General features: G+C 38.2%; 48 protein-coding genes, 1 pseudogene and 3 other annotated features. Of the genes and pseudogenes, 12 read left to right on the top strand and 37 right to left on the bottom strand.

Annotated features, from left to right (window positions below; genetic code table 11):
* Window positions 1-114: 114 nt before the first annotated feature.
* The 4 genes from ACEN4I_RS10920 to mnmA form a co-directional block, all read right to left on the bottom strand.
* Window positions 115-1167, bottom strand: a complete 1053-nt coding sequence (locus ACEN4I_RS10920; RefSeq protein ID WP_407102963.1) for a restriction endonuclease subunit S — start codon at window positions 1165-1167, stop codon at window positions 115-117.
* Window positions 1160-2755 carry a type I restriction-modification system subunit M gene (locus tag ACEN4I_RS10925; RefSeq protein ID WP_407102964.1) on the bottom strand — a complete coding sequence of 532 codons (1596 nt, stop codon included), beginning with the start codon at window positions 2753-2755 and terminating at the stop codon, window positions 1160-1162. The genes ACEN4I_RS10920 and ACEN4I_RS10925 overlap by 8 nt, the downstream gene beginning before the upstream one ends.
* Before the next feature lie 585 nt (window positions 2756-3340).
* Complete coding sequence (spxB, locus tag ACEN4I_RS10930; RefSeq protein ID WP_407102965.1) at window positions 3341-5122, bottom strand: pyruvate oxidase; 1782 nt, start codon at window positions 5120-5122, stop codon at window positions 3341-3343.
* Between the two features lie 556 nt (window positions 5123-5678).
* A complete protein-coding gene (gene mnmA, locus ACEN4I_RS10935; protein ID WP_407102966.1) occupies window positions 5679-6803 on the bottom strand; it encodes a tRNA 2-thiouridine(34) synthase MnmA in 1125 nt (374 codons plus the stop codon).
* A 791-nt stretch (window positions 6804-7594) separates the two neighbouring features.
* Between mnmA and ACEN4I_RS10940 the strand changes: the two genes are divergently transcribed.
* On the top strand, window positions 7595-8560 hold the full coding sequence (locus ACEN4I_RS10940; RefSeq protein ID WP_407102967.1) for a glycosyltransferase family 2 protein: 966 nt from the start codon (window positions 7595-7597) through the stop codon (window positions 8558-8560).
* A gap of 428 nt (window positions 8561-8988) precedes the next feature.
* Here the strand turns inward: ACEN4I_RS10940 and ACEN4I_RS10945 are convergent, their stop codons facing one another.
* The 4 genes from ACEN4I_RS10945 to gshAB all read right to left on the bottom strand — a co-directional run bounded on the left by ACEN4I_RS10945 (window position 8989) and on the right by gshAB (window position 14048).
* Window positions 8989-9324 carry a cysteine desulfurase gene (locus ACEN4I_RS10945; RefSeq protein ID WP_407095479.1) on the bottom strand — a complete coding sequence of 112 codons (336 nt, stop codon included), beginning with the start codon at window positions 9322-9324 and terminating at the stop codon, window positions 8989-8991.
* An 88-nt stretch (window positions 9325-9412) separates the two neighbouring features.
* Entirely contained in the window at window positions 9413-10561 is a 1149-nt protein-coding gene (locus ACEN4I_RS10950) for a cysteine desulfurase family protein (RefSeq protein ID WP_407102968.1), read from the bottom strand.
* A gap of 52 nt (window positions 10562-10613) precedes the next feature.
* Complete coding sequence (locus ACEN4I_RS10955; RefSeq protein ID WP_407102969.1) at window positions 10614-11756, bottom strand: hypothetical protein; 1143 nt, start codon at window positions 11754-11756, stop codon at window positions 10614-10616.
* 24 nt (window positions 11757-11780) lie between these two features.
* On the bottom strand, window positions 11781-14048 hold the full coding sequence (gshAB, locus tag ACEN4I_RS10960; RefSeq protein ID WP_407102970.1) for a bifunctional glutamate--cysteine ligase GshA/glutathione synthetase GshB: 2268 nt from the start codon (window positions 14046-14048) through the stop codon (window positions 11781-11783).
* 256 nt (window positions 14049-14304) lie between these two features.
* On the opposite strand from gshAB, the gene ACEN4I_RS10965 reads away from it, so the two are divergent.
* The 3 genes from ACEN4I_RS10965 (at window position 14305) to ACEN4I_RS10975 (ending at window position 16865) form a co-directional block, all read left to right on the top strand.
* The gene (locus tag ACEN4I_RS10965; RefSeq protein ID WP_407102985.1) at window positions 14305-15555 is read left to right on the top strand and encodes a replication-associated recombination protein A; all 1251 of its coding nucleotides are present in this window, start codon (window positions 14305-14307) and stop codon (window positions 15553-15555) included.
* A 389-nt stretch (window positions 15556-15944) separates the two neighbouring features.
* Entirely contained in the window at window positions 15945-16226 is a 282-nt protein-coding gene (locus ACEN4I_RS10970) for a hypothetical protein (protein WP_407095483.1), read from the top strand.
* 177 nt (window positions 16227-16403) lie between these two features.
* Complete coding sequence (locus tag ACEN4I_RS10975; protein ID WP_407102971.1) at window positions 16404-16865, top strand: universal stress protein; 462 nt, start codon at window positions 16404-16406, stop codon at window positions 16863-16865.
* Between the two features lie 822 nt (window positions 16866-17687).
* Here the strand turns inward: ACEN4I_RS10975 and ACEN4I_RS10980 are convergent.
* From ACEN4I_RS10980 to ACEN4I_RS11095, 24 genes are all read right to left on the bottom strand, one after another.
* Entirely contained in the window at window positions 17688-18878 is a 1191-nt protein-coding gene (locus ACEN4I_RS10980) for an acetate/propionate family kinase (RefSeq protein ID WP_407095485.1), read from the bottom strand.
* 21 nt (window positions 18879-18899) lie between these two features.
* Window positions 18900-19907: a class I SAM-dependent methyltransferase gene (locus ACEN4I_RS10985; protein ID WP_407102972.1), complete on the bottom strand. Its 1008-nt coding sequence runs from the start codon at window positions 19905-19907 to the stop codon at window positions 18900-18902.
* A gap of 323 nt (window positions 19908-20230) precedes the next feature.
* A complete protein-coding gene (gene rpmA, locus ACEN4I_RS10990; protein WP_407095487.1) occupies window positions 20231-20515 on the bottom strand; it encodes a 50S ribosomal protein L27 in 285 nt (94 codons plus the stop codon).
* A gap of 16 nt (window positions 20516-20531) precedes the next feature.
* Entirely contained in the window at window positions 20532-20873 is a 342-nt protein-coding gene (locus ACEN4I_RS10995; RefSeq protein ID WP_407095488.1) for a ribosomal-processing cysteine protease Prp, read from the bottom strand.
* A gap of 17 nt (window positions 20874-20890) precedes the next feature.
* Entirely contained in the window at window positions 20891-21199 is a 309-nt protein-coding gene (rplU, locus tag ACEN4I_RS11000; protein ID WP_204210639.1) for a 50S ribosomal protein L21, read from the bottom strand.
* Window positions 21200-21214: 15 nt separating this feature from the next.
* Window positions 21215-21288: a sequence feature (ribosomal protein L21 leader region), on the bottom strand.
* A 96-nt stretch (window positions 21289-21384) separates the two neighbouring features.
* Entirely contained in the window at window positions 21385-22056 is a 672-nt protein-coding gene (locus ACEN4I_RS11005; RefSeq protein ID WP_407102973.1) for an amino acid ABC transporter ATP-binding protein, read from the bottom strand.
* A 15-nt stretch (window positions 22057-22071) separates the two neighbouring features.
* Window positions 22072-22707 (bottom strand): amino acid ABC transporter permease, encoded by a 636-nt coding sequence (locus ACEN4I_RS11010; RefSeq protein WP_407095490.1) that lies wholly within the window; start codon window positions 22705-22707, stop codon window positions 22072-22074.
* A 28-nt stretch (window positions 22708-22735) separates the two neighbouring features.
* Window positions 22736-23545, bottom strand: coding sequence for an amino acid ABC transporter substrate-binding protein (locus ACEN4I_RS11015; RefSeq protein WP_407102974.1), 810 nt, complete (start codon window positions 23543-23545; stop codon window positions 22736-22738).
* Window positions 23546-23593: 48 nt separating this feature from the next.
* The gene (locus ACEN4I_RS11020; protein WP_407102975.1) at window positions 23594-24388 is read right to left on the bottom strand and encodes an amino acid ABC transporter substrate-binding protein; all 795 of its coding nucleotides are present in this window, start codon (window positions 24386-24388) and stop codon (window positions 23594-23596) included.
* Window positions 24389-24479: 91 nt separating this feature from the next.
* Window positions 24480-24726: a binding site (T-box leader), on the bottom strand.
* 34 nt (window positions 24727-24760) lie between these two features.
* Entirely contained in the window at window positions 24761-25555 is a 795-nt protein-coding gene (gene minD / locus ACEN4I_RS11025; RefSeq protein ID WP_407102976.1) for a septum site-determining protein MinD, read from the bottom strand.
* Window positions 25552-26244, bottom strand: a complete 693-nt coding sequence (locus ACEN4I_RS11030; protein WP_407102977.1) for a septum site-determining protein MinC — start codon at window positions 26242-26244, stop codon at window positions 25552-25554. Before ACEN4I_RS11030 ends, minD begins: the two co-directional genes overlap by 4 nt.
* 42 nt (window positions 26245-26286) lie before the next feature.
* On the bottom strand, window positions 26287-26808 hold the full coding sequence (gene mreD, locus ACEN4I_RS11035; protein WP_407095495.1) for a rod shape-determining protein MreD: 522 nt from the start codon (window positions 26806-26808) through the stop codon (window positions 26287-26289).
* Window positions 26809-26811: 3 nt separating this feature from the next.
* Window positions 26812-27663 carry a rod shape-determining protein MreC gene (gene mreC / locus ACEN4I_RS11040; protein ID WP_407102978.1) on the bottom strand — a complete coding sequence of 284 codons (852 nt, stop codon included), beginning with the start codon at window positions 27661-27663 and terminating at the stop codon, window positions 26812-26814.
* 169 nt (window positions 27664-27832) lie between these two features.
* Window positions 27833-28846, bottom strand: coding sequence for a rod shape-determining protein (locus ACEN4I_RS11045; protein ID WP_407102979.1), 1014 nt, complete (start codon window positions 28844-28846; stop codon window positions 27833-27835).
* Window positions 28847-29220: 374 nt separating this feature from the next.
* On the bottom strand, window positions 29221-30594 hold the full coding sequence (locus ACEN4I_RS11050; RefSeq protein ID WP_407095498.1) for a class II fumarate hydratase: 1374 nt from the start codon (window positions 30592-30594) through the stop codon (window positions 29221-29223).
* A gap of 245 nt (window positions 30595-30839) precedes the next feature.
* On the bottom strand, window positions 30840-31040 hold the full coding sequence (locus ACEN4I_RS11055; RefSeq protein ID WP_204210628.1) for a cold-shock protein: 201 nt from the start codon (window positions 31038-31040) through the stop codon (window positions 30840-30842).
* Window positions 31041-31250: 210 nt separating this feature from the next.
* The gene (radC, locus tag ACEN4I_RS11060; protein WP_407095499.1) at window positions 31251-31943 is read right to left on the bottom strand and encodes a DNA repair protein RadC; all 693 of its coding nucleotides are present in this window, start codon (window positions 31941-31943) and stop codon (window positions 31251-31253) included.
* Window positions 31944-31995: 52 nt separating this feature from the next.
* The gene (locus tag ACEN4I_RS11065) at window positions 31996-32667 is read right to left on the bottom strand and encodes an HAD family hydrolase (RefSeq protein ID WP_407095500.1); all 672 of its coding nucleotides are present in this window, start codon (window positions 32665-32667) and stop codon (window positions 31996-31998) included.
* A gap of 13 nt (window positions 32668-32680) precedes the next feature.
* Window positions 32681-33991 carry a bifunctional folylpolyglutamate synthase/dihydrofolate synthase gene (locus ACEN4I_RS11070; protein WP_407102980.1) on the bottom strand — a complete coding sequence of 437 codons (1311 nt, stop codon included), beginning with the start codon at window positions 33989-33991 and terminating at the stop codon, window positions 32681-32683.
* Window positions 33992-34118: 127 nt separating this feature from the next.
* Window positions 34119-36764: a valine--tRNA ligase gene (locus ACEN4I_RS11075; protein WP_407095503.1), complete on the bottom strand. Its 2646-nt coding sequence runs from the start codon at window positions 36762-36764 to the stop codon at window positions 34119-34121.
* 73 nt (window positions 36765-36837) lie between these two features.
* Window positions 36838-37070: a binding site (T-box leader), on the bottom strand.
* Between the two features lie 60 nt (window positions 37071-37130).
* Window positions 37131-37622: a thiol peroxidase gene (gene tpx, locus ACEN4I_RS11080; protein WP_407095504.1), complete on the bottom strand. Its 492-nt coding sequence runs from the start codon at window positions 37620-37622 to the stop codon at window positions 37131-37133.
* Window positions 37623-37789: 167 nt separating this feature from the next.
* Window positions 37790-39007: a tRNA uracil 4-sulfurtransferase ThiI gene (gene thiI / locus ACEN4I_RS11085; RefSeq protein ID WP_407095505.1), complete on the bottom strand. Its 1218-nt coding sequence runs from the start codon at window positions 39005-39007 to the stop codon at window positions 37790-37792.
* 23 nt (window positions 39008-39030) lie between these two features.
* The gene (locus ACEN4I_RS11090; RefSeq protein WP_407102981.1) at window positions 39031-40170 is read right to left on the bottom strand and encodes a cysteine desulfurase family protein; all 1140 of its coding nucleotides are present in this window, start codon (window positions 40168-40170) and stop codon (window positions 39031-39033) included.
* A 202-nt stretch (window positions 40171-40372) separates the two neighbouring features.
* Complete coding sequence (locus ACEN4I_RS11095) at window positions 40373-42088, bottom strand: septation ring formation regulator EzrA (RefSeq protein ID WP_407102982.1); 1716 nt, start codon at window positions 42086-42088, stop codon at window positions 40373-40375.
* Between the two features lie 205 nt (window positions 42089-42293).
* Here ACEN4I_RS11095 and ACEN4I_RS11100 point away from each other — a divergent pair, with 205 nt between their 5' ends.
* The 3 genes and pseudogenes from ACEN4I_RS11100 to ACEN4I_RS11110 all read left to right on the top strand — a co-directional run.
* Window positions 42294-42770, top strand: a complete 477-nt coding sequence (locus tag ACEN4I_RS11100; protein ID WP_407102983.1) for a GAF domain-containing protein — start codon at window positions 42294-42296, stop codon at window positions 42768-42770.
* 256 nt (window positions 42771-43026) lie between these two features.
* Window positions 43027-43632, top strand: coding sequence for a 30S ribosomal protein S4 (gene rpsD / locus ACEN4I_RS11105; protein WP_407095509.1), 606 nt, complete (start codon window positions 43027-43029; stop codon window positions 43630-43632).
* A 176-nt stretch (window positions 43633-43808) separates the two neighbouring features.
* Window positions 43809-44006: pseudogene (locus tag ACEN4I_RS11110) on the top strand (S-ribosylhomocysteine lyase); the annotation flags it as partial.
* A gap of 41 nt (window positions 44007-44047) precedes the next feature.
* Here the strand turns inward: ACEN4I_RS11110 and ACEN4I_RS11115 are convergent.
* Entirely contained in the window at window positions 44048-44695 is a 648-nt protein-coding gene (locus tag ACEN4I_RS11115) for a DUF1054 family protein (RefSeq protein WP_407095510.1), read from the bottom strand.
* Between the two features lie 200 nt (window positions 44696-44895).
* Window positions 44896-45441: an NADPH-dependent FMN reductase gene (locus tag ACEN4I_RS11120; RefSeq protein WP_407095511.1), complete on the bottom strand. Its 546-nt coding sequence runs from the start codon at window positions 45439-45441 to the stop codon at window positions 44896-44898.
* A 316-nt stretch (window positions 45442-45757) separates the two neighbouring features.
* Between ACEN4I_RS11120 and ACEN4I_RS11125 the strand changes: the two genes are divergently transcribed.
* Together ACEN4I_RS11125 and ACEN4I_RS11130 are read left to right on the top strand one after the other, a co-directional pair.
* Window positions 45758-46204, top strand: coding sequence for a YueI family protein (locus tag ACEN4I_RS11125; protein WP_407095512.1), 447 nt, complete (start codon window positions 45758-45760; stop codon window positions 46202-46204).
* 31 nt (window positions 46205-46235) lie between these two features.
* Window positions 46236-46709 carry a GNAT family N-acetyltransferase gene (locus ACEN4I_RS11130; RefSeq protein WP_407095513.1) on the top strand — a complete coding sequence of 158 codons (474 nt, stop codon included), beginning with the start codon at window positions 46236-46238 and terminating at the stop codon, window positions 46707-46709.
* A 104-nt stretch (window positions 46710-46813) separates the two neighbouring features.
* Here the strand turns inward: ACEN4I_RS11130 and ACEN4I_RS11135 are convergent, their stop codons facing one another.
* From ACEN4I_RS11135 to ACEN4I_RS11145, 3 genes are read right to left on the bottom strand one after another with little or no spacing between them, the layout of a single operon-like run.
* A complete protein-coding gene (locus tag ACEN4I_RS11135) occupies window positions 46814-47503 on the bottom strand; it encodes a 5'-methylthioadenosine/adenosylhomocysteine nucleosidase (protein WP_407102984.1) in 690 nt (229 codons plus the stop codon).
* A gap of 54 nt (window positions 47504-47557) precedes the next feature.
* A complete protein-coding gene (gene macP, locus ACEN4I_RS11140) occupies window positions 47558-47809 on the bottom strand; it encodes a cell wall synthase accessory phosphoprotein MacP (protein WP_407095515.1) in 252 nt (83 codons plus the stop codon).
* 13 nt (window positions 47810-47822) lie between these two features.
* A complete protein-coding gene (locus tag ACEN4I_RS11145; protein WP_407095516.1) occupies window positions 47823-48371 on the bottom strand; it encodes an NUDIX hydrolase in 549 nt (182 codons plus the stop codon).
* Between the two features lie 225 nt (window positions 48372-48596).
* Here ACEN4I_RS11145 and ACEN4I_RS11150 point away from each other — a divergent pair, with 225 nt between their 5' ends.
* The 3 genes from ACEN4I_RS11150 to ACEN4I_RS11160 all read left to right on the top strand — a co-directional run bounded on the left by ACEN4I_RS11150 (window position 48597) and on the right by ACEN4I_RS11160 (window position 50910).
* On the top strand, window positions 48597-49301 hold the full coding sequence (locus ACEN4I_RS11150) for a 5-bromo-4-chloroindolyl phosphate hydrolysis family protein (RefSeq protein WP_407095517.1): 705 nt from the start codon (window positions 48597-48599) through the stop codon (window positions 49299-49301).
* Window positions 49302-49318: 17 nt separating this feature from the next.
* Window positions 49319-50545 carry a toxic anion resistance protein gene (locus tag ACEN4I_RS11155; RefSeq protein ID WP_407095518.1) on the top strand — a complete coding sequence of 409 codons (1227 nt, stop codon included), beginning with the start codon at window positions 49319-49321 and terminating at the stop codon, window positions 50543-50545.
* A 116-nt stretch (window positions 50546-50661) separates the two neighbouring features.
* Window positions 50662-50910: a GlsB/YeaQ/YmgE family stress response membrane protein gene (locus ACEN4I_RS11160; protein ID WP_407095519.1), complete on the top strand. Its 249-nt coding sequence runs from the start codon at window positions 50662-50664 to the stop codon at window positions 50908-50910.
* Window positions 50911-51076 lie beyond the last annotated feature (166 nt).

A 51076-nucleotide genomic window follows, 5' to 3' on the forward strand; every position in this document is an offset into this window, starting at 1 on the left:
TGTAGATAACATTAATCGCAATCGCTTGCGCTCTTTTTTTGGACAACTGAAAAATCGGAAAAAAAGCTGTTTAGTTCTATTGAACTTTTCTCCATTTCAAATTAGCCCAATTGTTCAGTAGGCATTAGGTAACATGATTATTGCTTCTTGAATATCTTTTGAATTGATGGATTCAAAAGTAGAGCCTGTACTCAATTTGGTCCAATATTTATCATGTTTCATTTTTCCTAGTAATTGAAAAAGAAATTCATTTCCTCTTACTGCTGCAACACCGCGACCCAATACTACATCGTAATCAGTTTTTCCAATATCACCGACTGGTGCTCGAACGCTAAGAATTAAGTCTCCTTTTTCTGCTCGCTTAGTTATTTGTGTTGTCCAAACACGGGGCACAACCCTCCCATTTTTTATATCCGCATTGCCTTGAACTAAGATATGATCTTCTGGGTTATTAGTGTAATTTTCAGAGCTTGGGGATTGCCCCATTATAAGTTGTGCGACATCTTCAAACTTACGCTGCTCCCAGTCCGAAGAAAAGTGAGCAAACCGCAACCTCGGTATATTTTCTCCTTTTTTCGGAAACATCAGCTGTAGATAGCCTTTCTTCAGTTGTTTTAATTTCTCTAGCTTATCTTGATGAAGAGCGATAGTGTCGTCAAGCTGTTTAAAAAAGATTCCAATTTTGGTTTGTTCCTCTATGAATGGGACGTTTATTATTGTTTGTAAAATGTTTTTATTGTACAACCTCTTAATTGTAGTGCCTTCAATACCACTCCATTGTACAACTGAATAGAAATGTTTTAAAAATAGATTATCCAAGTTTTCGTCGTGCTTCAACCACACAATATTTGAGTCTTGGTAATATGCTTCTTCTCCTTTATATTCAATCGTTCTACCAATACTACCTGAGGCAGAGATTAAAATATCCCCTACTTGTGGGTATGGATATTTACTCCTGTAATCTTCAAATTTTTCACGAGTAATATATGCATCTGGTTTACCACCAAATGTTCCAATTTTAAAAAAAGGAATTTCTCCTTTTTCAGAAGTTTCTTCTTTAAAGATTCTTTTATTCATTGCTACATATCCTAAATCTCCCAACTTACGCTGTTCCCAATCCTGAGTAAACCCTTTAAAACGTATCTCAGGTGCCATTTTCTTACTCATTTAGAAACACCGCCTTTGTTGCCTCAATGATGTCTCTAGATTCGTCTGTGACAGCCAATTCATCTAGCATAGCTAAGAATTCATTTTCTGTTTTGCGAATTTCTTTATTCAGTTCGACAATTTCTTGTCCTAAAGTAACCATATCAATCGGTTCTTCTTCTTCAAAAGTGTCAACGTAGCGAGGGATATTCAAATTAAAATCATTCTCTACGATTTCATCAAATGATGCTACATAAGAAAATTTATCTTTATTTTCTCGTTTGATATAAACTTCTAATATTGCATCAATGTGCTCATCTGTCATATTGTTTTGATTCTTCCCTTTTTCAAATCCTTTAGAAGCATCAATAAACAATACATCTTTTGTAGACCGTTTTTTCTTCAAGATGATTACGGTTGTAGGTATTGAAGTGTTAAAGAATATATTTGCTGGTAAACCAATCACTGTATCAATTGAACCATTCTCTAACATTTTCTTCCGGATTTTACCTTCAGCATTTCCTCTAAACAGCACACCATGTGGAAGGACAATAGCCATTACACCAGTATCTTTCAAATGGTAAAAACCGTGTAGTAGAAATGAAAAGTCAGCCTTAGATTTTGGCGCTAAAACTCCATATTGCGAAAAACGAGGATCATCTAGAAAACCTTTATCTGCACCCCATTTGGCAGAATAAGGAGGATTCATCAGTACTCCATCAAAGTTTGTAGGTTCTTCAGTGGGCCAATCTTGATCTAACGTGTCAGCGTTATGTAGGTGCTGGTGCTCTATTGGGACGCCATGAAGAATCATATTCATACGTGCTAAGTTATAAGTAGATGTATTTAATTCTTGACCAAAATAAGAAATCGTACCTGGTTCATTCGAATATTTTTTTACGTTTAGCAATAGCGAACCTGAACCCATGGTAGCATCATATACCGAGAGACCTTTCTGATTTTCTTTACCATATAATACAATTTGAGTCATTAGTTTTGCTACTGGCTGAGGTGTGTAGAACTCTCCTGCTTTTTTACCAGAATCTGAGGCAAATTGCCCGATTAAGTACTCATAAGCATCCCCAAGAACATCTCCAGCATGCCCTGCCATATTCAAAGAAGATAATTCGTGCATAACTTGAGCAATCGTCTGGTTTTGTTTTTGCGGTGTAGCTCCTAATTTTTTTGAATATAGATCAACGTCTTCAAACATATTTTCAAATGTTTCACTAGATTGTTCAATATCACGAAAGCCTTGCGCTAAATCCTCTAATTGAAAACGTCCATCATTAATAGCGTTAACCAGTGCTGTAAAAGTAATATCTGGCTTGATAGTATAAGAAAATTCATCTTGTAAAGCAAATAGTAAATCTTCCTTAGTATCTTCATCTTCATAGGCTTCTTTATAGAGGTTTTGTGCAACTTGTAAATCATCTGTTTTTTCATCTAATAGGACAGATGAATAATAAAGCATTTTATCAGATAAGTATTTATAAAATACTAATCCTAATAAATAACTTTTGTATTCATTTGCATCCATTTTTGATCTTAGTATATCCGCTGAGTTCCATAAAACTTGATACAGCGTTTTTGTATTACTTTCACTCATTATTATGTATCTCCCCATTATAACATTTTCTATTGTTCTTTTTTAACTTTAATATGCTTCAGCACATTTCTACTTTAACCTATACTATAATTAACTATCGCTCTTCTACAACGTAAGCGCAATTACCTTTCATTATAGCAAAAAAACAAAAAAATGCGAACAAATGTTTATATTTTTTTAGATTCAATCAAATTAGTAATACGAACAAAATTAAATTAAAGCTCTCATCATCAAGTCTTTATTTAAAGACCAATTTAATATTTTTTACACACCTAAAATTTCTGTAGGAATCGTGGTTGCTTGTAGCCATGCTAAGGATGAAATGTGAATTACTAAGCATTGCGCTTTAGCGCTTATGCTTAGTTTGAAGCTTTCAAGCTTTGAGACTACAGGCTCAAAGCGGTCCCATGGCTCTCACCAAGCAACCACGAGGCCGGAAGAAATTTCTGTCCATATATAAAAAGGCTGAAGCAAACTGGCTCCAGCCTAAATCAATTATTATTTGTTAACCAATAAAAAAAGGCGAGTCACTATAACATAGCGACACGCCTTTTTTATTCAACTATAAGTTGTATATCAGAAAAATTATTTAGCTACTATAGATTCTAGACCTTCAGCTTTAAGGTACTCGCTAAATGGTACTAATTCTTCAGCTTCATATTTTTCTTTGTAAGCTTTGATGTCTTCTGCGCTATACAATGCAGGGTCTAATTTCAATGTTTCTACTGGAATTGGACGATCTTTAGTAATTTTAGCATCGATGACAACAGTTTTACCTGCTTTGTTAGCTTTAACAGCTTCAGCCATTACTTGATCCATATCTTCGATACGGCTTACTGTGAAACCAACAGCTCCTTGAGCTTCACCAATTTTAGCGTAGTCTACATCAGTAAATTCAGTACCGAAAGTATTTGTGTTCGTATCTTCGTATTTGTTCTTGATGAATCCATATTCAGTGTTAGTGAATACTACGTTGATAGCAGGCATGTCGTAACGTACGTTAGTAACAACGTCTTGGTAGTTCATAGAGAACGCACCGTCACCCATTAAGTTAAATACTTGACGTCCAGGGTAAACATTATTAGCTGCAATACCACCTGGAAGTGCGATACCCATTGAAGCAAATAATGGAGAAGTTCTCCACATGTTTTTAGGAGTCATGTGCAAGTGACGGATAGATGTTTGAGTTGAGTTACCAACATCAATTGAGTAGATTGCATCTTCGTCAGCATATTTGTTGATAGCGTTATATACTTGATAAAGTTGTAAAGCACCAGATTCTTTTGTTTCCAACTTAGTCATGTAGTCACGCCAGTTTTGAACGTTTTTCAAGTTAGCATTCCACCAAGCTGATTCTTCAACAGGTGCTACTTTTTCTAGTAATGAATGAACTGCTTCACCAGCATCACCAAGAATAGCAACATCTGCGTTATGACGTTTACCAAGCATTGTTGGATTGTTGTCGATTTGGATGAATTTTTCAACGCTTCCGAAAGTATTTTCTACTTCAGCAAACGGGAAGTTTGAACCAACGAAAAGAACTGTATCTGCTTCTCTAACAGTTTCGTTAGCTGGTTTCCAACCAACACGGTATGTTGAACCAGTTAATCCTTCAAAGTCATAGTCGAAAGTTTCAAAGTTTTTACCAGTTGTGATAACTGGAGCTTTAAGTTTACGAGATAATTCTTGAACTGCTGGACCATGTCCCATAGTTCCGATACCTGCATAGATTACAGGACGTTTAGCGTTGTTTAATACTTCAACAGCTGCATCGATATCTGCTTCGTTGATTGCAGAAGAAACGTAATCACGGTAGCTGTGACCTGAAGAGTAGAATGCGTCATTAGCAATTTCATGGTAACCGAAGTCGCCAGGTACTTCTAATACAGCTACTCCACGTTTAGAGATAGCAGTACGGATTGCATCGTCGATCAATTTTGGTAATTGTTCAGCGTAAGCAACACGACGGTTGTATACTGCGATGTGATCGAACATTGGGTTTTGGTTTAATTCTTGGAATGCGTCCATGTTTAATTCACGTTGTGGACGAGATCCTAAGATAGCTAAAACTGGTGTGTTATCCATTGCTGCATCGTAAAGACCATTGATTAAGTGAGAAGCACCAGGACCACCTGATCCAACACAAACACCCAATTTGCCTCCGAATTTCCATTGCATTACAGCTGCCATGGCTCCAACTTCTTCATGTTTTACTTGTAGGAATTTAATGTCTGTCTCGTCTTGTTCTCCTAAAGCTTCCATTAAAGGAGCTAGAGTTCCTGAAGGAATACCATAAATTGTGTCTATTCCCCATCCTGCTAATACTTTTAGTGAAGCTGTACTAACTTTAGTTTTTCCATCTGTCATTATAAAAATCCTCCTAGATAATTTCACAAAATAAATGCAAAATCAATTTTACCACGTTTAAATTAAGAATCAAGCTTTATTTCCTTTTAAAACACATTTCTGTGAAAAAAGTACAGCTTTCTCAATCTACTCTAACTAGCCATTCCGATTTTTAAACGCTGTTTCATTCCTTACGAAAAACTGTTTAACCGTTCTACTTCCTGTTCTGTAATGATTTCGCTGCCTTTTGCTAACTCTGATCCAATGTTCTCCTCCACAAAACTAAGTGATTTTCTTACTCCCTTTAATAATAAATGGATTTTCTACTGAATTTAAAAAAACAGTAACTCGTGGCTTCATTTGCTCCCGTTTCGAGAATTGATTCACTAAAGGAACTAATTTTAACAGGGTTCCCCCGAGAAGTTTGACTTCATGTTAGCATGAATCAACACTCGACTAAGGAAATGTTTCAAATAAAAACACTGCATGAGGTATTTATGGAAAACGTATTACACTTAATTTGACAAACTAACGCACAAAAAAGGATTGAAACAAGTCTGTTCCAATCTTTTTTTGTTTACACGTAATGCAATTCTTTCACATTGCTATATGCCTTGTCGATTGTTCCGCCGCCTAAACATTCGTCGCCATCGTAGAAGACAACCGATTGTCCTGGTGTGATCGCTCGCACGGGTTCGTCAAATTCAACTGTAGCGCTCGTTCCATCGCTGTTCATATGAACAGTTACGCCTGTATCTGCTTGGCGGTAACGAAATTTAGCGGTACATTTAAACGTAGCCGGTTTTGCTTCCTTAGAAGTAAAGTGGATATCTGACGCTTCTAAATGAGTTGCGTACAACCATTCGTGGTGGTAGCCTTGACCAACATAAAGAGTGTTGGTTTCAAGATCTTTTCCGATTACGAACCATGGATCATTTGTTTTACCGCCGCCGCCAATCCCTAAACCTTGACGTTGTCCGATCGTGTAATACATCAATCCATCGTGTTGGCCTTTGATTTCGCCTTCAGGAGTCACCATGTTACCTGGTTGAGCTGGCAGGTATTCCATCAAGAATTTCTTGAAGTCGCGCTCTCCGATAAAGCAAACTCCAGTAGAGTCTTTTTTCTTAGCGGTTGCTAAGCCTGCTTCTTCAGCAATGCGGCGTACTTCTGGTTTTTCCATGCCGCCTAATGGGAACATAACTTTAGACAATTGTTCTTGTGACAATTGATTTAAAAAGTACGTTTGGTCTTTATTGTTGTCTACCCCACGCAACATATGTGTTACACCATTTTCATCACGTTCTACTCGTGCGTAATGTCCAGTAGCTACATAATCTGCCCCTAAATCCATCGCGTAGTCTAAGAAAGCTTTGAATTTGATTTCTTTGTTACACATTACATCAGGGTTAGGTGTACGGCCTTTTTTGTATTCTTCTAAGAAATACGTAAAGACTTTATCCCAATATTGTTTTTCGAAGTTGATCGAATAGTACGGAATCCCGATTTGATTTGCTACAAGAGCGACATCATTGTAATCATCCGTTGCGGTACACATACCGAATTCATCCGTATCGTCCCAGTTTTTCATAAAAATACCTACAACGTCGTATCCTTGCTCTTTTAAGACATGAGCTGTTACTGACGAATCAACGCCGCCACTCATTCCTACAACAACACGGATTTTACTGTTGTCTGTCATTTTATCACCATCATTTCAAATAGATTCTGAAAATCTTAACGATTTGAAGGTCGTATTTTTCCAGTCTTACCTATTATACTAACTATTAATAAGAATGCAAGGTTTGCCGATCAAAAAATGGCTTTTTGTTAAAAAGTATGGGTGTCCGTCTCAATCACGTCACACGCATGAAAAAAATTAAATAAAAAATAAGATTACGAATCTTCTCGTCTCTGGTCTGCTAAAAGAAAAATGCGGAGCCGAGCGACATGAACGAGATTTTCCATCTGTTGAGTGAAGTGGAAGACTTCGGTCTTCATTATGAGAAAGACCTGCTTTCTTTGAACTTCCCGAAATATTTAGACACGCTTTTTAAGCTGTGACTCGTTTGATACCCGTGATATTTCTAGAGGAATAGGGGTTTCTTGTAGCCATGTAAAGGATGAAATGTGAATTACGGAGCGTTGGCGCTTCAGCGCTTACGATTCCGTTTGAAGCTTGAAAGTCTGGAGACTACAGGCTCCAGACGGTCCCATGGCTTTCCACAAGCAAACCCGTCCATTCCGGAGGAAATTTCACCCCATAGAGCCGCCTTTACTTATTAAGAGAGCGTTTTAAAAAGAAGACCTTAATTTTTAGGAGAAAATACTTTTCATGCGTATGACACCCGTCTCAATAATGAATCATTGACAAAGAACAAGATAGGCGTAAACTTAAGGTGTAAAGGCTTACACCTTATTTAAATGATTTCACTCCATTTTCAATCGCCCATAATTAGTCTCTCAAACGGTTAGTGATAAGGAGGGAATACCATGATATCCGTTATTGTTCCAATCCAAAATGTTGAAAAAACACTCTCTAAAAGCCTGCATAGCATCAAAAGTCAGACCTATCATAAATTACAGATTATTTTGATTGATAATGGGTCTATTGATAAAAGCGGTGAAATTTGCGACCGATTCGCTAAAAATGATGCTCGCTTTGAAGTCATACACATAGAGTACAGTAGTCGTTCAGTGGCTAAAAATATCGGTCTTGTACATGCTAGAGGTGAATACGTTTGTTTTGTCAATGCGATGGATTGGTTGGGCGCAGATATGTTAGAAGAACTGATGATGGCCAACCAATCCTTTAATGGAGATATGGTCACCTGCAGGTATTTTGAAAACACTCTTTCAGAATTGTATCTGATTCCTGGACCAGACGAAACAAGACTGATGTCCAAAAATGAAGCTATTCAGCTTTGTCTAGCTCAAACAAGGACTGAAGGTTTCTTGTGCAACAAACTTTATAAATTGGAGCTGTTTCATTCTGCTCCTGAAATTCGTTTTGATGAAGAGATTGACCATTACGAAGATTTATTAGTAGCTATGCAATGCTTTTTTAAGAGCAGCTCTATTGTATACAGCCCGCCTCCCCATTACCACTACTACCTTAGCCGTCATTTGTCTATCAGCGTACTTCAAAATAAACGAAAATTAACCGGACTCACAGCAATCGAGAAAGCCATTGATCTGTTGGTGCAAGATCCTTCCATTGACATTCGGATATTGAAAGATTACTATGCCCGCTTAACGCTTTCTTCTTTGTTCCTCTTAGTGAACTCGGAAAATGTACATGGTCCCTTCATCACACATCTAAGAAAACACCTCAATCATTATGACCTGTCCGATCTTCAAGACAATGATTTGAAAAGATGTGCAATGATCACCCGCAGAAACATTGGATTGGGCAAAATTTATTGGGATATGTTCTACAAAAGTAAAATGGCCGAATAACCTTTCTATTATCTAAAAAAAGCACCTAGGACACTGCCGAATCTCATCGGTGTGCTCTAGGCGCTTTAAAGACTGGTTCTACAATATTTGATGTTGGTAAGTAGAAAATACAATTTTTTTCAACTCTAAACCTATTAGAAACTCATTTTCTAGAAATTTATGGAGGAATATGGGGTTGCTTATAGCCATGAATAAGGATGCAATGGGAATTAATCCCGAGTTAAAGTTTCAGCTTTTACTCGGGGTTTGTTCTCCGCTACGCTACGCATACCATATCCGTACGTCGCTAGCGCTCCAACGGCTTCGGTAACGCTTGCAAGCCTTGAGACGCGGTTTTCGGCTCAAGGCTTTCCCATGGCTTTCCATAAGCAACCCCTTAAGCCGGAGGAAATTTCTTTACCAACATTAGAAGATGAAGAACCTAAAGACTACACTTTTTCTAAAATACCACTCTCTACAAATCCAGCCAAAACATATCCTGCACGGTCTTGTGCTTCTTTAAAGGCATCCCCTTTGTATAAGTTCACCGAACGCAACCCATTTGCGGTTACGACAGACATTTTGAACGTCTTTAGGTCGCTGGCAACTGTCATTTTTAATTTAGGACTTTTTGCTGAACCTATTTCTAAATCCCGACTAAATTGAAAATGGCCGTTCTTCGATTGTTCAAAACCGTTATCTCGTAAAGTGTATTTTTTTACGCTTTCGCTCATACGATACATATCCGTTGAGCCGTCTAATTTATCTTTTGCTAAAAATGCCATTTGACTACCACCTTTGTTGTCGTGTTAAAGCTTTTAAGGATAAAGCCTTTTCACCTTAACTATAGCATATTCTAGTACACGAATTAAGCTATTTTTTTAGTCGGGCAACACTTTTGGTCAGTTCTTCCATAAGAATATCCAATTGTTCTTTTGTCGTTCCTAACCCAAAACTGATGCGGATCGATTCACTGATTCGTGGGCTTTCTTCACCGTACATCGCTCCTAATACATGGCTAGGATCGATATTTCCGGCTGTACAAGCTGAACCTGCAGATAAAGCAATGCCGACTAAATCCAAACTCATCAATAACTGCTCCGAACAAACTCCTTTGACCCATACATTGATAACGTGTGCCAAATGGTGTTTATCAGAACCATTCAAGTCATAATCGATACCGCTCTCGTCCAACTGTTTCATCAAATAGGACCGCAATTCTTGATGATGCTGTTTGCGTTCTTCTCTTTCTGCCAGCATAATTTCAACAGCTTTTTTAAACCCGGCAATACCTGGAATATTTTCGGTTCCGGCCCGACGTTTTTGTTCTTGTTCGCCGCCCAGCATAAAACTAGGCAAATGGATACTGCTGCTGATGTATAAGAAGCCGATTCCTTTGGGTCCATTGATTTTATGCGCTGAGACCGACAATAGATCGATGTGATCGCGTTTCACATCAATATCTTCGGATCCATAGGCTTGAACGGCATCCGCGTGAAAATAAGCCTTCGTTTCGCTTTCGTGGATAATATTCCCAATCGCTGCAATGTCCATCAAGGTACCGACTTCATTATTGCCATACATGATCGATACTAAAATCGTATCCGGGCGTAAAGCAGCTCTCACATCTTCAGGGTTCACGCGACCAGTTTCATCTACAGGTAAATACGTGACTTCAAATCCCAACGATTCCAAATGCTCCATTGGTTTTAAAACAGCATGGTGCTCAATCGCTGTCGTAATCAAATGCATGCCTTCTTCTTTCCTGGATAGAGCTGTCTCCATGATCGCTGTATTGTCGCTTTCTGTTCCGCCACTCGTAACAATGATTTCATTCGGTTTTGCTCCGATACTTTGGGCAAAAACGATTCTGGATTGATCTAATATTCTTCTGCTGTCACGTCCGAATCCATGAATGCTTGAAGCATTACCAAAATGGGCTTTCATCATTTCGTAAGTTACTTCAGCTACTTCAGGATGAACTGGGCTGGTTGCTGCATGATCTAAATAAATTTTTTCCATGTTATCCTCTCATTCACTTATTATTTGTCACCAAATTGTACCACTAATTACTTCATCGAACAACTTCATCACGAAGATTTACAGCACCTTCTTGACGTACTTCGTTTGCTGGTTGTTGCTCTAATTTCAGTTGAGCATGTTGGCGCAGCCACTCTAAGAGATTGATTTCCACTTGCAAGCCGTTGTCAAAAGTATTGCTATTCCCTAAATCCAACCCTGCTTTAGTCCATATCAGAGCTTTAACAGGATCATTTTCTACATAAAGAAAATAGGTCGCAAAAATGCGTTTAAATGTGATCTGTTCGTATTTTTGCATCAGCTGCACATCCGTTTGGTGGTACATTTTTGTCGCTTCTTCGGCTGACTGTCGGTGCAGGCTTAAACAAAACAACTTTTCTGCTTGAACCATCATTCTATCTAGCGGAACCAATTTATCTTTAATATTCCACTGCTTCTCTACCAACACAGCTGCTTTGTCAAATTGGAACTGTTCCAAATATTTGTAATACTCCAAGCGCATCACATACAGCGAAAAAGGATCGCTTAGCTCCACCTCATCAAACAGTTCAAATGATTCCGGCGGCAAACTGGTTAACGTCCGGCTTTCCGTTAAATAGTACACCGTGCGTAATTGATGATACATCATTTGACGGTAAGCTGGATTCTTGCGGCATTTCTTTAAGATCGCTCCATCATTCATCCTTTTTGGAAGACCATTTGATAAAGTCAGAAATAAACCGATTCCGCTAAATAATAGAGGAAAGATAGCTGGAATAAAATCACTGGTTAAGAGAAAAAGGGCGCTCAATGAACAGATCGCATTGAAGAGTACACCTCCGCTTAGGTACAATTTATACGGATAGCGGGTCGGATTCCATTCTTTATCTGGAACCATCAAGCATTGAGCAACAGCTTCATTAACAGCTTGTCGTTTAAAAACCAGTTTCCCTTTTTTTTTCAGAACTACAAAACTGAAGATCCGGTAAGATAAAAACCGGTATCCTGTAGCCCACCCACAAAGGAAGTGTCCTGCTTCATGAAGAATGATTTGAAGTCCTGCAAAAACAAAAAAAGATAAGACAGTCAGACTAAAAAAGTAAGGTGGTAAATCAATCGTGGTAAACATCAACAGTGTTTCAATAATCAACAGCAGTAAAAATGGCCACCATATAGCGAGCATCTTTTTTACATTCACAGCCTCACTCCTTTTCTCAATTGTTTAGAGTTCAGGAAACAGCATTGTCAAAATCTCTTTGGTCAAACGACGATTTTTTCCTTTGTATACATAGGCGTGCATATGCATAGCGGGATTAAAATTGGCTTCAATCACTGTGTATCCAGGTGATTCAGGCGTACTAGCTTTGGTTAGATCCGGGATGATCAAATCGATTCCTGTTACGTTAGCTTCGATCGCTCGTGCCATTTGGACTGCGATTTCTTTGTAGCTTTCGTCCATTTCATCCGTCACATCGATGGAGTCTCCACCCGTACTGATATTGGAGTTTTCTCTTAAATAAACGGTTTCTCCTTTTTCGGGAACACTCTCCACAGAATACCCTTGTTCTTTCAACATCAGTTGCTCGATTTCACCCAATTGGATGATTTCCAATGGTGCTCGGTGATTTGTTCCGCGTAAGGGATCTTGGTTCTTCTGTTCAACTAAAGCTTTAACTGATGATGTTCCATCCCCTACAACGTTGGCTGGTGTCCGCAATAAGACAGCAGGTACTTTGTTGTTGACGACAAACAACCGGTATTCCGTTCCTGGAATGTACTCTTCTACAAGAATCGATTCATCTTCTTTAAAAGCGATCGTTACAGCTTGGTTGAAGTCTTCTTTTGTAGGACCTTGTTTAAAAATAGAGATTCCTACCCCATAATTGGTTGATTTAGGTTTTATGACGATCGGTCGGTTTTCATAACGCCAGAATGCCTGTTGAGCTTTTTCAACTGTTTGATATTCTCCTCCCGCTGGAATATGAAAACCATTTTCAGCAAGTATTTTTTTCGTCACCGTCTTATTAGCCATGATCAAAGAAGAAATATACGTATCTTTAGCTGTCATATTGCCGTTTTTAACATACTCCACATGACCTTTATAGGTCAATTTGACAAATTGATCGTACTCATCAATCACTTTTACTTTGATTCCCAATTGGATCGCGTCATGGATCAACAATTGAGTCGACATCTCAAGCGATGTAAACCCACGTAATTGATAAGGTTTCTCCATAGCATCTTGTTTGTATTGCTTCGCTAATTCCATACCAAAGGAGACATAATCGCCAGCTGCTTGAATACCGTCTACAATTTGAGCAGCTACTGTTTTTTCTGGATGCTCAAATACATCTTCCGCCCATGACACGAGTTCCAAAGTTTTTTCATGTTGATTAGTGGACTCTATCATGTCCCGCATCTCTTCCAGTAAAGCCAGTCCTTCAGCTTTAAACTGCGATTCTTTTTTAGGATGTTCTAAAGCGGTCAAATGATTTTTGTCATCTCCGGTTTTGGAATTGACTGCAGTACTTTCTTCGTCCATCCAAATCAAGGCGAAACAAAACAATTTTACAAAGTTCAGTGTCTGCTTGTTGATACTGAATGCATCAAAAGGATTCAAATCAAAATTGCGCAACTCTACATACGAGATTCCTTTATCCAATAACCCATGGACTTGTTTTGTTCCTCTCAAGCGAATCGAAGCATAGAACTCTCTTTCTTCCGATAAATCGCCTGATTCTACTAATTTTTCAATGCTGTCCACATAAGCATTTAAAGTTTCATAGGATACTACAACATTTTTGCTGTTCACATACCCTAATTGACTATTGCGCAAGCTGCGCACAAAATCCTTCGGCACTGACTCACTATCAGAGTAAAAGTCATTGCAAACCGTTGGAGAAGCACCAAATAAATAGCTCAATACCCAGCGGTAACGTAAAAAGTTCCGAGACAATTTCATATAAACGGCTGATTTAAACGCCTCTTTATTTATGATTTCTGTTTGCTTTTGATACAGTGAATCGATAAACGATTGATCAAACTCAAAATTGACGTGTATTCCGCTTTGCATTTGCTTTTTCTTGCCGTAGATACCAGCTAAATATTCTCGATAAGCTACATCAGCCTGATTTTCTAATTTAGCGATCGGAATTTGTTTTTCTTCCGGCAATGTACCAGGCATGCTCAGTGGCCAAATCAGTTCTTCTTCTTTCATAGAATGATACGTAACATCATGCAAAGCTGCCAACCACCGTTGCATACTCTTGCTGCTTTTTAGAGGAGGCGTAATCAATTCCAATTGTACTTCACTAAAATCCGTTTGAATATAAGGGTGATGGCTTCTGCTGCCAAGTGTTTCGGGATGATCAGTAGTCGCTAAGCTGCCATCTGGGTTAACTCTCAAACCTTCTTTTTCAATTCCGATGATGGATTCGCTCCATACCGGTTCAATCTTATTTTCTTTGATTAATTGTTTTACTGTTTTCATAACGATTATCTGACACTACCTTCCTGCCAACTTCTTTTTCTCATCTATTGTAAATCAGAAGTTTCTTTTGTCAAAACTATTATCGCAAAATTGGCTAAAAAAAGCGAACCTATTTAATTTTCTAAGGACAACATCCACTATTTAGCGAACTAATGTTCGTTTCGGATGGAAACAAATGGCTAAAAATGCTATACTAAAAGAAAGTTTTTCTAGGAGGAGTGATTCAAAATTGACGAGTAAACCATTAGCTTTTCGAATGCGTCCTACAAATATTGATGAAGTCGTCGGACAAAGTCATTTAGTAGGTGAAGGAAAAATCATTCGCCGAATGGTAGACGCTAAAATGCTGTCTTCCATGATCTTATACGGTCCTCCAGGAATAGGAAAAACCAGTATTGCCAGCGCGATTGCAGGGTCTACCCAATATGCTTTTCGGATGTTGAATGCCGCAACCGATTCTAAAAAAGATTTGCAGATTATTGCAGAAGAGGCCAAAATGAGTGGTTCCGTTATCTTGATGCTGGATGAGGTCCATCGTCTGGATAAACCAAAGCAAGACTTTTTGCTGCCCCATTTGGAAAATGGACGCATCATTTTGATTGGTGCTACTACTGAAAATCCCTATATTACCATTAACCCCGCCTTAAGAAGCCGGGCACAAATATTTGAATTGAAACCTCTTTCTATTGAAGATATTCAATTAGCCATGGAACGAGCTTTACAAGACACCGAAAATGGTTTGGGCAGCTACTCATCAGAAGTCAGTGAAACAGCCTTGCTGCATTTTGCTCGGGCCACTAATGGAGACTTGAGAAGTGCTCTAAACAGCTTGGAACTGGCCATTAAATCGACCAAACCGGATGAAAACGGAACGATTCATATTTCGCTCAACATTGCGGAAGAATGTGTTCAAAGGAAAGCGTTGACTCATGATAAAGATGGCGATGCGCATTACGATGTCATTTCAGCTTTACAAAAATCGGTTCGAGGCAGCGACGTGAACGCTGCACTTCATTATTTAGGCAGATTGATTGAAGCAGGTGACTTGCCGATCATTTCCAGAAGATTAATGGTTATTGCGTATGAAGACATTGGTTTAGCCAATCCCGGAGCCTGTTCACGTACTGTTACTGCCGTCCAAGCTGCAGAGCGCATTGGTTTTCCTGAGGCAAGAATTCCATTAGCCAATACGGTCATTGATTTATGTTTATCACCGAAGTCCAATTCCAGTATCTCAGCGATTGACGCAGCAATAAGCGACATTCGAAACGGAAACAGCGGTGATGTCCCAGATCATTTGAAAGATTCTCATTACAGCGGAGCCAGCAAATTAGGCCGCGGCGTCGATTACAAATATCCGCACAGTTATCCTGGTGCTTGGGTAGATCAACAATATTTGCCGGACAAATTAAAAAAAGCACGCTACTTTGAACCTAACCATACTGGTAAATATGAAGACACATTAGCTCAGCAATACGACTCTATCAACCAAAGGACTAAAAACTAGCCGTAAGCGCTACCTCCATTGTTTCTTCACGTTTTTTGTCCTTAGCTTGAGCGTATCTAGTTGACAGGAAATACCCTCCGTGCTAATATAAGGATAAGAATTCTGAGGTATGCGCGATGTCCTGACATGTGTTGACCGAACATTTTTTACGAATACTTTGGGATCCAAACTGAATCAAACGGATAACATGCCTTTTCACTTGGTAGTTAGATGCTTGACAGTGGAGCCCACCTGCTAACGTGCGGGTTCAATACTAATTGGACGTATAAACGGTACCATCGGAATTTTTACATAAAGTTTCGACTTTAAAGCCATTCCTTTTTGGAATGGCTTTTTGCGTGGTGTATAATGAATTAAGAAAAGAATTTAGTCTTTTAGGAGGAATGAATATGATTTTATCCATTTTATTTGCCATTTTCGCGTTGCTTTTATTGTATACAGCTTATTTCTTCTTAACGATGAAAGCACAGGTGTTTCTTTACTATAAAAGCAGCGATGCTAGTGAACGAACAAAACCGATTTTTATGGGGTTCGGAGTCGGATTTTTATTATGCGGTCTCTTCTCTCTCTTTCTCACTTTCTTTTATACTATACCTCTGGCTTTTATTTTCTTAGGAATCGTTATGGTACTCATATTGGCCTTCTTAGTTTATTTGAACAAAAGTATGTAATCTAGATTGGTGGGATAGAATAATAGCGCCAGTAAACTAACCTTCCTCTTTTTCGTTTTTTTGAAAACGCTGCTCTTTTTATCGTTTCATTATGAAAATGAAAAAATAAACGTTATACTATAGATGAACAAAGCGTAGTTTCATTGCTTTCAATTGATATAGAATGGAGTGGTTTATATGTTACAACAATACAATCGAATTTTAGTGGCTATCGATGGTTCCAAAGAAGCTGAGTTAGCATTCAAAAAAGCGGTTCAAGTTGCCGTTCGAAACAATGCTGCTTTACTGATCGCAAATGTCATTGATACAAAGGCTTTCCAAAGTCTTTCTACTTTCGATGGTTCCATGGCGGACAAAGCGAGTCAACAAGCAAAAACAACATTGGAAGAATATGTAAGATACGCTAAAAACCACCGTGTTAAAGACGTCAGTTATGTTATTGAATACGGTTCTCCAAAAGTATTGATCTCTAAACAAATCCCTGAAGAACACAATGTTCATTTGATTATGTTAGGAGCCACTGGTTTAAGTGCTGTGGAACGAATCTTCATTGGATCCGTTTCAGAATACGTTATCCGCAATGCTGCCTGTGATGTCTTAGTAGTACGTACCGATTTAGAAAATCAAGCGACAGACTAGTTGAAAAAAAATATTTTTGATGGAGGCAGGATATTGTTCCTGTCTCTACTTTTTTGTGGTTCGATTTATTGCGTAAAAGTTGGTTAATTAATGGTCTGTTCTCTTTTGTTTGATTGAGCTTTGAGCTGTAGGAGTTATAGTCCCTATTACTGGCCGTATTTTTGGGTGGATTATGAGGTAGAATAGTTATAGCTCATGTTACTGCTTGTATTTTTGGGTGAATTGTGCAGTAGACTGGTTATAGCTCATATTATTGTTCTTTTTTCTTGGTGGATTGTGCAGTAGGCGGACTTTAGCTCATATTATTGCTCTTTTTCTCTGATGGATTGTGAAGTAGACAATGTATAGCTTATATTATTATTCGTTTTTATTAGTCTATTGTGAGGTAAACAGGCTTTAACTCGTATTATCACTCGTTTTTTTCTGGTGAATTGTAAGCTAGAGAGGCTCTACCTTACAGTTCTGGTTATTTTTTCATTCGTATTATTAGCTAGATGCCTTACAGTGCGAAAAAAGCACCTCACTATGAATTTTCTTCATAGTGAGGTGCTTTTAGAATGCTCGATGAGCTCGAGCTCTTAGACGCGTTGCGCAAGGCAGACTTTCTATGGTTTCATTTATCCTTTTTGATGGTAAAGAACACCATCTAAAAGGATAAAGTGAAACCTACGAAAGCCTAAACGCCTTGTTTCACGCTCTTATTTAGACGCGTTGCGTAAGCCAGCTCTCTCTCCCAGTAGCCGAATGACAAATGTTAGGAAAAGCACCTAACTTTTAACATTCAGCTACTGTACAGAGAGCTAAACGGCTTACTTCACGCTCTTATTTTTTTAGTCGTTCTACGTCACGGGCGATCATGACTTCTTCGTCTGTTGGAATCAACAAGACTTTAACTTTTGAGTCGTCTGTTGAGATAATGCGTTCTTCGCCACGAACGTTGTTTCTTTCGTCGTCGATTTCAGCACCAAACCAGTTGATACCATCGATAAGGATTTTACGAGTTTCAACTGAGTTTTCACCGATACCAGCCGTAAAGATGATTGCGTCTACTCCATTCATCAATGCTACGTATTGGCCAATGTATTTTTGAACTCGGTTATAGAAAATGTCTAAAGCTAATTGCGCTCTGTCGTCTCCTGCTTCAGCAGCATCTTCCACATCACGCATGTCGCTTGATACACCTGATAAACCAAGTAATCCAGATTTTTTGTTAAAGATATTGATCATTTCGTTAATATCAGTAATACCTTCTTTTTCCATCAAGTATGGAATAATAGAAGCATCGATATCACCTGTACGAGTTCCCATTGTTACACCAGCTAAAGGAGTGAATCCCATAGATGTATCTACTGATTTTCCACCTTCAACAGCTGTAATAGAAGCACCATTACCTAAGTGGCAAGTGATCAATTTCAAGTCTTCTAGTGAACGTCCAAGCATATCTGCTGCACGTTCAGATACGTATTGATGAGAAGTACCATGTGCTCCATATTTACGAGCTGCATGTTTTTCATAGTATTCCATTGGTAAGCTGTACAAGTAGTTTACAGCTGGCATTGAAGTGTGGAAAGAAGTATCAAATACCGCTACACTTGTGATGTTTGGCAATAATTTTTTAAATGCTTTGATTCCTGTTGCGTTTGCAGTATTGTGTAAAGGAGCTAAATCAGCTAATTGTTCAATTTTTGCTAATACATCGTTGTCGATAAGAGCAGATTCTTTAAAGTCTTCTCCCCCAGCAACTACACGATGTCCAACACCTTCGATTTCATCGTAGCTTGCGATAACGTTTAATTCAATTAATTTATCCAATACTTTTTGGATAGCAATTTCATGGTTGTCGATGTCTTCTGTGATATTGTATTTTTCACCATTGTATTTTGTTGTAAAGATTGAATCTTTCAATCCGATTCTTTCAACGATCCCTGAAGCGATTTCTTTTTCTTCAGGCATTTCAAACAACGTAAATTTTAAACTTGAACTACCTGCATTGATTGCAATTGTTTTTGACATGTTTCTTCCCCTTTTCTTCTCTTACAAATTTTCTTTCTTCCAGCTATCCACTTCCTGCATAAATTTTAACATGGATTGTTGATTTTTCAAATCAGGAATGTTCCCAAGCAATACTTGTTTAGCTTGTTCTGCTTGGTCCCCATCTTTTTGAAGCAGTAAAATAGATCTTTGTGATTGTTCATTTGCAAATAATTCTTTTGGCAAATGCAACATACCTTGTAAATATCCTGATTTTTGAATAGCTTTCATCAAAGATGCTGCTTCTGGTGTTTCAAACAATAGTTTCGGTACAAGAAATAAACCAAATGCATTTGGTTTCAAATACTTCATACTTTGTTCAATCAGCAAATGATGGGCAAAGGAATGTCCTTCTTTTGCTGCCGATGTATAGGATTTCGCTCTTTCGTCAACTGGATAGTAGCCAATCGGTAAGTCACTCACCACTAAGTCTACCGGGTCTACTAATAGATCCTGAATAGCATCCTGATGGGTTAATTTAACGTTTTGTCTTTGGAGTCTTGTAGCCATAGCTGCTAAGTCAATGAGTAAATCATCATTTTCAATTCCTTCTGCTTCTACCTCAACATTGGCAGTCGCTAAAGCATTGTAAACTGTTGAAAGCAAATTGCCTGTACCAACAGTGGGATCTAGAATCCGCATTTTCGTCAAAGAAGTGTCTCGCACTTTTTCGATAAAATACACAAACATAAATCCGATAGCATCTGGTGTCATTTGATGATTCGCCTGCACTTTGTCCTCTTTCAATCCTTTTAAGATTACTAATTGCAAACTTTTTCGGATGTCTTCAGGTTCCATGTCAGCTGTATTTGCACCTTGATAAATCTCTGTTAATTTATCTGCTGTTGCTGGATTTAAAATATTCTTCATTTCAGTAGGAATATTTTTTTCAATCAGATTGCTGCCTGATTCAGTCAGTGCTTCCAAGTATGAAAAATCAATTTCATTTCTTAACAATTGAACGGTACTATCTAATTGATTAAAAAGAGTTTCCATGTCTTTTTGAGACAAAAAAATCAACCTCTCTTCCTCATACCTGTCTTTTACGTAAGATAAAAATTAGTCATTTGAATTCAAGACTACTTTATCATTTTATCTAATCTGCACTATGTACACAAGATACAAAGCGACTTATTGCATAGAATTAGACTTAAAGTTCTTGATTTCATCAATAAGTATACCTTATTCCATACAATATTGCTCTTATTGAGGACATGGCAAGGCACTTAATTTTTCGGGGGATTCACTTTTTTCTTTTAGAAGGTGTTCTTTAACATCTAAAAATAACTAAAATAGGGGAGTGAACGATTGTCCACTCCCTTTTTTGGATCTTATTATTGAGCTACTGGGTATACAGAAACTTGTTTTTTGTCACGGCCTTTACGTTCGAAACGAACAACGCCGTCAACTTTAGCAAACAATGTGTCATCTCCGCCGATACCTACGTTAACTCCTGGGTAAATTTTAGTACCGCGTTGGCGGTATAAAATTGATCCACCTGAAACAGTTTGACCATCAGCACGTTTAGCTCCTAAACGTTTTGATTGTGAGTCACGACCGTTAGCAGTAGATCCGCCCCCTTTTTTGTGAGCGAAGAATTGTAGATTCATTTTCAACATTTGGAATGCACCTCCATCATGATTTAATCTTTAATTGAATGTATTTAGAGTATTCTTCTGCTATTCCATTTAAGGAAATAAGCAGACTCTCAAGCAACACTTGAGCTGTCTTCAACTGTTCTTCTGTTAAGTCTTGAATCAGTTCAACATATAAGTAGCCGCCTTCGACCTCATCATTTTGCTCGATGATTGGAGCAACTCCAGTCAAGGTGATCAAGCTATTTGTAGTCCCAATCACTAACGCAGAAACAGCTGCACAAACGATGTCGCTGCCATAGGGTCCTGACTCCGCATGTCCCGTCACTTCAAAAGAAACGATATTTCCTTTGTCATTTCGTTTAATAGATGCTTGAATCAATATGGATCACCTCTTTATTATGCGTTGATAGCATTGATGACAACTTTTGTATATGGTTGACGATGACCTTGTTTACGGTGACTGTGTTTTTTAGGTTTGTATTTGAAAGTAGTAACTTTCTTTTGTTTACCATGTTTTTCAACAGTTCCTTCAACAGTTGCGCCTTCGATGAATGGAGTTCCCACTTTAGTGTCTTCTCCACCAACTAAGATTACTTCGTCAAAATTGATTGTTTCGCCAGCTTCAACGTTTAATTTTTCAACGTAGATTGCTTGTCCAACCTCAACTTTTACTTGTTTACCACCTGTTTTAATAATTGCGTACATTTATTCGCACCTCCTTATTAGACTTAGACTCGCCGTTGTGAGTGCCGTAATGGACTTACAAACTCATTTCCGTGCGGTTGTAGTTGTGGTGCTACACATTTACAACATTAACATCATACCAAAAACAAAAGAACCCGTCAACGTATTTTTCTCATTGACAAGTTCTTTTTATGTTTTATGTTTGATCAAATAAAGGCATCAGATGGAACGGAACGAGTTCCGTATTGATCGGCAAAAGCCGTATCATGAGTAACGATTAAGATACCCGTTCCACTTGCGGCGATTTCTTGGATCATTTTTCCAACTCCGTCAGCAGTGTCTCGATCAAGAGCTGATGTTGGCTCGTCAAAGCACAAGATCTGCGGATTCAACATCATGGCACGTGCGATAGCAACCCGTTGTTGTTGTCCACCAGATAAAGTTCCAGGATACACATCTTTTTTATTTAAAATAGCCATTTGATTTAACAAAAGTTCTGCTTTTTTTATGGCTTCTTCTTTGGACAATAATTTCTGAGCTAGAGGAGCTTCAATACAATTTTCTAAGATCGTCAAATTAGGAAACAATTGATAATCCTGAAATACCATTCCGATTTGGTTGTTGTACACCATACGTTCTTTTTTTGGCACATAATCAGCTTTTCCATCAGTTTCGCGGCATAAGTAGGCATCATTAATAGCAATCGTCCCATTATCCGCTTTTTCCAGCTGATTCAACAGTCTCATGAACGTCGTTTTCCCAGTACCAGATTTCCCTATAAGATTCACTATTTCTCCTGTATCAATTGTAAAATCAAAATCTTTAATGATATTTACACTATTGAATTGTTTTGAAACATTCATTGCTTTCAATCCCATGTTTAACCTTCTCCTTTAGTAATCTGATTTCTTCTCAATAACATTTAAGAGCAACGTAATGATTCCCGTCACCACTAAATAAACGATTCCCACTGCTGCATATGGAATCAAAGAAGCATACGTGTTAGCAGCAATTTGACCGGCTCTTAATAATTCGCCTAATCCTAAAATATAAATCAATGAAGTATCTTTTACTAGAGAGATAACTTCATTTCCCACAGAAGGCAGCACTACCCGCATTACTTGCGGAATAATGATTTTTTTAAAGCCGTTTATTCTGCCGATTCCTAAAACTTTGATCGCTTCAAATTGACCATTTGGAACAGAAAGAATTCCGCCTCGAAAAATTTCAGCGTAATAAGCAGTATAATTAATAATAAATGTAAAAACAGCTGCTGGAAAACGTTCAAACGTGATCCCTATAAATGGCAGTCCAAAAAAGACAACCATCAATTGCAATAGAAGCGGTGTTCCACGCATCACATAAATGTAGACTTGAATGATCCAAGAGATCCACTTAGGTGCATATACTCTAATGCAGGCAATCAAAAATCCCAAAGGAATTGTCACAATCACGATAATAAAAAATAATAATAAGGTTGTCTGTAGTCCATCTAACAGACTGGGGGTTATCTCAGCAATCAAATCCATTTCTCACTCATCCTTTATTTAACTTAATTTATTCAGCAATCCATCTGCCTTTGATTTCTTGCAATATTCCATCTTCTTCCATCTCAGCTAGTACAGCATTCAGTTTATCGCGAAACTCTGTATCCGATTTTCTCAACCCTACTGCACTGTCTTCATAGCCGAAACCTTCTTCTAAAATGCGGTACTTCTCTTCCTCTTTTTGCTTCATGTAATAACGAGCATACGTTTCGCTGACTGCGATAGCTTCACTGCGTCCACTCTCCAAGTCATTGAAGACATCGTTGTACGAAGGGTATTGTACGATATCCCCGTCCGCAAATGTGTCCACGATGCCGGTCTCATGATTTTTCAATAAGTCAACCGTGCTGGAAGACTGTTGCGAGGCGACAATCTTCCCTGCCAAATCGTCCCAATTTTCAATTAAGCTGTCAGCCAGTACAACAAATACTTGTCCGCTGCTGTGATAAGGAGTACTGAAAGCTACCTTCTCTTCTCTTTCTTTAGTCATAGAATATCCGTTCCAGATAGCATCAATTTTCCCTGAATTCAATTCTGTTTCTTTCATTGCCCAATCAATGGGTTGAAATTCAATTTCTACATCCAAGCGATCTGCGGCTTCTTTTGCGAGATCAACATCTAAACCAACTAAGCGCCCTTCATTATCCCTAAATCCCATTGGTACAAAAGTATCATCTAATCCTACAACAAAAGTGTCTCCTGGTTCACCTATAAAGATTTCTTCATTGTCCGCAGCAGTTGTATTTGCATTCCCACAAGCCATTAGAAGCAACGGAAACAGCAGTACACTGCCCATCGTTTTTATTTTTTTCAGTTTCATTTTGACACCCCCTAAAATGATTACTTAAAAATCATCAGCTGCTTTTTTTTATTCCGCAAACCATTTGGCATAGATCTCATCAAACGTGCCGTCTGCTCTCATTTCCTCTAAAGCCCCGTTTACAGCTTCCGTCAATTGGTCATCAACCTTACGGAAACCGACTGCATATTCTTCTTCACCGAAGTTTTCTTCCAGCACACGGTAAGCCATATCCTCATTTTGTTTCATATAGTACCGACCAAGTGTTTCATCTACTACGATAGCATCGCTTCGGCCTGAACCCAGATCATTAAAGACATCATTGTTTGAAGGGTATACGACAATTTCTTGGTTGGCAAATTGATCAACTATATTTGAAGGATCCGCATTGATCGCATCCACAGCACTTGACGATTGTTGTGCAGCAACTACTTTCCCACTTAAATCAGCTATCGTTTGGATGGGACTATCTTCCAATACGATCACGATTTGGCTATTTTCTAGATAGGGTGTACTGAAGTCCACTTGCTCTTGACGCTCTTCTGTAATCGTATAGCCGTTCCAAATAGCATCAATGTTCCCATTATTCAATTCTGTTTCTTTCAAAGCCCAATCAATGGGTTGAAATTCTACATCTAAGCCCAATCTATCTCCCACTTCATTTGCCAAGTCAATATCAAAACCGACAACTTCACCATTACTGTCTCGAAAGCCCATTGGAGCAAAAGTATCATCCAATCCTACAGTAATTTTCCCCTCTTCAACAATTTGTTCATATGAATCTGTCTCTGTATTATTTGAACCGCACCCTGCTAAAACTAACGTCATTGCGCCAACAAAAGATGTAATAATTTTTTTATACATTCCTATTCTCTCCCTTTTTTAAAATGATTCATTTTTAAAGCTGCAGTCCTTAAAAACAAAAAAACGTCCTTTGAATTCCGAAATTCGAAATTCAAAGGACGATGATGATCATTATCGTGGTTCCACCTTTATTTGCAAGTTCTTCACAGAAACTTGCCTCATCACGTTCAAAACTACTAAACGCTAGTACTGTAACGGGTACTCCCGAGTCAACTTACTTCTATACTTTCAGCTGCCAGCTTAAAGGTGTGTGTTCAAAATTTCATCTTAGCTGCTTTCACCATCCGCAACCTCTCTTGAAAGATTCCATTTCTACTTTTCCTCATCCATGCTTTTTTAATGGATATTTAATTTAAATGTACTATAGCACAATTATTTCTTTTTGCCAAATATTTTTTGCCAAAAAGTTGGTTTTTCTGATTTCAGTGACATTAAAGGTACCGTCTCACCCAATATTCTGCGGGCAATATTCCGATATCCTTGAGAAGCCGCATTTTTCGGATTCAATACAATAGGGTCTCCATTGTTGGATGAACGGACAACATCATCATCATCAAATATGATCCCTAACAAATCAATAGACAAATGACGTGTAATCTCATCTACATCCATGACTTCTCCATCTTGCATCATTCGTTTGCGAATACGGTTGATGATCAATTTAGGATCAGAAATTTCTGTTTGTTCCAACAATCCAATAATTCTATCTGCATCTCGAATAGCCGAGATCTCTGGAGTTGTTACAATGAACGCTTGATCTGCAGCAGCAATAGAGTTTTTAAATCCTTGTTCGATACCTGCAGGACAATCAATCAGAATATAGTCATAATCACCGCGCAACTCTTCCACAATATTGATCATTTGTTGTTCATTGATGGAGTTTTTATCTGCATTTTGTGCAGCTGGAAGCAAGTACAAGTTATCGTTAAAACGTTTGTCTTTGATCAATGCTTGATGCAATTTTGCACGTTCTTCCACTACATCCACAATATCATAGATAATGCGGTTTTCTAGACCTAGAATCACATCTAAGTTCCGCAAACCGATATCCATATCGATCAAACACACTTTTTTCCCTTGCAGTGCCAATGCTGTTCCTAAATTAGCCGTTGAAGTTGTTTTTCCAACCCCACCTTTACCAGATGTAATGACAATAGCTGTACTCATTCAAATAATCCTCCTGTCACTTTATCAATAGATGGCTGTATCTTCTTTAAGCGATCCAACGTTTCAAAAGATAAGATATGTAAATCATTTATATACGCCACTTCTACCTTGCTTTTTCTGCTTTCTTCCTCTTCATTTTCAATAACTTCAACATTATCGGCAATACGGATTTGCGCTTTAGTGAGGAAATCAGCCACAATAACTGCTGAAGTATCGCCGTCAATACCCGCATGAGCTACTCCATGAAGTTCTCCCATAATAAAGATACTGCCCTTAGCTCGGATACTGCCTCCCGGATGAACTTTCCCAATCAATAAAATATCTCCAGGAGCTTCTAAAATTTGTCCGCTTCTTACGGTTTGAACTTTCATTTCTAAACTGACTTTTTTTTGCCATTCAATGGCACGTTCGTAAGTCAATACAGTTGCGTCAAAAGATTTGATGGAGAAATGACTTTTTTCTTCAATTTTTTTGGTCAACAATTCCTTTTGTTCATCGTTCAATAAACGATATCCCGAATGAATCTCTAAATGAATGTCTTTACGCGTTTCACCAGATAGCTTACGCTCTGCTCTCAAATGATCTAACAACTCATCCAATTCATTAGTCAATTCTTCAAAAGAAGCCGCATCATTCAAATTTAACAAAAAGCCTTCCTTAATTCCCTTTAATGTTACATTTTGTTTCATTAAACCCTTCCCCCAATCTCAAAAGACTTACGAACAAATTTTTTAATCCTGCACAATGGTTGCAGCCGTTTTTTTTAGTGGATAGTAAAGTACCAACAAGAACATACTGTTTAACAACAGTGTTGGTCCCAACCGATTTGCTAAAAATGTTGCAATATCGATTGTGGTCAGATCAATAACCGAGTAGAAGCCAAACAACAAGGTTTCTACCAGGCTAATGTGAATAATTACTATCATAACCAACACCAATAAATTAGGGTTTAATATTTTCCGCATTTTATCGCTTAAATAAATGATGATCGGAAATAGAGACGTGTACAACCCTAGAATCCCTACATAATAACTATCGTATAGTAAACCAAAGAGAATACCAAAAAGAATCATGTACTTCCGATCCACATAAAAAGAAAACAATACAATGCAGATAATAATCAATCTGGGAACCATATCGCTGGTTGCGGTGTAGAGTCGAGTTGAAAAGATCGATGCAATGATACCATCAAACAACAGAGCTATCAAAAAAGTCACTGGGACAAATAGATTGATTCTTGCTTTTTTGGTCATTCTCTATTCCCCACTTCCAGATGCTCTTTGAATAATGGTCACAAAACGAATATCATTCATGTCTGCTGCTGGAGTAATATAGGCTTCCATCGCTAATCCATGAGAGTCTAATCGTATTTCATCTACCGTACCGATCAATAAAGAACTTGGTGAAAGACCTCCCAATCCTGAAGTCATGACTTGGTCTCCTTCTTTCAAAGTAGCATCCGTAATGATTTGGTTCAGGATCAGACGATTTGTTTCTGCTTCATAGCCGCTGATGATTCCATGTACTGCTCCGTTATCTGTCAGTACTTGTGCAGAAACTCGTCCTGTATTTTGGTGGGAAGTTGTCACCAATTGAACTTTGGAACTGGTAGGACTAACTTCTACAATTCGTCCAATGTAACCATTTCCGCCCATAACCGACATATCTACTTCTACTCCATGCTGACTTCCTCTATCAATCACTAACTGATCGACCCAGTTATCTGGATTTCGACCGATCACTGCACCATTGATACTATTGTAATCAGACAATGTTTCCGTTAATCCCAATTGTTCTTGCATTTTGTCGTTGTCTTGTTGTAATGCAGCAATTTCTGCTTCTGTTTCATACAATCCATCCATTTTGGACTTCAATAATTTATTTTCTTCATACGTGTCAAGCAATCCTTCTACAGAGTCAATGATACTGACTACTCCATTAGCAGGTTTACTGATGACTCGACTGATTAGTGCTGTTACATCATTAGTAAATCGCTGAACTATAGGAACATTTCCACTGCCCGTAATGGAAACTGCAATAAGCCCAAGAACAACAATTACACTAACTAATAAAATAATAAGCTTTTTGTTTGAAAAAAACTGGTTCAAAGTACCACCTCGTTGATTTTTGCAGGCTGTGTATATTTTACCATAGGTTGCTCAAAATAAGCAGACTGTTTTCGATTTTATTTCAAATTCCTTTTTACTCAAACCCTCAAATTCCTTCACTCAAAAAGAGCGGGATGGATAATCCATACCCGCTTGATAATGGTCAGTTTTATTTAAGGCCGCGTTTTTGGTAAACGTCCATGTGTTTCAAAGCTTCTCCTGTACCGTTAGCCACACAATCCAAAGGTTCATTTGCAACAAATACCGGTACATCTGTTTCATGAGCGATCACATCGCTGATGTTTTTAAGTAACGCCCCGCCACCAGTTAAGACAATTCCATGATCGATAACATCTGCAGATATTTCCGGCGATGTTTCTTCCAAGGTTTCACGAACCGCTATGACGATTCCTTCAACAACTTCTTGAATAGCCTCAGCTACATCAACTGCCGTTATTTCAATAGTTTGCGGTAAACCAGTAAGTAAATCTCTACCTCTAATGTCCATCGTGCCGTATTCAGCTGCTTTTTCAACCGATGCACACCCAATTTCCATTTTGATTTGTTCAGCGGTTCTTTCACCGATCAGCAAGTTGTGTTTTTTACGTATGTGGTGGATGATCACTTCATCCATTCGGTCTCCAGCTAAACGAATCGTTCTGCTGCTGACAATACCGCCTAAAGAGATGGTTGCCACGTCCGTTGTTCCACCACCAATATCCACTACCATGCTACCTGTAGGATCCATTACCGGTAATCCAGCTCCAATTGCTGCTGCAAATGGTTCTTCAATGATATAAGCATCCTTAGCTCCAGCTAAGCGAGTAGCGTCGATAACCGCTCTTTTTTCAACTTCTGTTACACTGCTGGGCACACAAACTACCACAAAAGGTTTAGAAGTACGTTTCCCCACCGCTTTTTTAATGTAATATTTCATCATTTCAGCCGTGATATCAAAATCCGCAATAACTCCATTTTTCATTGGACGAATCGCAATGATCGAACCTGGTGTTCTACCAATCATATTTCTGGCTTCTTCCCCGACCGTTACGATTTCTCCTGTGTTTATATCTTTAGCAACAACAGAAGGTTCTCTTAAAACGATCCCTTTACCTTCAACGAATACATTCGTATTGGCTGTTCCTAAATCGATTCCCATGTTTTTATTTCCAAAATTAAGCACATATTTCATCCTCTCAGTTGTCTAGCCTATACAGGCTTTGCTTCTTCAACCCAATTTTTTTGAGAAAAGAACCAGTAGACTTTTCACAATAGCATTACTGCATTTTACTGTATTTTTTCACTTTTATTATCATACTTTAATTTCAATCACTTCGCATCAATAATCGTTGTTTTTAATACAAATTTAAGTAGAACTCAACATTCTAGTAATCTTTGCAATTGAGTTTTTTTAATAGCAAGCATGCTTAGTATACATTTTTCTGCGAGGAATATAAAGGCATTCAACTATTTCACCGGTTATTTTAAAGAAAAACGACAAATTTTGTTTCTAATTTAAACAACAGAAATGACATTTTCCGATTCTGCATGTTCTCATTACTTGCGGATCATCAAAGCCGGGTCCAGCCATTGATCCAGTTCTTCTTCAGAAGCGAGTTCCAACTGTAGAGCGCCTTCACGGATAGATAATCTGTGCGCATATGCGTATTTTGCAATTTGTGCACTCTTTTCATAACCGACGTGAGGAGAAAGAGCCGTTACGATCATCAACGAATCTTTTAAATAGCTGTCCATCTGTTGCTCATTCGCTTCCATACCAGACAGACAATGGATCCTGAATGACCGCATCCCCTCTGTCAGCAATTGAACACTTTTCAGCATATTAAACAAAATAACCGGCTTGAAGACATTCAATTGAAAATTCCCTTGGCTGGCAGCAAATTGAATCGTTGCATCATTTCCTATGATTTGAGCTACGATCATCGTTAATGCTTCCGCCTGAGTAGGATTTACTTTTCCAGGCATGATAGAGCTGCCTGGTTCATTAGCTGGAATCCTAACTTCTCCCAAACCACCTCTTGGACCACTTGCCAGCCATCTGACATCATTAGCGATTTTCATCAAATCAACTGCTAAACTTCGAAGCGCGCCATGAGAATAAGTCAAATTGCTGTGACTAGACAGACCATAAAATTTGTTTTCTTCAACTTCAAAGGTAAATGGCAACGATCGATTTAATTCCGCTACTATTTTTTGATCAAAGTCATCTGGAGCATTTAAACCAGTACCCACAGCGGTACCTCCAATGGGCAATTTTTTCAACGCCTCACTGCTTTCAGTAATGAAATAAGTATTCTTCTCCAACATCGTCCGCCATCCGCTTATTTCCTGTCCAAATGTCATCGGAACGGCGTCTTGCAAATGAGTACGACCGATCTTAATCAGTGATTGATACTGCTGTTCTTTCTCTTTGAGTACAGTGATCCATTCTCTGCATTCCATAAGCAATGCAGTCTGGATCGATTGATAAATCGTCATTTGCATCGCAGTTGGAAAAACATCATTCGAGCTTTGTGAAGCATTGACATGATCATTTGGATGCAATTTAGGCAGGTCTTTCGACTGATTGGCAATAGCTGCAATAACTTCGTTCACATTCATATTGGTTTGCGTACCGCTTCCCGTTTGCCAAATTTTCAATGGAAATTGCTCATCGAATTTTCCGTCCAATATCTGATCACAAGCTTCGACTATTCGATTTCTTTCTTCCTCGGATAACAATTGCTCCTTATGATTGATTGTTGCGGCAGCTTTTTTGATGCTGACCAGTGAATAAATAAATTCGAGCGGCATTTTTTCAGACCCAATAGCGAAGTTTTCTAAACTCCGTTGCGTTTGGGCTCCCCATAAATTTTCTGTTTTGACTTGAACTGTACCTAGCGCATCTTTTTCTTGCCGGTATCCTTGCATATCACTTTTCCTCTCTAAAATGCCATTTTCCTCTCCTATTTAAATGATCCAATCATTTATTCGCTAAGTTATGTGAATACCATTAAATTTCCACTCTGACTTAGACCCGACGAATAATCATTTATTCCACTAATAGTATATGATAATTTAACGTAAAAAAATATTTAGCAGTAAAAAAAGACAAAAAAGAACAGCCTAGTTATAAACTAGGCTGTTCTGAGCTAACTTTTAATTTTTTAGTTAAATTAAATTTTGTTAACGTTAGCAGCTTGAGGTCCACGGTTTCCTTCTTCTACGTCAAAAGAAACTGCTTGTCCTTCTTCTAAAGTTTTGAATCCGTCTCCTTGGATAGCTGAGAAGTGTACGAATACATCGTCTGCGCCTTCGCGTTCGATAAATCCAAATCCTTTTTCTGCGTTAAACCATTTTACTGTACCTTGTTCCATGAAAAATTCCTCCTCGTGCTTGAAAGCACATTATAATTCACATTGTTGCTGACGGTACGATTCGGAATGTTTTGAAACAATTCTTTTTTCCACCTAACAAAATGCTAAACAAAGTATAACACGATAAAAAAAACTTAGCAAGCTATATTACAAAGTTTATTTATTTATTTCTGGATAATCTTAAATATCATTGCTGCGACTCACTTTTTTTTAAATAATACCGATTTCTTTTAAACTTACGTATCTGTTTTGACCAATGATCAAATGGTCCAACAATTCTACTCCCATCAACTCGCCGCATTCTGCTACACGTCTAGTAAATGAAATATCTGCCTCAGAAGGATCTGGACAGCCTGATGGGTGATTGTGTACAATCGCTAATCGAGCAGCTGAATAACGAACGGCACCTTTGAATATTTCTCTCGGATGCGCGACAGATGAATTTAATCCTCCTTTAAAAATAGTTTCTTTTTTAATGATTTCATTCTTAGTGTTCAAGTACAACACAATAACGTGTTCTTGCTGTAAATCACTCATCTCAGCCAACATCATCTCACCTACTTGGCGGCTGGAAGTAATTTGTCCGGTTTTCAGTTGTGGGGCTTGTGCGATCCGCGTCCCTAATTCAATTGCTGCTTTCAATTCAACAGCTTTTGTTTTTCCAATACCCGATACCAACATTAATTCTTCCAACGACACTGTTTTTAAATAATACAGATCATCAAATGCATTGAGCAGTTGCAGAGCAACGGAAACGACATTGGTTCCTTTTATTCCCGTTCGCAGTAAAATAGCCAAAAGCTCATGGTTGGCTAAAGCTTTTTCACCGTATTGTTGCAATCTTTCTCTCGGTCTTGATTCTATTGGCATTTCAGCTAGTAAGTTCATTCCTTTTGTAGACATAAAAAAACCTCCTTTGCAGATAATATAAGTAAAAAAGAGGTTATTTAGTTATTTAATTGTCTAAAATCCAATTTCTTTGAAGAAACTGTTTGACTTCTCTTAAATCATTCTGTATAGCAACTGTTTTTTCTCTGGCTTCTTCATTCGGCTCAAACAAATCCGGAACCATAACGACCGAAATTCCTGCATCATAAGCCGCACGGATACCATTTAAAGAATCTTCCAAAATAACGGTCTCTTCTTTTTCTCCCTCAAACAGCCCCCAAGCTTTTTCAAATATTTCTGGATCCGGCTTAGCAAATTCAACTTGATCACCAGAAACAACTTCGTCAAAATAATGTGCTACGCCTGCGTGATCCAAACACATTTGAACCATGGAGCGAATACTGCTGGAAGCTACCACTTTGCCGATTCCGCGTTCATGAAGGAAGTCTAACAATTCAACTAAGCCAGGCTTTACTAAAATACCAGCTGATTCGATTTGCTCAAACAAATATGTTCGGCTGTTTGCGATAAACGCATCCACCTTTTGGTCATCTTTAAAATCACGGTACATACTCGCAAAAAACTCTTCATCTGATATTCCGATGTATTTGGCGTAATATTCATAAGTAAATGGCAAGCCTAAGTCATCGGCTGCTTTTTGATTTGCCTGGTAATACATCGTTTCTGTATCAAACATCAGCCCATCCATATCAAAAATCACGGTTTTTAGTTTATTCATCACTCTATCCCCCTTATTCCTCTTCATCCGTATTTAACAAGTTCCTTCTCACTTCTGAGATAAAGTACAGTGACCCAGTGATCAATAGGATACTGCCTTCATCCCTATTTTCCAGCTCATTTAGCAAGGCTTCCTGCCATTGTGCATAATAGTTCACTCCAGATTGAGTATATGGGTGCAGCTCTTCTCTGGAGGCTGCTTTTTCGAAATCAAAAGACGTCAAGGTGAGTTGAACATTTGGCAATTCCTGAATCAAATCCACCATTTTTTGGATATCTTTGTTTTTTAAGGCTGCAAATATCACATGCACTTCTTGTTGAGTAAAGTCGTTCTGAATCGTTTCTACTAGTCGTTCAATTCCCGGTTCATTGTGTGCACCATCCAATATGATAACCGGATCATCACTGATTTTTTCCATTCTCCCAGGCCAAAAAGCTTTTTTCAACCCTCTTAATAAAGCCACGTGATTTAGTGTCAACTGCGTTCTCTCAGCGTAAATCTCCACCGCTTGGATAGCTGTCGCAGCATTTTCTACTTGATGTTTACCCAGCATAGATAATTGGATCGTTCTTAAGCGCATCAACTCATCTTCATAACTAAACTGTTCTCCCCAAGTAGGCAGCGTATGCCAATCCGAAATGGCAAAATCTTTTTGATAGCTGTACATTTTGCTGTCGCAGTCAGTAGCTACTTTTTCAATTTCCTTCATCGCTTCTGGAGGGATATTTCCTGTCACAACTGGAACAGCTGGTTTAATGATCCCAGCTTTTTGTTGGGCAATTTCCGGCACTGTGTCTCCTAAAATAGCCATATGATCCATTCCAATAGTGGTAATCACGGATACTTCAGGCAAAACGACATTCGTCGAATCGTATAATCCGCCTAAACCAACTTCAATTACTGCAACGTCCACATGACCCTCCCCAAAATAAGAAAACATCATCGTTGTGATGACTTCAAACTCACTTGGTCCGCCAAGATCAGTCTCTTCTAAAGCTCCCGCTAAAGGGTACACTATATTGGCTAAACGCAGAATCTCTTCATCAGCTATCGGCTCACCGTTTACACTGATGCGTTCATTAAACACTTCGATAAACGGCGAAGTGAACGTTCCGACGACCAACCCCTGTTCTTCCAGCATACTGCGAATAAAAGTGACCGTTGATCCCTTTCCATTTGTTCCTGCTACATGGATAGCCGGGACTTTTTTATCTGGGCGGCCTAACCGTTCCAACATCCATTCCATTCGTTTTAAACCGGGTTTCTTACCAAATACTCGAATGCCGTGAATCCATTCAAGTGCTTCTTCATATGTGTTCCACATGTCTTTTCCACCGTTCTGCATTAAACTATTGTCTTTTCCATTATAGATGATTTGCTCTCGATTTGCAGTAGAAAAAGCTGTGCCTCTAATATCAGAGACCCAGCTTTTTCATTCAGTACTGTTTCAATTAACGTTTTTGTTTCAACACAGCAATTCTATCACTGACAGTTGCTTGTCTTTCCAAGTACTCAGCTTCTTTGGCTTTTTCTTCTTGGACAATTTTTTCTGGAGCGTTGCTGACAAACTTCTCGTTGGCTAATTTACCTTGGACACGTTTCACTTCTTTGTTCCATTTGTCCAATTCTTTTTCCAAACGAGTGATTTCTTCTTCAATATTGATCAATCCTGCTAGAGGAAGATAGATTTCTGCACCCGTAATGACCGCTGTCATTGCTTCTTCAGGAGCTTCGATCGATTTAGAGATCGTTAGTTCTTCCGGATTACAGAAACGTTCAATATAAGAAATATTTGCGTTCAAGAATGTTTCAACTGTTTCATCATTGGTTTTGATCAGGATGTTGATTTTTTTCGACAATGGTGTATTCACTTCTGAACGAATGTTACGTACAGAACGAATCAATTCCATCAAGACATCCATCCCTTTGGCAGCTGCTTCATCAGACAACTCCGGACGAACCGTTGGGTATTCTGCTACGACTAATGATTCTCCTTCGTGCGGAATATTTTCCCAAATTTCTTCCGTTACAAAAGGCATAATCGGGTGCAACAAGCGCAAGATTTGATCCAACACATGTGCCAAGATACTTCTTGTCGTTTGTTTCGCTGCTTCATCTTCACCGAATAAAATCTCTTTACTCATTTCGATATACCAGTCACAGAAATCATCCCAGATGAAATGATATAAGTGACGACCAGCTTCACCAATTTCATATTTCTCTGTTAAATCAGTTACCGATTGGATGGTGTCATTTAATTTAGTCAAAATCCAACGGTCAGCAACCGTTTTTTCGCCTGTTAAATCAATGTCTTTTACATCAAAATCCTCTAAGTTCATTAAAACAAAACGGCTGGCGTTCCAGATTTTATTGATAAAGTTCCAAGCAGCATCCATTTTATCGTAACTAAAACGGACATCTTGTCCTGGAGCAGATCCCGTAGATAAGAACCAACGCATAGCGTCCGCACCGTATTTGTCAATAATATCCATTGGATCGATTCCATTCCCTAAAGATTTGCTCATCTTGCGTCCTTGTTCGTCACGAATCAATCCGTGAATCAACACATCTTTGAATGGTCTCTCATTCGTAAATTCCAAACTTTGAAAAATCATACGGCTAACCCAAAAGAAGATAATATCGTACCCAGTTACCAATGTGCTGGTCGGGAAGTAACGTTTGAAATCTTCTGCGTCTTCGTTAGGCCAACCCATCGTTGAAAATGGCCATAGCGCTGAACTAAACCAAGTGTCCAATACGTCTGGATCTTGTTCCCAGTTTTCACTGTCTGCCGGTGCTTCCATTCCAACATACAATTCGCCCGTTTCTTTATGGTACCATGCTGGGATACGATGTCCCCACCACAATTGACGAGAGATAACCCAGTCATGAACGTTATCCATCCATTGAGTAAAGGTCTTTTCAAAACGGTCAGGCACAAAGTTGACTTTTCCGTCTGACTCTTGGTTTTCTAAAGCGTCTTTTGCCATTGGCGCCATTTTAACAAACCATTGAGTAGACAATCGAGGTTCAACCACTACTCCGGTACGCTCGGAATGTCCAACACTGTGAACCATTTTATCGATTTTCACCAAACGTCCTTCAGCTTCTAAATCTTTCACCACAGCTTTACGAGCTTCAAAACGGTCCATACCTGCATATTTGCCTGCTGTATCATTCATAGATCCATCTTCATTCATCACATTGACACGTGGGAGGTCATGACGGTTCCCGACTTCAAAGTCATTTGGGTCATGAGCTGGAGTGATTTTAACGACACCCGTACCAAATTCCATATCCACATAATCATCCGCAATAATCGGAATTTCGCGATTCATCAATGGCAGCATAACTGTTTTACCAATCAGCGCTTGATAACGTTCATCTTCAGGATGCACGGCAACAGCTGTATCCCCTAGCATCGTTTCTGGACGAGTCGTAGCAATTTCTACTTCTCCGCTGCCATCAGTTAAAGGATACGTCATATGATAAAAAGCACCTTCGATATCTTGATGGATCACTTCAATATCCGATAAAGCTGTTTTCGCTTTTGGATCCCAATTGATGATGTATTCGCCACGGTAGATCAGCTCTTTTTCGTACATCGTAACAAATACTTTACGAACTGCATCAGATAGACCTTCATCTAATGTAAAACGTTCGCGGCTGTAATCGACAGAGATCCCGACTTTTGCCCATTGTTCACGAATCACACTAGCGTAATCTTCTTTCCATTCCCAAACTTGTTCAATGAACTTTTCTCTTCCTAAATCGTAACGAGAAATACCCTCTTCAGCTAATTTAGCTTCCACTTTCGCTTGGGTAGCAATTCCAGCATGGTCCATCCCCGGCAGCCACAATGTGTCGTATCCTTGCATGCGTTTTTGACGCACTAAGATATCTTGTAAGGTGGTATCCCATGCATGTCCTAAATGCAATTTACCCGTAACATTTGGAGGTGGAATCACCACTGAAAAAGGTTTTTTCGTTTTGTCTCCACTGGGTTTGAATAAATCTTTTTCCAACCATTTTTCGTAACGGCCAGCTTCAACTTCATTCGGTTGATATTTCGTCGGCATTGTAAGTTCTTTTGCCATATTGCACCACTCCTTTTCTCTTTTAAAGTGTAATCTTGTTTTAAAACGCTAAAAAAGCACCCATCCTAATCTACATTAGGACGAATGCTTTTGGATTCGCGGTACCACCTATATTGCCTGTTCTTCTTCAAGAACAGACCACTTCATTCACGTGTTTAACGTCACGTTAGACCGGTCAAAGCTACTCTTCTTTCACTTCGACAGCTCCCAAGCTACCTTCATTTCAGTTCCATTAAGGACTTCCACCAATCGCCCTTTTCTCTTCAAATGAAACCTGAAACTACTCCTCTTGTTCATCGCTTTATTCTGTATTATAGTAGCATGTTAAACTTCAAAATTCAATAACGGAATTCTTGTATTGCTGATTTATCGAGCAGATTTCGCAGCTTCGATCACGGCTTCATAATCTGGCTCATCCACCATTTCAGAAACAATTTCTTGATACACAATCACACCATTAGCATCAACCACAAATACTGAACGCGCCAGTTTTTCTAGTTCCGGCATGTAAAGACCATAAGCATCACCAAATATCAGGTTCGTATCATGAAGCATTTCCATTTCAATACCTTCTCCTGCACACCAATTATCTTGTTGTTCTTTGGTATTGTTTGAAATGGTTACTAATTGAACTCCTTCAATATTGCTTGCTTTTTCATTGAAGGCTCTTGTTTGTTGAGCACACACGCGAGTGTCAATATCTGGGATGACACTGATTAACACTACTTTCCCTGTAAAGTCTTGCAATTGGATCATGTCACCTGTTAGATTTTTGACTGAAAAATCTGGGGCTTTATCTCCCACGTTGGTTTGCTTTCCATTTAATTGATAAGGTGTCCCTTTTCTTGTGATTTGCACACACTTCACTCCTCTAAATTACACTCTATTCCCATTATAAAATTCTTTTGCGTTAAACGCTAGCGAAAAATATAGGTTCTGCAGCATACAGAACTTGCTTTACTAAAAAAAGCTGTCCCAACGTCGAATAATCATACTCAATGCTGGAGACAGCCTTTTATTCTTCTCTATAGTAATTCACTAAAAGCTTCATGCTGTTGCTCTTCCAAGGTGTCTCCCACACTGATCGTAGAGATGACTAAGCCATCCATCGCCCGTTCGATCAATCCTTCTACATCTAATCGAGCTTCAAAATCTCTTGTTTTTTGCAGATCGGGTTTAGTTTTGGGTGCTGGCGGTGCAAAAATAGTACAGCAATCTTCAAATGGTTGAATAGACAATTCAAACGTATCGATTTTTTTAGCAATATCAATAATTTCATTTTTATCCATTGAGACAACTGGACGCAATACAGGAGTATTCGTCACATCATTGATAGCAATCATACTGTGCATCGTTTGAGAAGCCACTTGTCCTAAAGATTCTCCGTTCAATATAGCCAAACCTTTGCGTTGTTCACGAATCCGATCTGTGATGCGCATCATGAAACGACGCGTCACTGTCATTAAGTACCCTTCAGGAACATTCTTTTTGATCTCTTCTTGGATTTCAGTAAAAGGCACTTCAATAAATTGCAGATTTCCAGAAAAGGCAGCAATTTTAGAGGTTAAGTCTTTCGCTTTCTGCAAAGCTCTTGGACTAGTGTATGGAGGACTGTGGAAATGTACAGCTTCCACCTCAACTCCCCGTTTCATAGCCAAATAGCCAGCAACTGGAGAATCGATTCCGCCAGATAACATCAGCATCCCCTTACCACTTGTTCCTACTGGAAGGCCACCTGCTCCTTGGATCGTTTGGCAAGATAAGAAAATGCCGTTTAGCCGCACTTCAACACGTAACGTAATATCCGGTTTTTTCATTTGAACTTGAATGCCTTCAATATGGTCGATGACTTCATCACCCAACATCAAATTGATGTCGTTAGTATCCAAAGGAAACTCGTGGTCTGATCGACGAGTAGCGATCTTAAATGTTTTACCTGGGACATACTGCTCTTTCACCATTTCGACAGCGACTTTTTTCACTTGTTCCATGTCTCTGTCCAACTTCATCACAGGAGAATAATTTTGAATCCCAAATATAGGCTCCAATCTTTTCAATACTTCCTCGCTATCGGCATCTTTCAATTCCAAATGCATGCGATCGCGTTCTCCATGAACTTTTACTTCGGGAAAATCGTGCAAAGCTGCTTTAACATTTTGAGCCAAGCGACTGATAAACGTTTTTTTATTTTTCCCTTTTGTAGACAATTCGCCGTAACGAACCATCACCTCATTGTATTGCATGACTTACTTCCTCTCTCAATCTCTTATTTAATATCTTTAAAGTTTTCGTACAATTTAGCAAATGAATTCAAAAATTGTTTGGCCTCTTCTAAGGTGCTGGTATCTGTTAAACTCACGCGAACCGCTCCTGTAGCGATTTTACTAGGCACATTCATCGCTGCTAACGTACTGGAACTGGTTTTGCTGCGGCTCGAACAAGCACTCGTAGTCGAAATAAAAATAGCTTCTTTTTCAAATGCATGCACACTCACTTCACCACGAATATCTCCTAAAGCGAAACAAACGATATGCGGTGCACCTTGTTTGGTAGAGAAAATGTGTACTTTGCTATAGTTCGCTAGTTCATCCATCAAGTAATCTCTGATGTGTTTTTGATGCGCTATTTTTTGTTCTTTTTGATCAAATAATAGACGTAAGGCTCTAGCCATGGCTGCAATACCAGCTACATTTTCTGTCCCGCTGCGGCGCCCTTTTTCTTGTCCGCCGCCACTCAGTAGAGGAGCGATTACTCTTCCGCGTTTGATGTACAGGAACCCTGTGCCTTTTAAACCATGAAATTTATGTCCAGAAAATGTAGCTAGATCAATACGTGAAGTCGCGCTTAAATTGAGAGGCACCTTGCCTACTGCTTGTACAGCATCTACATGAAAGTGAATCGTCGGATAATCTCTCAATACTTCTCCTACTTCTTCAATCGGCTGGATACTGCCTACTTCATTATTTACCGCCATAATCGACACCAATATAGTATCAGGACGAATGGCCGCTTTTACATCTGAAATGGAAATGACTCCTTCTGCATTAACGGGCAAATAAGTCACTTCAAAACCTAATTGTTCCAATTGAAGCATACTTTCCTTCACTGCCGGATGTTCAATCGTAGTTGTAATCAGGTGTTTTCCATAACGCATTTTTTCGATCGCTGTTCCCTTGATGGCCCAATTGTCCCCTTCTGTACCGCTGCTCGTAAAGAATATTTCCGATTCTTGAACGCCCATAATAGAAGCGACCTGTTTTCTTGATTGTTGTAACAACCCATCTGCCATATCTCCTAATTGATGCAAGCTAGAAGGATTTCCATTCATTTTTTGGCTAACTTTCATAAAAGTTTCCAATACGCTGTCATCAACTTGAGTTGTTGCGCTATTGTCAAAATAAATCATTTTTCCACATTCTTTCTACTTCAACTATTTTTTTACTCGTTGAAAAATTCTTTACCTATTATAACAAAATCTTCTGCAAGTACAAGATTTCATTTCCGGTTTTCAACATCTAGACACAATCACAGCGGGATGAAAAATAACTCTTTCATCAAAGGCTCCAAAAAATAAGAAGCTGAGATTTTTCTCTCAGCTTCTTATGCCTTTAGGTTTTTGGTTTGATTTCATTGAAATACATTGTTTCGACTTTTTTATACGCTCCTGGTTCTACTTCCTCTAATGCTGTTGAGATAGTTTCCAGTGCCTCACGGTAATTGTGCTCTTGATTGAACAATTTAAAACTCTTTTGAGTAGCTGAAGCAATTTGAGGAGTACTTTGACGATACCGATTAGCGTATTGCGTCATGTATTCTGTCAATAATGCAGTATCAACGATTTCTTCTGTCTTATCCAGCAATAGCTCGATGTCATCCTCAATAAAGTCTGCCATTTTCTTTATTTCGTCCATATCGATTCTCAATTTATTGATCTCGATGGACAGATTTTCAATTTTTTGTGTAACCGCAAAAAACAGATCCATGTAATCAATCGGAAGACCCGGAAGATGTTGCTTTTCAATGTAACGCTTCATAGCACGCATATTAAATTCAAAGTCATCGATACTTTCTTTCACTTCTGTTTCTTCTTTGCGCAGTTCTTTTAAATGTTGGGCAATATCATTTTGACCTTTGTCAATTGTTTCCAATTTTTCAATACTGGAGTGGAAACTTTCTTTGGCTTCAGAATAAACAATGTCTTTTTGTTGCAAGGCTTCCAAATAATAATTCACTGTTTCTGTCAGTTCATCTAATTGGTCTTTAAAATCTTGTGTTTGTTTTAATTCATTGTGATTCAGTTTATAGCTTTGAGAAACTCGATCGATCTCAATAAGCAGCTTACTGTTTTTGCGTGTCAAGTAAGTGATCAATTGCTCGATTTTTTCTTTATTCTCTGCTACATACTGACTAGCTTCCATTTCAAATTCCATTACTTCATACAACTGATCGATTTCGTTTTCTATCACGGGAATTTTTTCTTGTGCTGCCTCTATCTCTAAGTTTCCCGCTAATTTTTCAGCAGCCAACCGCTCTGTCTCGATTTCTGCAATTTTTTCTAAAATGCGATCTTCTGGAAACTTAAATTCTTCTTCTATTAACATCTGATACCCGATTTTGATTTCTTTTAATTGCTCTACAAATTCACCATTGATCTCTTTTAATAACGCCGGGATGTCCTGAGCAAGTGTGTTCAAGTTTTTCGTCTTAGTCCGAACTTCTTCCAATACTTCTTTAGCCTCTATGTGATCCCCTTGAGAAGTATATTCAGAAAAAGTAGCAAAATCAGTTTCCAGTACGGTTAATTTATGCTCCATTTTTTCTAGAGCTGGTCCAAAGCTGAAACTGTGTGTGAGCAATTTCTTCCGAATGCTTTGATACATTTCTTTTACTTTTTCAAGCTCTAAACGGTTTTTTTCTTCGCCTCTCACAAGTTCGCTCAATGCTTCTTGAATACGGAGCAGTGTTTCTTTAGTTTCTTTTATCTTACTTTCTGCTAGCTCCTCAGCGTCTTTTGCTTTTCCAAATCGTAATTTGTCAATAAAGCGTTCTGCTTCAAACAAGTGATTCTCGATTGCTGGGATAGATTCTTTTTCTACTCCTTCCCACACTGTTTTCCATTTTTGGAATTTTTTTTCTGTCTGTCCAGTGAGATTCAGTGTTTTGATCATATGTATGTCATCCACTATTGGCATATCAGATAATTGCAGTTTTTGCCCTTCCAACTCGTCGACGATTCGGTAGTGTTTTTTTCTCATCGTATAACTGGCTACAAAAGCAGCTATCGCTAAGACGATGATAACGATGACGGTAATTTCAACATTCATGTAAAGCCCTCCGTTTGAAAATGAATACTCCATTTTTTAATAGTCCGTTTATCATTTCTTGTATAATGGGATGGATTTTTTCCGATTTTCCTAGTAAAATACCTATTAATTAGTATAACATAATGGAAATGTTCTAACAGTACAAATAAAAAAATTCTGAAATAATCTTTACGTTTATTTCTAAGTGGAAAGTTGGGTCTTTAACATGTCAAAAGAAAAAAAATATCAATTAATGAACAACCAACTCCGTGCACTAATAGCTGGAGAAAAAAACTTGATTGCTAATTTAAGTAACGCTTCTGCTTTACTGTATGAATCTTTACCTGAAATCAATTGGTCTGGATTTTATTTGTTTGAAGAATCTTCTCAAGAATTGGTGTTAGGACCATTCCAAGGAAAAGTAGCTTGTATTCGCCTCCAACTGGGTAAAGGCGTCTGTGGGACAGCCTTCGAGCAAAATAATTCTATCATAGTAGAAGATGTGAACCAATTTCCTGGTCATATTGCATGTGATGCCGCTAGCCAATCGGAAGTTGTTGTGCCACTTCAAACAACAGCTGGTGAATTGATTGGAGTATTAGATATCGATGCGCCTATCACAAATCGTTTTGATGAAATTGATCGCAAATACTTAGAAGAATTCGCAACTATTTTAATGGAAACTTCAGTTGCAGTAAACTAAATAGGGGTTAATTTGAAAAGAATGTTGACGTTGCTATCTGATTTAGGCTATAATGATGGATGTGTAAAATAATGCAGCAAAAAAAGTGGTAACCGCGTCAACAGTTCATTGCCTAAGGGATTCGTTTTCTTTAGAACAGCACAATTGTGTAACCTGCGGCTGCAAAGGTGAAGATTGAAAATGAACTGCACGTATTACTGAACTTTTAACTTAATTATTTTACTCCAAAAAATTGATTTATTGGAGGAATTTTATAATGGCTCGTTATACAGGTCCAAGTTGGAAAAAATCACGTCGTTTAGGAATCTCATTGACTGGTACAGGAAAAGAAATCGAACGTCGCCCTTACGCACCAGGAGATCACGGTCCAAATAGCCGTAGAAAATTATCTGAATACGGTATGCAATTACAAGAAAAGCAAAAATTACGTTTCATGTACGGTGTAAATGAACGTCAATTCTTCAACCTTTTCTTAAAAGCTGGTAAAATCAAAGAAGGTAAACATGGGGATAACTTCATGATCCTTTTAGAACAACGTTTAGACAATGTTGTTTTCCGTTTAGGTTTAGCTACTACTCGTCGTCAATCACGTCAATTAGTAAACCACGGTCACATCCTTGTTGATGGTAAACGTGTTGATATTCCATCATACAGCGTTCAACCAGGACAAGTAATCTCTGTTCGTGAAAAATCTAAAAATATGGAAATCATCAAAGCTGCTGTTGAATCAGTATTTGGTCGTCCAGAATTCGTTTCTTTTGACGAAGAAAAATTAGAAGGTTCATTAACTCGTCTTCCATTACGTGAAGAATTGATTGCTGAAATCGACGAAACTCTTATTGTTGAGTACTACTCTCGTTAATAAAAGTTGTCATTTCAAAAGCTCTCCCATCTTATTTATTAGGATGCGGGAGCTTTTTTTGTTCTCCCTATTTCAGTAACCTCCATTACAAATCCGATCAATTCTTGTTATATAGAAAAAGATTTTATTTCAAAAGGAGCATCAATCATGACAAAGAAAATGAATGCTGAAAGCTTCACGAAAACTCTGATGAGATTTTAGACGTTTTGGAACAAACGATGAAAGATGTCTTAGGAGCTGTTGAAGTTCCAGCTAGCAATGAAAAGCAATGCGGGTGGGCAGCTCATCTCACCCTTGAAGGTGCACAACAATTAGCTTGCGACTTTTTAGCAAAACGCAGCGAATGGCATTTAGTTTTTTCGCATAATGAATAAGCAGTAAAAAAAAGACTTCCGTAATGGAAGTCTTTTTTTTACTATACAGTTTCCTTTGGATAAGCTGCATAAGCCTGTTTATATAATGGAACAAGGTCACGAACCGTGTCCAAAATGAACTGTTCTGTCTGGTCGGCAGTATCTAAAATCGGGTCGTCTTCTTTTAAATATCTTCCTACCATGAACTCCCCTTTTTTCACTTTCTGCCATCTTGTCAACGCAGCAGTAATATCCATCTCGTCTATCACTGTCACCTTATCTTTTGTATGATCTAAGGAAACAATGTAATCTTTAGAAAGTTGTGCAATAGACTCAGGGAATTTCAAAAAGGAAGATGCCATTTCATTTTCAAATTGCGGATTGTCAATAAACGCCAACCATATGTAAACAGCTTTTCGGTCAATAGCAATTTGGAAATGAGGGTATTTCTTATATCCTCTGGCATCTCCGCCAATTCCGACCCAAGTGCTCTCAGGAGCAAATTTAGTTCGACGCAAATGTTTCGCTACATGTACTGGTAGTACCGCCCCACCCAATTGTGCGATCAATGATTTGGAAATGAATTCTCCTAACGACTGAAACGTTGGCTGGATATGTGTTCTAATTTCCTTCATCCGTTCTTCTAAGCCTTCAATTGAAAAAATCGAAAATGTTGTTTGTGTAAAGTATGGTTCTTCTTTTGTCTGCATATTAGTGAAACACCTCTCTTTAGTACTTGTTCTTATTTTACCATTATTGTATCGCTGGAACGAATGGATGAGGATCTTTTTGTCCATTTGAATTAAGATTTTGTAAAACAGGCTTTTTTATCATTGCTGTAGAGAATAAAAATAGACACAGAAAACCTTTAGAGATTTTCTGCATCCGTTTAGTGATTTTATGAAATGATTTATTTAGTGTTTTTGTCAATGAAAGCTACAAATGCATCAGCAATACTTTGTAAGAATTCCACAGTTCCTTCTACAACTTGTCCATCTTCACCAATAGCTTTAGTTGCATCAATGTAAAGTTCTGGTTGGGCCATAACTGGGCTGTCACCGAATACTAATGATTGACGAACTTGATGGTTAGCTAGTGCACCAGAGATACCTGACGGGGAAACAGATCCCACAAGAACTGGTTTGCCTGGCCATACACCTTCTCCCCAAGGACGAGAACCCACGTCAATAGCGTTTTTCAATGAAGCTGGCATACCTCGGTTGTATTCAGGTGTCATGAAGATATAAGCATCTTGTTCTTTCATTTCTTTACGGAAACGGTTATAACTTTCTGGAGCATCTGCTTCTAGGTCTTCATTGTAGACTGGTAAATCACCAATTTCAATAAAGCTTAAGTGATAATCAGCTGGAAATAACTCAGCCAATTTTTTTGCGACTATCTTATTTAATGAATCTTTACGTAAACTACCTACTAAGACTCCAACATTTTTTCCCATCTGTCATTACCTCCGATTAGTGGTTGTTTTTTACTACAAAATTAATGATACACCACGAACTTACTTTTTACAAGTAAACTGCATGTAAAGTTTCAACCCTATTTTTAACCGGATTTATTTGAAAAAATTCGACTAAATAAAAAAAGAGCAACGAGTTCTAATAAATTCGGTATAGACATTTCACAATAATCTTTTCATAATTCGAATGGACTAGATCAACTCTTGAACAAAAAAAGACATCCTTCTTATTTTTCTTTTGGAATATGTGATAGAATAAATGATGAGACTAATTATTTTTGAATAAGGGGTTTTTGATATGGTCAATAAAGATCCAAACGATTATTTACAAAAAGGACAATACGGTGCAAAACAAACATTGCTTTCAGAACGGAAAGAATTTTTGGGCAGTTTACGAGAAAGAATTTATTTGACAGCAACTTTAGATCAACTCTCTCTAAACAATAGTTTAAAGGCCTTTACAACTGAATTTCAACGTCATCCTGATGGCAGCTTACTGCTGAATGGTAATTTAGATATGAAGCCATTCGAGCCTTTCATTAAAGCCAGTAAACAAGCTGATATTCCGTTCACACTAGTCGCTAATGAATATGCTCAAACTTGTCCTTATGCATTGATTTTCGCTGCCCCTACGGACGTAAATGAATCCATTATTGATGTCGCCGAAAAGTATCCTTTGCCTAAAAAAGAAGAGCCTCAACAAACTGAGCAGAAAAAATCGTTTTTTAAACGTTTCTTCTCTTAATTTTTTATTCAGAACCAGGAGTGAATCACACGTGCAAATAGTAGAAACAAAAGACCCTAAATTAATGGGTCAATTAGGAAAAACTATGCAAGAAAAACACCGCAGTATGTACCCGGAGTTTTTCAAATCTTATGACGAAGAAGCTATTGCGCTTCATTTTGAAACAGTTTTTCAAAATCCGAAAGCCAGAGTATTTCTTTGGATTGATGAAGCAAAAGAAGAAGGTCCGATTGCTGCTTATCTGTGGTTGGAAGAACAAGAGATGAAAGAATCGGTTTATCGTTACGGCTATACGCGCTTATACATCAGCCATATCGCTGTTTTGCCGGATTATCAAGGACAAGGATTAAGTAAAGAATTGCTCCAATATGCGGATGATTATGCCCGCAAAAAAAATATTGCATTTGTAGAATTGCATTATTGGGCAACCAACGAAATCGCCAAAGAAACCTATCGCAAAAATGGTTTTGTGATCTATAATGAAATTGCTCAAAAGAAACTTTAGTCTTTTGCCCTAAGTGAAAAAAGCGGCCTTCAAAAATTAGAGTGACATCTAATTTTTGAAGGCCGCTTTTTTACCTCTTTATGAATACTTTTCTATGTTTTAGACTATAGATGCTTAATAACTTCCATCACCATCTCAGCTGATTTTTTTCCAGCTTCAATAATAAATTTGTCGAAACTGATTCCTGCTTCATCATCAGCTGAATCTGAAACAGCTCGCACGATAACAAATGGAGTTTTAAACTGGTAACAAACTTGTGCTACAGCAGCCCCTTCCATTTCCGATACCATAGCATCAGAGAAATCTGTTTTGATACGTTGGATTGTCTTTTTATCTGCAATGAAAGAGTCGCTTGTGACAATAAGCCCTTTCACTGATTTTAACCCTACTTTTTGAGTAGCTGCTTCGATCACGCTGATCAGCTGTTCATCAGCTGGATAACGAGCAGGCATTTGCGGTACTTGCCCCATAACATAGCCAAATGCTCGTGCATCAGCATCATGGTAAGACAGCTCAGTAGAAATAACTACATCGCCTATGGCTAAACTAGAATCTACCGCTCCTGCTGACCCTGTATTAAAAACAACGTCTGCTTGATAGTCATTGATCAATAATGTAGTTGCTATTGCTGCATTGACTTTTCCAATCCCTGATTGGACTAATATAATATCATGGCCCGCCATTTTTCCAGAAGAAAATGTCGCTCCTGCCTTCGCCCAATCGTTTCGCTCTGTTAAGTTGTTTTTCAACGCAATCGTTTCTTCTTCCATTGCTCCGATGATACCAATTCTCATTTCATTTCTCCTCATATCTCTCTATTTGCAATTATCCATGGATGTTTAACTGTTTTACACTAAAAAGACAATCAACAACGCAACGACCAGCAATACAGACACAATCAATATCGCTAGATTGAGTTTTTTCCCGGCTTCTCTCACTTTGTCATTCTCGCCTTTTCGACTTCTAGTAGCAAAGCCTTGTTTTTCTTGTTCTTTTTGGTATTTTTTTTCTGCTTTATCACGTTTTTTTGCGAATTGTTTTTGCTTTTTTAATTCAGCTTGTTGTTTTTTTCTCTCTTGTTCTCTCAAACTGTTTCCCATATCCACCATCCTTTTAATCAGCGGCTAATCGTTCGATTTTCCAATAAAGCAACGCCATAATGGTTTTTGCATCCACTATTTGGCCAACTTCATAAGCTTGCCATGCTTCTTCAAAAGACAATTCTTTAAGTTCTAAAAATTCATCTTCATCTAAAGCCAATTCTTCTGTTTTTTCCAGCTCAGAAGCCCGATACAAATGAATCACTTCATCCGTAAAACCTGGTGTGGTATAAAAAGTTTTGACTAGTTCAAAAACATGAGCATAATACCCTGTTTCCTCTTTTAACTCTCTTAATCCTGTTTCATGAGGATGTGAGTCTGTATCATCGATTTTACCAGCTGGGATCTCAATAATGGTTTTTTCAATTGGTTTACGAAACTGCTCTACAAAAATCATTTTTCCATCGGGAGTAAATGGCATAATTGCTACGGCTCCAGGATGTCTGACGATTTCTCTGGTAGAAGTTTTCCCATTCGGCAATTCAACGGACTCTACAAAATATTCTGTTAGGTTTCCTTTATAAATCTGTTCACTAGACAACGTTTTTTCTTCAAACTTCATGACGCTTTCCTCCGTTCGACAAGGTCTTGTTCTATGATACCGTTGAATGTTTAAAAAAACAAGCAGCCAAACAGCTATCAGTCGAAAGAATCCTTATTTTACTTTATACTGAGAGTAACAATTCATTCTTAAGTCGGATGTATTTGTAGGGAGCATTTATGCTAAAATATACTTAACCAGAAAAGACTACGAATTTTTTCAAATTTATTTAAGAGGTGGACAAATATGGATAATTTTATCAAAAGTTTAGGCGAAATATTAAAGTATACATTTACAACTGCAGGAACAATTGCTGTTTTTTTAGTGTTGTTAGTGCTTGATTTTGGATTTTGGCCATCTTTAATAATCAGTTTAGTCATCGGCGGTTTTCTTTTTTTAAAAAAAGAACCCAAGAAAGCTTCACGAACTAAAGTACAAAAATTAAGACGTTTATCTCCTGAAAAAGAAGCTTTTTACAGATCGCAAGGCTTATCCAAGGATGAAATGAATTTTTTTAGAGAAACGATGCAGACGGCAAAAATCAATATCTTGGAATTAGAACAAAACATGCGCCAATCTACTAAGCTGACGGCGATTGAAAGACGCAATAACACTGTCCATTTAGCAAAAGCGTTATTTAAAGAAATTACTCAAGAACCTCATCGTTTGCATGACGTGGATAAATTTTTGTACGTACACCTTCCTTCTTTAAAAGACTTGACCACTAAGTACAATGAAGTAGACAGTCATGAAGTGAAACACAAATCTACCTTTGATGTACTGGAAGAAAGTGCTAATACAATTGATGGCATGTGCAACTTGATTGCCGAAGATTATGTATCTTTTAAATCAGATGACATTGATGATATTGAATTAGAGGTCGAACTTGCAAAGAAAACCATTACAAGAGATAATGATACAACAAATGAAATCACTAACGAGGAACTATAATTTTAGGAGTTGACACTATGGTCGATACAAACAAAGAACCGATGAATACCAATCAAAATGAACCTTCTACAACAATTAAAGATGTTAACGCAGAACTGGACAGTTTACTGGCAAATCCATTTGCAGACCCTTCACTGCCTGCAGCAGCTGATCCTATCGATACAGAATTGCAAAAAGAGCAAAAAAGTGAACGGTTAGTAGATAAATTACCCAAAGAACGACAAGAACAAGCTTATTCCTTAGCCGGACAGATTGATGAAACGAATATTGAATCTGTGATGTCTTATGGAGCAGCTGCTCAAAAAAAATTAGGCGACTTCTCTCATTCTATGCTGGATCATGTTCAAAACCAAGATACAGGTGAAATTGGAGAAACCCTCAATGAATTGATGTATCGCTTAAATGAAGCTAATCCTGATGATTTAAAAGCTGAAGATAACAATATTTTCAAAAAATTGTTTGGAAAAATCAATCGCTCTATTTATGAAGTTACCGCTAAGTATCAAAAAATTGGTGCGCAAGTAGATAAAATAGCTGGAAAGTTGGACAAAGAAAAAGATTTGTTGTTACGAGATAATTCCATGTTGGAACAACTTTATGTCAAAAACTTAGATTACTTTGAGGCATTGAATATTTACATTGCAGCAGGCGAAGTAAAAATTGAAGAATTGTTAACTCAATTGATACCTGCAGCTGTAGAACAAGCAGAAAGCAGCACCAACCAAATGGATGTTCAACGAGTGAACGATTTGAATCAATTCCTTGATCGATTGGAAAAAAGAGTCTATGATTTAAAATTGGCTCGTCAAATGACGATTCAACAAGCTCCTCAGATCCGCTTGATCCAAAATACGAACCAAGCTTTGTCAGAAAAAATTCAATCTTCTATCAATACGGCTATCCCCCTTTGGAAAAACCAAATTGTGATCGCTCTTACATTGCTCAGACAAAAAGATGCGGTTGAAGCTCAACGACAAGTTTCTGAAACCACGAATGATTTACTGAAGAAAAATTCAGAGCTTTTGAAGACCTCTGCTATCGAGACAGCTAGAGAAAATGAGCGAGGCATTATTGACCTTGAAACATTGCAGCAAACACAAACTGATTTGATTGATACTTTACAACAAACCCTAGAGATTCAAAAAGAAGGACGAATTAAACGTAAAGAAGCTGAACATGAATTAACGACTATGGAAACCACATTACGCGATCAATTGCTTGAATTGACCAGTAAAGATTCTTAACAAAAGAAACCAAATATGGATAACAAGCATATTCTTTGAGTTTTGAACAAATTGTGTCTATACTAATAATTGTAATAGTTCATTACAAATATTATTTATATAGGAGAGTGGAATTTATGTCACTTATTTGGTCATTAATCGTTGGTGGTGTCTTAGGAGCTATCGCAGGTATGATAGTTGGACGAGACGTACCATTCGGAATCGTTGGTAACATTGTTGCCGGATTTATTGGTTCATGGTTAGGTACATCGTTATTAGGAGAATGGGGATGGAACGTCGGTGGATTTTATGTCTTCCCAGCATTAATTGGTGCTGTTGTTCTTATCTTTATCTTCTCATTAATTGCCGGAAGACGAAAAGGATAAGTTATTTTACCCCCGTTAAAAGGCTCGCTTATGGCGAGTCTTTTTTCGTTCGCCCAGCATGGGCGAACTCTAACGGGTGCAAGTCCCGAATGCGACCTGACAGTGGTAAGCATATAGCTGACGGCAAGGGTGTCCACCGTGAGGTGGAATCTGAAGGAAGCCCAAG

The organism is Desemzia sp. FAM 23990, assembly GCF_045528485.1.
In the GTDB taxonomy this organism is placed as follows: domain Bacteria; phylum Bacillota; class Bacilli; order Lactobacillales; family Carnobacteriaceae; genus Desemzia.

Coding starts and splice junctions, on each gene's coding strand:
- ACEN4I_RS10920 (WP_407102963.1), bottom strand. CDS start 1,167: ATGAGTAAGAAAATGGCACCTGAGATACGTTTTAAAGGGTTTACTCAG.
- ACEN4I_RS10925 (WP_407102964.1), bottom strand. CDS start 2,755: ATGAGTGAAAGTAATACAAAAACGCTGTATCAAGTTTTATGGAACTCA.
- spxB (WP_407102965.1), bottom strand. CDS start 5,122: ATGACAGATGGAAAAACTAAAGTTAGTACAGCTTCACTAAAAGTATTA.
- mnmA (WP_407102966.1), bottom strand. CDS start 6,803: ATGACAGACAACAGTAAAATCCGTGTTGTTGTAGGAATGAGTGGCGGC.
- ACEN4I_RS10940 (WP_407102967.1), top strand. CDS start 7,595: ATGATATCCGTTATTGTTCCAATCCAAAATGTTGAAAAAACACTCTCT.
- ACEN4I_RS10945 (WP_407095479.1), bottom strand. CDS start 9,324: ATGGCATTTTTAGCAAAAGATAAATTAGACGGCTCAACGGATATGTAT.
- ACEN4I_RS10950 (WP_407102968.1), bottom strand. CDS start 10,561: ATGGAAAAAATTTATTTAGATCATGCAGCAACCAGCCCAGTTCATCCT.
- gshAB (WP_407102970.1), bottom strand. CDS start 14,048: ATGAAAACAGTAAAACAATTAATCAAAGAAAATAAGATTGAACCGGTA.
- ACEN4I_RS10965 (WP_407102985.1), top strand. CDS start 14,305: ATGCGTCCTACAAATATTGATGAAGTCGTCGGACAAAGTCATTTAGTA.
- ACEN4I_RS10970 (WP_407095483.1), top strand. CDS start 15,945: ATGATTTTATCCATTTTATTTGCCATTTTCGCGTTGCTTTTATTGTAT.
- ACEN4I_RS10975 (WP_407102971.1), top strand. CDS start 16,404: ATGTTACAACAATACAATCGAATTTTAGTGGCTATCGATGGTTCCAAA.
- ACEN4I_RS10980 (WP_407095485.1), bottom strand. CDS start 18,878: ATGTCAAAAACAATTGCAATCAATGCAGGTAGTTCAAGTTTAAAATTT.
- rpmA (WP_407095487.1), bottom strand. CDS start 20,515: ATGTTGAAAATGAATCTACAATTCTTCGCTCACAAAAAAGGGGGCGGA.
- rplU (WP_204210639.1), bottom strand. CDS start 21,199: ATGTACGCAATTATTAAAACAGGTGGTAAACAAGTAAAAGTTGAGGTT.
- ACEN4I_RS11005 (WP_407102973.1), bottom strand. CDS start 22,056: ATGGGATTGAAAGCAATGAATGTTTCAAAACAATTCAATAGTGTAAAT.
- ACEN4I_RS11010 (WP_407095490.1), bottom strand. CDS start 22,707: ATGGATTTGATTGCTGAGATAACCCCCAGTCTGTTAGATGGACTACAG.
- ACEN4I_RS11015 (WP_407102974.1), bottom strand. CDS start 23,545: ATGAAACTGAAAAAAATAAAAACGATGGGCAGTGTACTGCTGTTTCCG.
- ACEN4I_RS11020 (WP_407102975.1), bottom strand. CDS start 24,388: ATGTATAAAAAAATTATTACATCTTTTGTTGGCGCAATGACGTTAGTT.
- minD (WP_407102976.1), bottom strand. CDS start 25,555: ATGAGTACAGCTATTGTCATTACATCTGGTAAAGGTGGGGTTGGAAAA.
- ACEN4I_RS11030 (WP_407102977.1), bottom strand. CDS start 26,244: ATGAAACAAAATGTAACATTAAAGGGAATTAAGGAAGGCTTTTTGTTA.
- mreD (WP_407095495.1), bottom strand. CDS start 26,808: ATGACCAAAAAAGCAAGAATCAATCTATTTGTCCCAGTGACTTTTTTG.
- ACEN4I_RS11050 (WP_407095498.1), bottom strand. CDS start 30,594: ATGCAAGGATACCGGCAAGAAAAAGATGCGCTAGGTACAGTTCAAGTC.
- ACEN4I_RS11055 (WP_204210628.1), bottom strand. CDS start 31,040: ATGGAACAAGGTACAGTAAAATGGTTTAACGCAGAAAAAGGATTTGGA.
- radC (WP_407095499.1), bottom strand. CDS start 31,943: ATGTCTACAAAAGGAATGAACTTACTAGCTGAAATGCCAATAGAATCA.
- ACEN4I_RS11065 (WP_407095500.1), bottom strand. CDS start 32,667: ATGAATAAACTAAAAACCGTGATTTTTGATATGGATGGGCTGATGTTT.
- ACEN4I_RS11070 (WP_407102980.1), bottom strand. CDS start 33,991: ATGTGGAACACATATGAAGAAGCACTTGAATGGATTCACGGCATTCGA.
- ACEN4I_RS11075 (WP_407095503.1), bottom strand. CDS start 36,764: ATGGCAAAAGAACTTACAATGCCGACGAAATATCAACCGAATGAAGTT.
- thiI (WP_407095505.1), bottom strand. CDS start 39,007: ATGCAATACAATGAGGTGATGGTTCGTTACGGCGAATTGTCTACAAAA.
- ACEN4I_RS11090 (WP_407102981.1), bottom strand. CDS start 40,170: ATGATTTATTTTGACAATAGCGCAACAACTCAAGTTGATGACAGCGTA.
- ACEN4I_RS11095 (WP_407102982.1), bottom strand. CDS start 42,088: ATGAATGTTGAAATTACCGTCATCGTTATCATCGTCTTAGCGATAGCT.
- ACEN4I_RS11100 (WP_407102983.1), top strand. CDS start 42,294: ATGTCAAAAGAAAAAAAATATCAATTAATGAACAACCAACTCCGTGCA.
- rpsD (WP_407095509.1), top strand. CDS start 43,027: ATGGCTCGTTATACAGGTCCAAGTTGGAAAAAATCACGTCGTTTAGGA.
- ACEN4I_RS11115 (WP_407095510.1), bottom strand. CDS start 44,695: ATGCAGACAAAAGAAGAACCATACTTTACACAAACAACATTTTCGATT.
- ACEN4I_RS11120 (WP_407095511.1), bottom strand. CDS start 45,441: ATGGGAAAAAATGTTGGAGTCTTAGTAGGTAGTTTACGTAAAGATTCA.
- ACEN4I_RS11125 (WP_407095512.1), top strand. CDS start 45,758: ATGGTCAATAAAGATCCAAACGATTATTTACAAAAAGGACAATACGGT.
- ACEN4I_RS11135 (WP_407102984.1), bottom strand. CDS start 47,503: ATGAGAATTGGTATCATCGGAGCAATGGAAGAAGAAACGATTGCGTTG.
- macP (WP_407095515.1), bottom strand. CDS start 47,809: ATGGGAAACAGTTTGAGAGAACAAGAGAGAAAAAAACAACAAGCTGAA.
- ACEN4I_RS11145 (WP_407095516.1), bottom strand. CDS start 48,371: ATGAAGTTTGAAGAAAAAACGTTGTCTAGTGAACAGATTTATAAAGGA.
- ACEN4I_RS11150 (WP_407095517.1), top strand. CDS start 48,597: ATGGATAATTTTATCAAAAGTTTAGGCGAAATATTAAAGTATACATTT.
- ACEN4I_RS11155 (WP_407095518.1), top strand. CDS start 49,319: ATGGTCGATACAAACAAAGAACCGATGAATACCAATCAAAATGAACCT.
- ACEN4I_RS11160 (WP_407095519.1), top strand. CDS start 50,662: ATGTCACTTATTTGGTCATTAATCGTTGGTGGTGTCTTAGGAGCTATC.